This window comes from Cupriavidus oxalaticus (assembly GCF_038900635.1).
In the GTDB taxonomy this organism is placed as follows: Bacteria; Pseudomonadota; Gammaproteobacteria; order Burkholderiales; family Burkholderiaceae; genus Cupriavidus; species Cupriavidus oxalaticus_B.
The window spans coordinates 1-56,535 of the sequence record NZ_JAYMRX010000003.1 but is presented as its reverse complement, the minus strand read 5'-3'; the positions used below and the strand labels follow the sequence as shown (position 1 = coordinate 56,535).

Genomic DNA, 56,535 nt, shown 5'->3' with positions numbered 1-56,535 from the left:
GCGCCGGGCTTCGACGTCGCGACGCATCTCACGCCCCGCTACAACCCGTGGGACCAGCGCCTGTGCCTGGTGCCCGACGGCGACCTGTTCGGCGCCATCCGCGACGGCCGCGCCACGGTCGAGACCGATACCATCGAACGGTTCACCGAAGACGGCATCGTGCTGGCCAGCGGCAAGACGCTCGCCGCGGATATCGTGGTCGTGGCCACCGGGTTGAAGCTGAACATGCTGGGCGACATCGCGGTCAGCGTCGACGGCGAGCCGCGCCACCCCGCCGAATCGTTCGCGTACAAGGGGACGATGCTGAGCGACGTGCCCAACCTGGTGCTCGCCTTCGGCTACACCAACGCCTCGTGGACGCTCAAGGCCGACCTCACCGCCGAGTACGCCTGCCGCCTGCTGCGGCATATGGACCGCCATGGGCACCGTGTCGCAGTGCCGCGCGCGCCCGCCGGCATGCAACCCGCGCCATTCCTGGATTTCACTTCGGGTTATGTGCAACGCGCCGCCACCGTGCTGCCCCGCCAAGGCGACCACAAGCCCTGGCGCGTCTATCAGAACTACCTGAAAGACATGCTGACGATCCGGCACGGGCGCATCGCCGACGGCGTGCTGCAGTTCGATGTCCCGCCTTCCTCCACCCAGGCTGGCCGCCCCCATCGCGACAGCCAGGGCTCAGAAGAAGCCAATTCCGTGCCGGCAGTCGCCGCCAGCGAGGTGCAATCGTGACCATCGCCCTGACTATTGCTGCTTTGCTGATCGGGCTGCTTGTGGTGCTGGGCGCCGCGCTATGGCTGTACACGTTGCGCACCGTCCGGCGCATCGAGGCGGCACTGCCGCCGCGTGGACGCCTTGTCGATGTGCCCGGCGCGCGGCTGCACGTGGTCGAGCGCGGCCAGGGTCCCGCCGTGCTGCTGGTGCACGGCCTGTCCGGACAACTGGAGAATTTTGGCTACGGCATGATTGAACCGCTCGCCCGCCACTTCCGCGTGATCGCCGTCGACCGCCCCGGCGCGGGCCACTCGACGCGCGCTGCAGGCACCGCAGCGGATCTGCCGGCACAGGCCGATGCGCTCGCGGCGCTGTGCGACCAGCTCGGGTTGGAGAAACCGCTGGTGGTCGGCCACTCGCTTGGCGGCGCGATCGCACTGGCACTTGCCATCCATCACCCCGAGCGCGTCGGCGGCCTGGCGCTGATTGCGCCGCTCACCCATCCGCCCAAGGCGATTTCGCCGGTATTCCAGGCGATGACCCTGCCTGGCGCGTTGCGCCGGGTGCTGGCGTGGACGCTGGTGGTGCCGATGTCGGAACGGCGCCGGGAAGAGGTCATGGATGTCGTGTTCGGTCCCGACCCGTTCCCGCTCGACTTCCCGACGCGGGGCGGCGGCCTGCTGGCGCTGCGGCCATCGCATTTCCTCGCCGCTTCCGAAGACCTGATCGGTGCCGCGAAGAGCCTGCCGGCGATGCTGCCGCATTATGGCTCGCTGCGCGTGCCGGTGAGCGTGCTGTACGGCCGCGATGACCGTATCCTCGACTTTGCCGAGCATGGCGAAGCGCTGGTTGCCAGGGTGCCTGGCGCCACGCTGACACTGGTAGACGGCGGCCATATGCTGCCGGTGACCGCCATCGACACCTGCGTCGACTTTGTGCGCGACGCCGCCGCGCCGCTGCATTTCCCGAGCGCGGCCCCGGCGCAATTCGCCTGACTCACGGAGCTCCTGCCATGGCCACCCCGACCGCCTCCAATCCCTACAAGCAGGATGTCTTCACCGCGTTCAGGGCCGTGCGCAAGCTGCTCGCGAACGGCAACGACACCGAGCAGGTGTTCCGCATCATGCGCGCGCTGAACGGCCCGTCAATGCCGCGCAACTTCAGCCGCCTGCTGCGCACGCACGATGGCAGGCGCATGGTCTACCAGCGCATCGAACTGGCCGAGCGCCTGTCCGATCCTGCCTATGTCGCCAGCTTCGCACCGGGCACGGTCGGCGCGGCCTATCGCGCGTTCCTGGAAAAGACCGGCTACAGCGCGGACGGCCTGGCCAAGGTCTCGAACCTCGACCAGGAGCCTGTGATCGAGGACGCCTACCTGTGGTTCGGCCGGCGTACCCGCGATATCCACGACATCTGGCATGTGCTCACCGGCTATCGGGCCGACGAAAGCCTGGGCGAAGCCGCGCTGGTGGCATTCAGCTATGCGCAGACCGGCGGCAAGGGATGGGCGTTCATCGCCATCGCGGCATCGCTCAAGAGCCTGCGCGTGACTGGCAGCCTGGCCTTTGCGCGCGCCGTGCTGGAGGGCTACCGGCTGGGGCGCCGCGCCGGATGGCTGCTCGGCGAGGACTACGAAAGACTGTTGCACGAACCGCTCGAAGCTGCCCGTGCACGGCTCGGCATTGCCGAGCCCGGCCGTTACCTCGCCTGCAATCCCGTCCAGGAATGGACTGCCTGAGATTGCGGCGCGCCACAAAAAAAAAGCGACCCCATGGGTCGCTTTTTCTATTCCCGGCGCCACTGGCGCGCGGCCTCTTCAGACGATGCGGCAAGCTTCGTCGAAAGACAGGCGCGGCAGGCGCGGATGCACCTTGTCGGCAACGCCGTAGCCCAGGTTGACCAGGAAGTTGACCGACCACTTGCCATCGGGGAAGAAGGCCGCGTTGACCTTGTCGGCGTCGAAACCGCCCATCGGGCCGCAATCCAGGCCCAGCGCCCGTGCGGCCAGGATGAAGTAGCCGCCTTGCAGCGAGCTGTTCATCAGGGCGTCGCGGGCGATCTTCTCATCGTTGCCGGCATACCAGGCACGCGCGTCGGCATGCGGGAACAGGCGCGGCAGCTGGTCGTGGAAGGCCTTGTCGAAGGCGATGATCGCGGTGACCGGCGCGGAGCGGGTCTTCTCGACGTTGCCGGCCGACACGCAATCCACCAGCCGCGCCTTCTCGGCAGCGCTCTTGACGAAAACGATGCGGGCCGGGCCGCTGTTGGCGGCGGTCGGGCCGAACTTCATCGCTTCATAGACCTGGTGCAGGACGGCGTCGTCCACGTGCCGGTCCTGCCACACGCTGTGGGTGCGGGCTTCGGTGAACAGTTGCGCCAGCGCGGCTTGGTCGATCTGGGACATGCGGCTATTTCCTATCCAAGAAATGTATGAAGCCGCGATTCTACCCAAGGGCCACGATGTGCCGCGCCAGCGTCTTTGACCGATCCGTTCAATTCTCTTGCATGTCGCCGCGGGCCTGCGTCGGCGCGCTGCTTCGCCGCGTCAGCCATAGCACGCCGGCCAGGATCAGTCCGCCTCCAAGCGCCTGCGTGCCGCCGACATGCTCGCCCAGCAGCAACGCCGCCAGCAGCACGGTGACGACCGGCTCGAGCGTCGACAGCATCGAGGCCTGCGCCGCGCCGAGCCGTTGCAGCCCGGCGAAGAAGGTCAGGATCGCCAGCACCGTCGACAGCAGCGCGATCGCCGCCAGCGCCAGCCAGCCGCCGGCACTGGCGGGGAACTGTGGCGGCACACCCGCGCCAAGGCGCAGCAGGCCGACCGCGCCGTAGACCAGCGCGGCCGCGGTGCAGATCACCGTGGTGGTCGCGATCGGGTTGACACCGGCGGTTACGCGCGCGCCGACGATGATGTAGACGGAATAGATCACCGCCGCCGCCAGCCCGAGCGCGATGCCCAGCGGCGAACCCTCGCCGCCGCCAACGGTCAGTCCGGCCCCCACCGAGCACAGCACCAGCGCGATCACGGCCGCCGTGGTCAGCCGCTCTTTCAGGAACACCGCGGCCAGGATCGTCACGAACAGCGGGTACAGGTACAGAAGGAGCGCCACCAGGCTGGCCTGCGCATGGTTCAGCGCACTGAAAAAGCAGAACGACTGGCCGACGTAGCCGATGCCGCCCATCGCCGCCAGTGCCAGCACGCGCCGCCACGGCGGCAGGCCGATGCCGCGCGTGCGCATCACCCACGCCAGCGCCCCCGCCGCCAGCACGAAACGTACGAGCAGCAGGCCGTAGACGTCGGCACCGGCCGCATAGGCAAAGCGCGCAAAGATCGCCATGGCGCCGAAGGCGCTGGCCGACACCGCGATCAGCAGCACCCCGGTGAGCTTGGCGCGGGCCTGTTCGTGGGCGGTGGTGGAGGCGGAGACTGTCATGAAGCTGGCGGGAAGTCGGCGATCCCGCATTCTACTTGGCACCGCAGGCTCGCCAGCGCTCGCCGCCCCCCTCGTTTACAATGGCGCCACCATGTTCAATCCCTCACGAGAAGAAGTCCGCCGTTTCTTCTGCGAAGCCTGGCAGAAGCAGATCGCGGGCAGCGTGCTGACGCCGCTGGAAGTCATTGCCGTCGACTGGATCGGCGAGCATCCCGAGTACCACGACCTGCTGCGCGACACCGAAGGCGCGCTGACGCAGGACTACACCCCCGAGCAAGGCCAGACCAACCCGTTCCTGCACCTGGCGATGCACCTGTCGATCTCGGAACAGGTTTCCGTCGACCAGCCGCGCGGTATTCGCGAGGCTTACGAGGCACTGGCGCGCCGGCTCGATTCGCCGCACGAGGCTCAGCACCAGGTGATGGAATGCCTGGGCGAGATGTTGTGGCAGGCACAGCGCAGCGGCCTGCCACCGGATGGCGACCAATACGTCGACAGTGTGCGCCGGCGCGCACTGCGCTGAGCGCACCACTCCAGCCGGCCGCTGACCGGCTGCGTACATTTCGTCACAACCCGTTTTCTACCGCGTGGTAGGCTTTGCGGGTTCCGAAATTTCCCAATGCCGCGCGCGCCGCTCAGGCCGCGCCCGCGGTGCCCAGCATCATGTCCCGATTGACCCTGCCCCGCCGGCTGGCGCCTGCCAGCCGCGCCGTTGCCCCCCTCTGCCTGTCGCTGGCGCTGGCCTGGCCCCTGGCCGGCCACGCCGGCGTGGCGCTGCTGCAGCCGCCGCGCGTGATCGACGGCAACCAGCCGCTGACGCTGACACTGGTGGTCAGCGCCGACGGCGCGACGCGCCGTTACCGGATCCCCGATACGCTGGAAGTCACCGCGTCGAGCGAAATGCAGGCGCCGGTACGGCTGGTACTGTGGCGCGAGGTATCCGGACCTGCCATGGTCAACCTGCGCCGCGGCGAGCACCGCGCCATCCGCTACACCGCGACCCTGCCGCCGCAGTTGCGCGGCCAGGTGCGGCTGGATGCGACCGGCATCGACGCCGCGCCGGTGCTGGTCACGCTGAACCGGCTGCCCCAGCCGGGCGAGGCGGCCACCGCCCCGCCCGCGGTCGCAGCCACGCCCGGGCCTGCCGGCGAAGCCGCGGAGGCGAGCCCGGTTCCCATCACGCCGGTGACCAGTGCGAGCGCCACCGCCCCGGCGCCGGCGGACCTGCGCGACAGCGCGCGCCTGTCGTTCTACGACCCGATGTACTTCATCGTCGGCGCGCACGATGGCGCCAACGCGAAGTTCCAGTTCAGCTTCAAGTACCGGATCTTCCAGGGCGAGGACCCGGCATCGAAAAGCCTGTTCGACAACCTCTACCTGGGCTTCACGCAGTTCTCGCTGTGGGACCTGTCGGAGCAGTCCAAGCCGTTCCGCGACACCAACTACCGCCCGAGCCTGTTCTACTACCTGTCCGATACCGGCGTGCGCAACCGCGCCATCAGCCGGCTGTCGCTGGCGGCCGGCGTGGAGCACGAGTCCAACGGCCGCAGCGGCGACGAGTCGCGCAGCATCAACACCGTGTTCGTCAAGCCGACGTTCTACTTCGGCGACCAGAACGACTGGCACTGGCGCGTCGCACCCAAGCTCTATGCCTACGTGGAGAAAGGCGACAACCCGGACATCGCCCATTACCGCGGCTATATGGACCTGGGCATCGCATATGGGCGTCCGGATTCCTGGGAGTTTTCCGCCACGCTGCGCAAGGGCACGCGCAAGTGGTACGGCAGCGTCGATGCGCAGGTCACCTATCCGTTGGCGCGGCTGCTGCCGGGTACCGCGGGCTACCTGATGGCGGGTTACTTCGTCGGCTACGGCGAAAGCCTGCTCGACTACAACCACAAGCTGCCCTGGCAGTTCCGCATCGGCTACGCGCTGTCGCGCTAAGCCCCTGATGCCGTCTGGCTTGCCTGATTCACCCCGCCAGCGGCTTGCCGCCCGCCTTCAGCCGGGCATTGGCAACCGCGGCGGCAAACTGGCCGTGGCCATGCCATCCGGTGGCGCGGCCCAGCTTCTTGCCGTTCTGGAAGAACATGAACACCGGGATGCCGTGCAGGCCGAAGCGCTTGCCCAGTGCGGGGTGCTCATAGACGTTGGCATGCAGCCAGTGCAGGCCCAGCGCCCGGATCGGCTCCGGATGGGCGAGCATGGCTTTCTTTGCCATCTCGCAATTGAAGCAATCCACGCCCCAGAAGAACACGCACACCAGCGCATCGCCAGCCTGCGCAATCGCGGCGTCGATGCTGGCGTCGTCAACCTGGCGCATGCCGAAGGCCTCGAAGGCGCGGTGGTCGAGGTGGGGTGCCGCGGCCTGGTCCGCGGACGGCGATTCGCTTGACATGACTGGCTCCCGCAAGGGCAAAAAAGCAAAACGCCCGGGCCTGAACGGCACCGGGCGCAACATCAGCCGCCAAGTGGTCCGGCTTACTTCGGTGCCGCCACCGTCACCAGCGCCGGGCGCAGCACGCGGTCGGCAATGGTATAGCCGCGCTGCAGCACCGTGACGACGGTGTTGGGTTCCTGGTCGGCCGGCACCATCGAAATGGCCTGGTGGCGGTGCGGGTCGAACTTCTCGCCAACAGGGTTCAGTTCCACGATCTTGCCGCGTTCGAACGCGGCGGCCAGCTGGCGCGCGGTCAGTTCGACGCCTTCGCGCAGCTTGGCGATATCGCCGGAACCGTCAGCCAGCGCGGCCTGCAGGCTGTCCATCACCGGCAGCAGGTTGTCGGCGAAGTTCTCGATGGCGAATTTGTGCGCCTTGGCGACGTCTTCCTGCGCCCGGCGGCGGATGTTCTCGCCTTCTGCGACCGCGCGCATGTACATGTCGTAGTGCTCACGCGCCTTGGCTTCCAGGGCGGCCAGCTGGGCCGCCACGTCCTCCACGGCGGCGGCCTCCGGCGCGGCGTTCTCCTGCGCGGCGGCAGCGCTGGCTTCGTCGTTGGGCGTCGGGGTGGATGGCGTCTGCTTCTGTTCTTCCATGTCGATCCGTATCAATGCATTGGCGCGGCCGTCCGTGGGCACGGCCGCGATGGGTCAATCGGCGTGTTTAGCGGGCAATTGGTGGCGTCGTGCCAGATTTCAAGAGTGGCGCTGGCGAGACGCGGAAACAAGCGGTTACAAAGGCGCGACTTATGCAATTGAGGCCTTATTGCTTTGCTGCACTGCACTCACTAAGATTCACACTAAGAAAAATGACAAAAATGACGAGGGCCTGGAGATGGTTCATTTTTGTGCCTCTTCCGAAAGGTTGGCCATGCATAAGCTGCCAGTCGTGACGCTCTGCCTCGTGGCCGCCCTGGCGGTCATGACCGCCTTTATCTGCCTGTCCGGCGCCTTCGCGCCGCGCGATACCGAGTATGGCAGTGGCAAGGCGGTGTTCAAGCACTACATCATTCCTATCGTCAGCCAGGAAGTTTCGCAGGAATAGGCGCCCGGCAACTTTCCAGCACACACGCCCACACCGCGGCGGCCCCGGCATTGTGCCGGCGCCGCCGCGTGTCATTCCTGCCTGCCTCAGTGCCGGAAGTCATCGATGCGGCGCCGGTCGCGCTTGGTCGGGCGCCCCTGCAACTGCGCGGCGGGCTCCGGCTGCAGGCGGCGGCGCTCCACTTCGGCCTGCCGGCGTGCCTGGCTGTCGGCACTCTCTTCATACAGCGTCTGCGCCACCGGTGCCGGACCGCGCGCCGGGGCAATGCCCTTCACCTGCAGTTCCCAGCGCTGCTGGTGCGCTTCGAGCGCGACCTTGTCGCCAGGCCGCACTTCGCGCGAATTCTTGACCAGTTGACCGTTGACGGTCACCTTGCCCCGCTCCACCGCCTCGGCCGCAAGCGAGCGCGTCTTGAAGAAGCGTGCGCACCATAGCCATTTGTCGATGCGCTGGCGCGCATCCGCCTCGAAATCCACGTTCATGCTGCGGCTCCCCGAGTCTGCGCGCGCGAGCGGCGCGCTTCCAGTTCATGCGGGTGCGGCGTATTGAGCGGCCATCCCTGCAGGTGCTGCAGGGCAATCTCCGCCATCGCGGACACCCAAGGCGCCGAGTCGTTCATGCAAGGAATAAAGTGAAAATCCTTGCCGCCGGCGACCTTGAATTCGGTCTGCCCTTCCATCGCGATTTCCTCCAGCGTCTCGATGCAGTCCGCCGGGAAGCCCGGGCAGAACACATCGACCCGGCCGGCGCCGACCTTGCCCAGTTCCGCCAGCGTCGGGGCCGTGTATGGCTGCAGCCACTCCGCCTTGCCAAACCGGGACTGGAACGTCACCTGATACTGCCCCGGCTGCAAGCCCAGCGCGTCACCGAGCAGCCGGCCCGTCTTCAGGCACTCGCAGTGATATGGGTCGCCCAGCTCGAGCGTGCGCCGCGGCACGCCGTGGAACGACAGGATCAGCTTGTCGCCGTGCGCAAAATCGGGCATTCCATGCCGTGACCAGTAGGCCCCGACCTGCTGGTGCAGCGCCGAGATATAAGCCGGATGGTCATGGAAATGTTTGACCAGCCGCAGCTCGGGCTGGTTGCGCCATTGGCCGAGCACGCGAAACACTTCGTCGAACGCGGTCGCGGTAGTGGTGCCGGAATACTGCGGATACATCGGCAGCACCAGCACCTGCTCGCAGCCCTGGCGGCGCAGCGCTTCCATCACCGAGGCGATCGACGGGTTGCCGTAGCGCATGGCGCACGCCACTGTCACCTCGTAGCCGTTCTGGTTCAGCAGCCGCTGCAGCGCATGCGCCTGGCGCTCGCTGTAGACCAGCAGCGGCGAGCCGGTCATATGCGCCTCGCGCAGCCAGATCGACTCATACTTCAGCGCCGACGCGCGCGAGCGCAGCGGCAGGATCACGCCATGCAGCAGCGGCAGCCAGGCGGCGCGCGGGATCTCGACCACGCGCGGGTCGGACAGGAATTCCTTCAGGTAGCGCCCCACCGCCCTGGGCGTGGGTGCATCGGGGGTGCCCAGGTTGACCAGCAGGATCGCCGTGCGCGGCGCCTGCCCGTGCTGGTAGACCGGTTCGGGTGAAAACGTCATGTCGCTTCCGGGTTGGCGCACGGCCGGGAACGCGCCTTGGCGGCGCGCCGGTAAAGTCGGCGCTCGGTAGGATTGGGGCAGCTTGTCAGACCGGCCAGCCGCGTCACTGGTTCTGGCTCAGCGCGCTGGAGAGCAGCCGCGCGGTGATGTCCACGATCGGGATCACGCGCTCGTATGCCATGCGTGTCGGGCCGATCACGCCGAGGGTGCCGACGATCTGCCCGTCGACCTCGTAGGGCGCGGTGATGACCGCCATGTCTTCCAGCGGCACCAGCTGGCTTTCGCCGCCGATGAAGATCTGCACGCCCTGCGCATGGCTGGAGACATCGAGCAGCTGCAGCAGGCTGGTCTTGTGCTCGAACACGTCGAACAGCCGGCGCAGCTTGTCCATGCTGGAAGACAGGTCTTCCACTTCCAGCAGCTTGCGTTCGCCGCTGATATAGACGTGGTCGTCTTCTTCGTCGTCGGCCACGCTGCCGGCCTCGACCGCCGCCTGCATCAGCTGCGACATGTCGCGGCGCAGGTCCTGCAGCTCGACGCGCAGGTGGCTGCGCACGGCGTCGAAGCTCATGCCGCCGTAGTGCGAATTGAAGTAGTTGGCCGCCTCGATCAGCTGGGCCGGGGTGTATGACAGCTCGGTCTGGATGATCCGGTTCTGCACATCGCCCTCGGGACTGACAATGATCAGCAGGATGCGCTTGTCGGACAGGCGCATGAATTCGATCTGCCGGAACGCCTGCGCGCGCCGGGGAGTCATCACCACGCCGGCGAAGTGCGACAGGTTGGACAGCGTGCGCGCCGCCGCCGTGATCATGCGCTGCGGCCCCAGCTGCTGGGCGCCGAGCTGGCCCTGGATCTGGCCGGTCAGCTCGGCCAGGTCGGCGTTGCGCTCCAGCGGCTTGGCCGTCAGCATGGAATCGACGAAAAGCCGGTACCCGCGCGGCGTCGGGATGCGGCCGGCCGACGTGTGCGGACTGGCGATAAAGCCCATTTCCTCCAGGTCGGACATCACATTGCGGATGGTCGCCGGCGACAGGTCCAGCCCCGAGTACTTCGACAGGGTGCGGGACCCGACCGGCTGGCCTTCGGCGATGTAGCGCTCGATCAGGGTCTTGAGCAGCGTTTTGGAACGTTCATCCATGATGCCCCGATTTTACGCAAGTTTTAGACCTTCTGGCGCCCCGCCTGGGTTGCGGCGCCGGCGCCTGCTGGCAACGGCAGCGGCGGTATGGTCTAATCCCGGCATGTCCGCCCCCCCGAGAGCCAGCGCCTTGCGCACTTCGTTCAACACCGTCGCCCTGGTGGGCCGCTACTCGACTGCCGGCATCGAAGGACCGCTGGAGGAGATCGCCTCTTATATCCTGCGCAACGGCCAGGATGTGGTGTTCGAGCGCGAAACCGCGCTGGCCACGGGGCTGACCGCCTACCCGGCCCTGTCGGCCGAGGAAATCGGCAGGCAGGCCGACGTGGCGGTGGTGCTGGGCGGCGACGGCACGCTGCTGGGCATCGCCCGCCAGCTGGCCGGCTACGACGTGCCGCTGATCGGGGTCAACCACGGGCGGCTCGGCTTCATGACCGACATCGCGCTGGAGGACGTGCACACGGTGCTGCCCGACATGCTCGACGGCCGCTACGAAGCCGAGAACCGGCTGCTGCTCGAATCCCGCGTAATACGCGACGACAGTGTCATTTTTTCCGCGCTGGCACTGAACGACGTGGTGGTAAACCGCTCGGGCATTTCCGGCATGGTCGAGCTGGCGGTGTCCGTTGACGGTAACTTTATGTACAACCAGCGTTCAGACGGCCTGATCGTATCGACCGCGACCGGCTCGACCGCCTACGCGCTGTCCGCCGGCGGCCCGATCCTGCACCCGACGCTGTCGGGCGTGGTGCTGGTGCCGATCGCGCCGCACGCGCTGTCGAACCGGCCGATCGTGCTGCCGCACGATGCCGAGGTCACCATCGAGGTCGCCAGCGCGCGCGACGCCAGCGTCAATTTCGACATGCAGTCGCTGACCTCGCTGCTGCCCGGCGACCGCATCGTGGTGCGGCGCTCGGAGAAGAGCATCAACCTGCTGCACCCGGTGGGCTACAACTACTACGCCACGTTGCGCAAAAAGCTGCACTGGCACGAATACCCGTCCGAAGACAACCGCCTCTGAGCCGCCCCCAGAGCCCGAGCTAGCCACCCCGATCCGACGCCAGCCCGACCTCCCGGACCGATCTCACTTTCCGCCACGATGCTGCGCAGCCTGTCCATCCGCGATTTCGTCATCGTCGACACGCTCGACCTGGATTTCACCCCTGGCTTCACCGTCTTTACCGGCGAGACCGGCGCCGGCAAGTCGATCCTGATCGACGCCCTGGCGCTGGTGCTGGGCGAGCGCGCCGACGCCGGCATTGTGCGCGAAGGCGCCCCGCGCGCCAGCATCAGCGCCACCTTCTCGACCCACCCGGCGCTCGACGCCTGGCTGGGCGAGCGCGAACTCAACGCCGCAGACGAGGATGGCGCCGGCTCGGTGCTGCTGCGGCGTACGGTCGATGCCGGCGGCCGCAGCAAGGCCTTTATCAACGGCGCCGCGGCCACGCTGGCGCAATTGCGCGAAGTGGGGGACCAGCTGGTCGACATCCACGGGCAGCACGCGCACCAGCTGCTGCTGCGCCCGGATGCGCAGCGCCTGCTGTTCGACGCCCACGCCGGGCTGACCCAGCAGGCCGGCGCGGTGGCCGAGGCCTGGCGCGCGTGGCGCGCCTGCGTACGCCAGCGCGAGGCGGTGGAGCACCAGTCGCGCGAGATGCAGCTCGAGCGCGAGCGACTGGAGTGGCAGGTGGGCGAGCTCGACAAGCTCAATCCGCAGCCGGGCGAATGGGAAGAAATCCAGGCCGAGTACAACCGCCTTTCGCACGCCGCCGGCCTGATCGACGGCAGCCGCGCGGCGCTTGACGCGCTGTCCGAGGCCGACGGCTCGGTGCTGTCGGCGCTGAACACGATCGTGCACCGGCTGCAGCAGCTGGCCGACGTCGACCCGGCGCTGCGCGACGTGCTGGCCGCGCTCGAGCCGGCCCAGGTGCAGGCCGAGGAAGCCGCGCACTCGCTGACCCGCTACGTCGACCGGCTCGAGCTGGATCCCGAACGGTTGCAGGCCGTCGAGGAACGCATGCAGGCGCTGCACGCCACCGCGCGCAAGTACCGCCTGCCTCCCGAGCAGTTGCCAGAGGAGCTGCTGGCGCGCCGCCAGCAGCTCGACGACCTGCAGGCCGCGCAGGACCTGAACAAGGTGATGGCGCGCGAAGCCGCTGCCAAGGCCGCCTACCTGACGCTGGCGCAACACCTCAGCCATGCGCGCAAGCAAGCGGCGCGGGCGCTGTCGGCGGCGGTCACCGACGCCATGCAGGGCCTGTCGATGGCGGGCGGCAGCTTCGTCGCCGCGCTGAACACGCTGGAAGAGGGCCAGAGCTACGGCCTGGAGCAGGTCGAGTTCCTGGTGGCCGGCCATGCCGGCGTCAGCGCGCGGCCGCTGGCGCGGGTCGCGTCCGGCGGCGAGCTGGCGCGCATCAGCCTGGCAATCTCGGTGATCACCAGCGAGGCCTCGCCCACGCCGACGCTGATCTTCGACGAAGTCGACACCGGCATCGGCGGTGCCGTCGCAGAAGTGGTCGGCCGGCGCCTGCAGGAACTGGGCCGCGCGCGCCAGGTGCTGTGCGTGACCCACTTGCCGCAGGTCGCCGCGCAGGCCGGCACGCACCTGCTTGTCAGCAAGGAAACCACCGATGGCGGTGATGGCTCGGTCACACGTTCGCGCATCCGCGGGCTCGACCCGGCCGGGCGCGTTGTAGAAACCGCGCGCATGCTGGGCGGCGCCACCGTCACCGCGACCACGCTGCAGCATGCCGAAGAAATGCTGGCGCAAGGCGCCGAAGCCCAGGCCGGCGCGCCGGTGCGCGGCACGGCAAAGGAAGGCCGGCGCAGCCGCCGCGCCGCCGGCTGACGCCTTCGCCTGGCGCCCGCATCGGCGTACCCGAACCCAACTTTTCACAGGAGTCCCACCATGACCCGCCACGCGCCGCCGGCAGGCCGCCGCCACCGTCCCTTGCGTGCCGTACTGGCCCTGGCCACCGCGGCCACGGCCGCACTGCTGGCACTGTCTGGCTGCAAGGCGCAGTCGGGGCCCTATGCCCCGCCGCCGGGCAGCATCACTGACGACCGCGCGCTGGGCGACATCATGGTCAAGTTCAAGCCGCCCGCGGTCGACATGTCCGAGGATGCCGGCAAGCTGCTGGCCGAGATCAAGGGCCCGATCCGCTATGTAGTCAAGCGCCCCATGTCGGGCGGGGTCTGGCTGGTGACGGCGATCTCTACATCGGCGGATGCCACCATCGACCAGGCAGTTGATACGCTGCGCGCCACCCCACGTATCGAGACCGCCGAGCCGGACCGGCTGATCCAGCCGAACCGCACCATGCCGACCAGCCGGGATATGCCCAAAAGCTGAGGTTGCCGCGGAATCCGTCCGGAAGCGGCGGGTTCTAAACCTTTCGTAGCCCTTGCGCAACCGGAGCGGATCGTATTCCCTACATAGGATTCCCCGGCGCGTCCGATGGCGCGCGGGTGCTTCTGGAGGAATACATGCTGCATTCCGCGCAGTCCGTTTTCCGTCACTGCTTCGCGTTGCGCCCATGGCGGGCACCCCTGATCACCATCGTTGCCCTGTGTGCCACGGCACCGGCAACCGCAGCGCCGGCAGCAGGCACTGCGCCCGCCTCCTCCCCTTCGGCTTCGGCCCCGGCCCCGGCCTACACCGGCCAGATCATCGTGCGCTGGCGCGATGGCACCACCTCCAGCGTGACCGCCAAGGAGCCAGCCGCGTCAGCGGCGAGCCCGCTGCAGCAACTGCGCGAGCGCACCGGCATCGCCGCCACGCTGCGCCGGCCCATGGGCGGCAACATGGACCTGCTGCAGGTGCCGGACGAACTCGCCTCCGACCCGGAAGCCGCCGCCGCGCGCCTGCGCCAGGACCCGCGCGTAGCCGACGCCGTGCCGGACCGCTGGCTGCGGCTGCACGACACCCTGCCCAACGACCCGGAATTTCGCGCCAACCAGCCCTACCTGCTGGGCACCGGCACCGCGGTCGGCGGCGTCAATCTGCCGCGCGCCTGGGACCGCACGCGCGGCAGCAGCGGCATCGTGATCGCGGTGGTCGATACCGGCGTGCTGCAACACCCCGACCTGGCTGCCCGGCTGCTGCCGGGCTATGACTTCATCAGCAGCGCCGCCGTCTCCAACGACGGCGACGAGGGGCGCGACGGCGACTCTACCGACCCCGGCGACAATGTCCCGGCCGGCTTCACCTGCCCGGGCAGTTCCTCCCCGACCACCGAAGCCACGGCCAACAGCTGGCACGGCACGCGCGTGGCCAGCGTGCTGGGCGCGGTCACCAACAACGGCGAAGGCATTGCCGGCGTCGACTGGAGCGCGAGAGTCCTGCCGGTGCGAGTGTCGGGACGCTGCGGCGCGCTGCTGTCCGATACCGTCGACGGCATGCGGTGGGCGGGCGGCCTGTCGGTGCCGAATGTGCCGGCCAATTCAAACCCGGCACGAGTGGTCAACATCAGCCTTGGCGGCGGCACCTGCAGCAGCATCGAGCAGCAGGCGGTCAACGACCTGAACGCGCGCGGCGTGGTGGTGGTGGCAGCGGCGGGCAACAATCGCAGCGCGGTCGAAGCGCCGGCCGATTGCAGCGGTGTGATCGCGGTCACGGCCCACGCCAACGACGGCGAGAACGCCACCTATGCCAACGTCGGCCCGCAGGTGGCGATCAGCGCGCCGGGCGGCGGCTGCGGCAACTCACGCGTACAGAACGGGGCGTGCACCACCACGCCGTCGGTGATCCGCACGTTGAGCAACAACGGCGGCACATCGATCGGGGACTACACGGTGTCGTCGTCGCAGGGCACCAGCTTCGCGGCGCCGATGGTGTCGGGCGTCGTGGCGATGATGTTTGCACTGAACGGGTCGCTGACGCCGGCGCAAGTGACCGCGGCGTTGAAGTCCTCGGTGCGGCCGCATCCTTCCGGCACGTTCTGCACCACCAATCCAGGCCTATGCGGGGCCGGCCTGCTGGATGCCGACAACGCGCTGGCCGCGGCTGTGTCGGCGCCGCCGGCGGCCGCCGCACCGGCACCGTCCGGCGACGGCGGTGGCGGCGGTGCACTGCCACGCTGGCTCGCGCTCGCGCTGGCCAGCACGGGGCTGCTCGGCTTCGCGCTGCGCCGGCGCGCGTGACGCCTGCACTGCCGCGGATGCGGCTCAGTCGCGGTCCGCGCTGCGCAGCGGCCGCCGCGCCAACCACCACTCCTGCACCACCCAGCACAGCAGCCCGGCCACCGCGCCGGCTGCGTGCGCGGCGCGCACCACGCCGAAACCCCATGAGGGATCAAAGACAACCGGCGCCAGCCACGATTGTTCCAGCCACACCTTGGCCAGCACGCCCAGGCACAGCAGCACGCCGAGCACGCGCGACAACCCGGGTGCGCGCAACAGGCTGAGCCCGCCCCACAGCGCCAGCCCGTGCAAGGCGCCGGACAAGCCGCCATACCAGCCGACCGATGGCTCGCGCAGCAGCGCGGCCTGCACGGCAAGGCCGCAGGTCACCAGCACCAGCAGCATGGCGCGCGCCCGCGCCGTGCGCCCCGCAAGCGCCAGCAGGCCCGCGGCCGCGAGCGCGTTGGCCAGCCAGTGCATCGCGCTCAGGTGCACCCACATGGCGGTGGCCAGCCGCCACCACTGGCCGTCGAGCCGCACCGCATCGCGCAGGTAGAGGCCGTGCGCGTGCCACCACGGCAAGAAGGTGAAGCTGGCCGACAGCGCCCAGACCAGCGTGATCGCCGCCAGCAGCCCCGGCCATGAGGTACCGGCGGGACGGTTCGGGGCCGCCGCGGCCGGCGTGGCTGTCGTGGCCTCAGTCCTCACCGAACACGGCCTGCCACAGCGTGCGCACCTGCGCCGTCTGCGCGGCGACCGATTCCGCCGCCACGCGCGCGTGCGCCTGGCCGTCGAGCCGCAACTGGTGCTGGCGCGCGCGGAACAGCCGGTAGGCATCGCCCACCGCCACGGCCAGCGCGGCATCGATCAGCCCGAGTGCGCCGGCTTCGCGCAGCAGCGCGATATTGCCCGCGTTGCGCGTCAGCTGCGGATGCGCGCGGCTGTGCAGCAGCACCAGGTACTGCACCGTGAATTCGATATCGACCATGCCGCCGCGGTCGTGCTTGAGGTCGAACAGGCTGGTGGGATTGGGATGGCCCTCGGCCACCTTGCGGCGCATCTGCACGATCTCGTCGCGCAGCACCGCGGCATCGCGCTCCTGGCACAGCACCTCGCCGCGCAGCGCCTCGAAGCGGTCGCCGATGGCCGCATCTCCGGCGCAGAAGCGCGCGCGCGTTAGCGCCTGGTGTTCCCAGACCCATGCGGTGTTCTCGCCCTCGCGCAGCTGGTAGCGGCGGAAGGCGTCGAAGCTGGTGACCAGCAGGCCGGCCGCGCCGTTGGGGCGTAGCCGCGTATCGACGTCGAACAGCGCACCGGCCGCGGTATGGCTGGTGAGCCAGGTGATCAGCCGGCGCGCGAAGGCGGCGTAGACATCGGGCGCGCGCTCATGCTCGTCGTCATACAGGAAGATGATATCGAGGTCCGAGGCATAGCCCAGCTCCTTGCCGCCGAGCCGGCCGTAAGCGATCACCGCGAAGCGCGGCGTATCGCGATGGCGCGTGGCGAGCTGGCGCCATACCGTCTGCAGCGTGGCATCGAGCATGGCGTCGGCCAGGTCCGACAGGCGGTCGGCCACCTGCTCCACCGTCAGCATGCCGTGCAGGTCCTGCAGCAGTACGCGGAAGGTCTCGGCATGGTGCTCGCGGCGCAGGATGTCCATCTGGTGCTCGACCTGCCCTTCGGCGGCCAGCAGCCGCTCGTGCAGGCGCTTGCGGAACGCGGCCCAGTCGGGCGCGCCGGCCAGCGCATCGCTGTCGAGGAGTTCGTCGAGCAGTTGCGGGTGGCGCGTCAGGTAGGCCGCGGCCCAGCGCGAGGCATGCAGCGTCTGCGCGACGCGGTCCATCGCCTGCGGGTACTCGGACAGCAGCGACAGGTAGGAGGCGCGCCGGCTGATGGCCTCGAGGAAGTCGATAAAGCGCGCGATGGTGCTGTCGGCGTCGTCCTGGCGCGCGGCCAGGTCGAGCGCGCGGTTCACCAGCTGGTCGAAACGGGCGCGGCTGGACTCTGACAGCGCACGGTAGCGCAGCGACGACGCGATCGCGCGCAGCCGGTCCAGCAAACCGGTGCAGTCGGTGAATCCGGCCGCCTGCAGGCGGCGGCACGGCGTGGCATCGTCGCACGCACCCTCCCCGCCCTGCGCCGGCGCGACGGCGTCCTCCTGCGGGTTGTCCTGCGCGCGCGCGGCATTGTCGTCGAGCACGATGTCGGGCCACAGCGCCTCGCACGGCGCGGTGTCCGGATCGGAGAAGGTGGCCTCGAACTGCTGCGCCACTGGCTCCTGCAGCGCCGCCAGGCGCGCCAGCAGTTCGTTCCAGCTGGCACAGCCCATCATCCGCGCCACCGCCAGTTGCTCGTCTTCCGAGGTCGGCAAGTGATGGGTCTGGGCGTCGTCGCGGTACTGCAGGCGGTGCTCCAGCTGGCGCAGGAAGCGGTAGGCGTCGCCCAGCTGCCCGGCCTGGCCGGAAGGCAGCAGGCCGCGCTCAACCGCCACCCCCAGCACTTCCAGCGTGGGCCGCACGCGCAGCGCGGGATCCTGGCCGCCGCGGATCAGCTGGAACACCTGCGCCATGAATTCGATCTCGCGGATACCACCGCGGCCGAGCTTGATATTGAAGGAGCGCTGGTTGACACCATGGCCCGCCAGCCCGCCGCTGCGCTTGGCGGCCTCGCTGCGGATCTGCGCATGCAGCGAGCGGATCGCCGCGATCACGCCGTAGTCCAGGTAGCGGCGGAACACGAACGGCGTGGTCAGGCGCGCCAGCAGGCCGGCGGTGCGCTGCGCGTGCGGCGTGTCGAGCGCTGATACCACGCGGCCCTTGATCCAGGCGTAGCGCTCCCATTCGCGCCCCTGCACCACCAGGTATTCCTCCAGCATGCCGAGGCTGCATGCCAGCGGGCCGGCGTCGCCATTGGGCCGCAGCCGCATGTCGACGCGGAACACGTAGCCGTCGGCGGTCACCTCGGCAAGCAGGTTGATCAGGCGGCGGCCGAGGCGGATGAAATACTCATGGTTGGACAGGCTGCGCGTGCCGCCCTGCGTGTCCCCGTCTTCGTCGTACAGGAAGATCAGGTCAATATCGGACGAGACATTGAGCTCGCGCCCGCCGAGCTTGCCCATGCCGACCACCACCAGCTCCTGCACCTCGCCGCTTTGGGCCCCGACCGGGCGGCCGAAGGTAGCGGCGAGATCAGCGCCGAGCACCGCCAGGCCATGCTGGATCACCAGCTCCGCCAGGTCGGTCATGGCGCCGGTGATTTCGCCCAGTGCGGCCAGGCCGCGCAAGTCGCGCTCGATCACCGCGCACATGACCTCGGCGCGCAGCCGGCGCAACGTGCGCTTGGTGGCTTCCTCGGCGTCGGCAGAGGGTTCGTGCAGCGCCTGCAGCCGCGCCTCCATCCACGCGCGCGTCAGCGGCTGTCCGGCCGCCGCCGCGATCACCGCGGGCAGTTCGGGGCGTGCCTGCAGCACCCGCCGCGCGTAGTGCGAATACGCTGCCGAGTACAATACGTGGCCGCCGCAGTCGGCCGCCTGCAGACCTTGCGGCAGTGCCTGCGCCGCAGTGACGGCAAAGGCGCCGGCGGTCATGGTCCCGGCGCCCTCGCCAGGGGCAAGCGCCGCTGCCGGATCCGCCAGCTCAGCCGGTGCCGGTGTGGCGCCCGCGCCATGTTGGTCGGAGGGATCGCCAGCGGCGGAACTCGTCGGGTCAGAGGCAGTCATTCCAGTAATTTGAAATGCGAGAAAAGGTGCGGCCGGTACCGGCGGCAGATCGGGCGTGCCCGGGCAATGTTGCCCCGATTCACGCCGCGCGCGGTGCGCGCATTGTTGTTGTAGCCAGCCGGGCACCAGATTGGAGAGCGGCTAGTATTGTCGGATAATCTGCGCATGTCCAGCCGCGCCCCACAACCCGCTGAAGGTTCTCCCCCCAATGGCGGCGCGGGCGGGCATGTGGCCGCCGCTACGCTGCCGGCTCCAGCCAACGACACCACCAAGAACTCCCAAGACAGCTCGGCTGACACCTCCGCCAACAACGCCGCCAACAACGCCGCGAACCACCCCGCTTCGCCTCCACCCGCTCATTCCTTGGCTGCTCCAGGTATCGATTCCCCTGCCGTGACGCGCCCCGCGCCGGGCCTTGCGTGCCTGCGCGGCCTCGCCGGCGCCGGCGCGCGCGCGTTCGTTGGCATGGTGCGCCACCCGCTCTGGCGCGGCCTGGGACGCGCGCTGGTACGGCTGGCGCTGGTGCTCGGCGTGCTGGCGCTGGTGGCGGGCCTGCTGATCCGCTTCGTGCTATGGCCACAGGCATCGGCCGCGCGCGAATGGCTGGAGGAACGCGGCTCGCTGGCGCTGTCGGCGCAGGTCACCATCGGCGCGCTCGATACCTACTGGGATGGCTGGCACCCCGCCTTCCGCGCCCGCGACCTGCGCGCCGTGGACAATGGCAAGCGGGTGCTGCTGTCGACCGCCACGCTCGACGGCAAGCTGTCGTGGCGCTCGCTGTTCAGCATGGGGCTGCAGTTCGTCAGCCTGGGCGCCACCGGCACGGACATCCTGGTGCGCCGCACGCCCGAGGGCAAGCTGCTGGTCGGCGGCATGCTGGTCGATGCCACCGGCGGCCAGCAGGAAGACGACCGCTTCCTGGGCTGGCTGATGTCGCAGGGCCGCGTGTCGCTGTCCGACGGCAGGCTGCGCTGGCTCGACGAAAAAGCCGGCCTGCCGCAGCTCGATATCGGCGAAATCCTCCTCGACACCCGCCGCGACGGCTCGCGCCATACCGTGACGCTGGAAGCGCGTTCGCCAGCGCTGGGCCCGCGCCCGCTAGTGGTCAAGTCCGGCTTCACCAACGATTACCTGCACAGCGCCGGCAACTGGCGCTACTGGAGCGGCCAGGCCAGCTGGAACGTGGCCCAGCTGGAATTGCCGGTGCTGCAGCGCTACCTGGCCATGTTCGAGGGCGTGGCGAGTGGCACCTTCAGCACCGACGGCAGCATCGAATTCCGCCAGGGCCGCATCGTGCGCAGCCAGACCCGGCTGCGCGCCAGCAGCGTCGACCTGCAGCTGGCCGGCGCCGCCGCGCCGCTGCGGCTGGCCAATGCGCAGGCCTTGCTGCTGCACCGGACCGAACGCGACGGCAGCAACCTGCTCACCGTCGACACGCTGCTGTGGCAGCCGCCGCCTGCCAACGGCCAGGCGGCGCCCGCCGACGCCAGCTGGCGCGAAGGCATGCGCAAGGTCGAGCTCGGCTGGGCTTATGCGAAGGACGGAAACCTGCGCAAGTTCACGCTGAAGGCGCCTACGCTGGACCTGAACACGGTGCGCGCGCTGGCCAGCTCGATGCCGCTGGAGACCGCGGTGCTGCGCCAGCTGCGCGCGCTGCAGCCGGCCGGCCACATCGACAACCTCAACGTCAGCTGGAGCCGCGAGCGCGCTGGCATGCTCGACCGCAGCGGCGGCAAGCCACACTACAACGTGCAGGGCACGCTGCGCGACGTCTCGGTCAACGGCCGGCCGGCGGTGCCGGCCCTGGATGCCAGGGGCCGTCCGCGGCTGGGCACACCCGGTTTCTCGCGCCTGTCGGGCACGTTCTCGTTCGACGACCAGCAAGGCAATGCGCGCTTCGAAGGCAATGGCGCGTCGCTGGTGATGCCCGGGCTGTTCGAGGAGCCGCGCGTGCCGTTCGACCAGATCAGCGGCGATGTGCGCTGGCAGCATGCCGGCGGCAAGCTGGTGGTGACGCTGGACGGCATCCGCTTTGCCAACGCGGATGCCGCGGGCTCGGTGCGCGGCACCTGGCGCGCCGGAGGGGACGGTACCTCCGGCATCGCCGACCTGAGCGGCGAGATGACCCGCGCCCAGGTCGCGCGCGTGCCCCGCTACCTGCCGCTGACCATCCCGGCGGGCACGCGGCACTACCTGGCGGGCGCGCTGATGAGTGGCGACGCGGCGGGCGTCAGCTTCCTGCTCAAGGGCGACCTGGAGCATTTCCCGTTCCACGCGCCGTTCGAAAAGGCAGGCGAGTTCCGCGTCGACGTGCCGATCGAGCGCGTCAGCTACCAGATTGCGCCGCACGAGACCCGCGCGGGAGGCGCGCCGCTGTGGCCGGTGTTCACCGACATCGCCGGACAGGTCACGTTCGACCGCGGCGGCATGACCTTCCTGGCGCGGCGCGCCGCGGTGCACGACATCCCGGGAGTGGTGCTGCAGGACGTCAGTGGCCGCATCGACGACCTCAGCGAACATGGCCACCTCACCATCGACGGCGGCGCCAGCGGGCCAGTGCAGGGCTTCCTGCGCTATATCGCCGCTTCGCCGGTGCGCGAATGGACTGCGCACGTGGCCGACGCGGCGCGCGCGCATGGCAACGGCGAGCTCAGGCTCAAGCTCGACATGCCGCTGGAGCACGCCAGCGCGTCCAAGGTGGAGGGCCGTTTCCGCTTCCCCGGCAATGACGTGGTGCTGAGCCCGCAACTGCCGGCATTCGGCAATGCCAGCGGGGACATCACGTTCAACGAGCACGGGTTCGGGCTGGAGAACCTGCGCGCGCGCTTCCTGGGCGGCGAAGTGAAGCTCGGCGGCGGCACCCAGCCGGAAGGAGGCACGCGCGTCACCGCGAGCGGCACCGTCTCCGCCGCGGGCCTGCGCGAGGCCGCGGCAGGCTCGGCACTGGCGCCGCTGGCGGCCAGGCTGGAAGGCAGCACAGGCTACAACACCGTGATCGCGATGCGCGAACACGAGTTGCAGGTGCAGTTGAATTCCTCGCTCAACGGCATGGCGATCGGATTGCCGGCACCGCTGGCCAAGACGGCGCCGCATGACCTGCCGCTGCGCGTCGAACTGCGCCCCGCGCCCGGCCGCGCCGGCGTCGACGAACTGGCGCTCCAGCTCGGCAACGCCCTCAACGCACGCTACCTGTTGCGCCGCGACCAGAACAGCGGCAATGGCATCGAAGTCGTGGCCGGCGGCATCGGCGTGCAGCAGGCGGCGCCGGCGCCGACGGCCGGCGTCAGCGCCGCGGCGACCTTCGAACGGCTCGACATCGACGCCTGGCGCGCGGCCTTCGCCGGACCGGCGAGCTCCACGGGCGATGGCACGCGCCCCTCGCCCTTCCTGCCGGGGCGCATTGTGCTGCGCGCCGGCACGCTTCATGGCATGGGCCGCACGCTCGACGACGTGGCGCTCGACGCCACGCGCGAGGGCGACGGCTGGAACGCCAGGATCGAATCGCGCCAGATCGCCGGCGCCGTGCAATGGCAGCCGGCCGCCGCCGGTGCGGGTGCCGGTCCCAACGCCACCGGCGCGCTGCAGCTGCGCCTGTCGCGCCTGGACGTGCCCGATGCCAGCGACGAGCGCAACGTGGTCGACGCCCTCGCCAGCAGCATCGACGAACTGCCCGCCATCGACCTGGTCGCCGAGCAGTTCATGCTGCGCGGCCACGACTTCGGCAAGCTCGAAGTCAAGGCGCATACCGGCACCAGCGGCAACGACCCGGTCTGGACCCTGGACAAGCTGAAGATCGAACAGCCCGACGCCACGCTGACCGGCCACGGCAGCTGGCGCGTGCCGCGCAGGCTGCGCGCCGAAGGCAATGCCGAGCGCCGCACCCTGCTGTCGTTCGTCATCGACATCGGCGACGCCGGCGCCACGCTGAACCGGCTGGGACTGCCGCACACGCTGCGCGACGGCAAGGGCAAGCTGGAAGGCCGCGTGGCATGGCGCGGCTCGCCGCTGTCGATCGACTACCCGACGTTGTCCGGCAAGCTGTCGCTCGACCTGGAAAACGGCCAGATCCTGAGCGTCGAACCGGGCGCGGCGCGGCTGCTGGGCGTGCTCAGCCTGCAGGGGCTGCTGCGCTTTGCCACGCTCGACTTCCGCAGCCTGTCGGGCCGCGGCCTGCTGTTCGACCGCATCTCCGGCTCCGGCACGATCGAAAACGGCGTCGGCACCATCCAGGATTTCGAACTCAAGAGCCCGCAGATCATCGCCAGCATGAGCGGCACCGCCAACCTGCTGCGCGAGACCCAGGACCTGCGCGTAGACGTGGTGCCGCGCATCAACGCCACCTCGACCTCGGTGGCGGCGGCCTTTATCAACCCGGTGCTGGGCATCGGCACGCTCGCCGCGCAGCTGCTGTTTGCCGACGAGTTCTCCAAGGTGTTCACCCAGCACTACCGCATCACCGGCAGCTGGGCCAACCCGCAGATCGGCAAAGTGGAGGAGAATAAAGCGCAGGCCCCCCGCTTCCAGAACCGCGCCGAGCCCGTGCTGCCGCCCTGAAGCCGCTGCCGTCCGAGAGAGATAAAGAGCCCAAGAGGAAACCAACGCCCATGACCGCCCCCGCCCCGTTCCGCGTGGCCGCCGTGCAGACCGTTACCGGCACTTCACTCGATGCCAACCTGGCGCGCGCCGAGGCGCTGATCGCCGAGGCCGCCGCCGGCGGCGCGCAGCTGGTGCTGCTGCCCGAGTACTTCTGCATGATGGGCCGCTCCGAAGCGGACAAGGTGGCCGTGCGCGAGCACGACGGCGACGGCCCGGTGCAGCAGTTCCTGGCCGGCGCCGCGCGCCGCCATGGCATCTGGCTGGTGGGCGGCACGCTGCCGATGTGGTGCGACGACCCCGCGCGCGTGTACAACACCTCGCTCGCCTTCGACCCGCGCGGCGAGCGCGTGGCGCGCTATGACAAGATCCACCTGTTCGGCTTCACGCGCGGAGCCGAAAGCTATGACGAATCGCGCACCATCCTGGCCGGCCGCACCCCGGTCAGCTTCGATGCACCGTGCGGCCGCGTGGCCATGTCGGTGTGCTACGACCTGCGCTTTCCCGAGCTGTACCGCGGCCTGGCGTCCGGCGCAGGCACCAGCCTGATCCTGATGCCGGCCGCCTTCACCTACACCACCGGCCAGGCGCACTGGGAAATCCTGCTGCGCGCCCGCGCCATCGAAAACCAGTGCTATGTGCTGGCCGCCGCACAGGGTGGCAAGCACGAGAACGGTCGCCGCACCTGGGGCCATTCGATGCTGGTCGACCCGTGGGGCGAAGTGCTGGCCATGCTGCCCGAAGGCGAAGGCGTGGTGGCCGGCACCATCGACCCGGCACGGCTCGAAGAAGTCAGGCAAAACCTGCCGGCATTGCGTCACCGGGTGCTGTAGCATGTACGCAACCGCGGGGCCGCATGTCATCGCATGCAGCCCCGCACCAGGCATTTCACGCTACCGGCAAGATCCATGGCTTGCCGGGGCGGCAAACAGAAGAAAGGACATCTCATGAACGCCGGCGATCTCGGAATCCGCAACCTGGCCACCGCGCAGCAACTGCTGCTGGCGCCATACGGCCTGGACGAGGCCAAGCTGCAGCGCGTGCTGGCCGATATCTTCACGCACAAGGTCGACTATGCCGACCTGTACTTCCAGTACACGCGCAACGAGGCGTGGAGCCTCGAGGAAGGCATCGTCAAGTCGGGCAGCTTCAGCATCGACCAGGGCGTGGGCGTGCGCGCCGTGTCGGGCGACAAGACTGCCTTTGCCTATTCGGACGACATCAGCCTGGCCGCGCTGTCGCAGGCGGCGGCCGCCACCCGCACCATCGGCCGCGCCGGCAACGGCCGCGTCAAGGTGGCGGGCGAGCTGGCCTCGCACGCCGGCCGCAACCTGTACGCGCCCAACGACCCGCTCGATTCGATGGCCGCCGCCGAAAAGGTGGCGCTGCTCGAGCGCATCGAACGCATGGCGCGCGCCAAGGACCCGCGCGTGGTGCAGGTGATGGCAGGCCTGGCCGGCGAGTACGACGTGGTGCTGGTGGCGCGCAGCGACGGCGTGATCGCCGCCGACGTGCGTCCGCTGGTGCGCGTGTCGGTGACGGTGATCGCCGAGCAGGGCGGGCGCCGCGAGATCGGCTCGTCGGGCGGCGGCGGCCGCTATGCCTACGGGTATTTCACCGACGACCTGCTGCAGAAGTACGTGGACGAAGCCGTGTCGTCGGCGCTGGTCAACCTTGACGCCCGCCCGGCCCCGGCCGGCGCGATGACCGTCGTGCTGGGCCCGGGCTGGCCCGGCGTGCTGCTGCACGAAGCCGTCGGCCACGGGCTGGAGGGCGACTTCAACCGCAAGGGCTCGTCGGCCTTCGCCGGCCGCATGGGCGAGCGCGTCGCGGCCAAGGGCGTGACCGTGGTCGACGACGGCACGCTGGCCAACCGCCGCGGCTCGCTGAACCTGGACGACGAAGGCAACCCGACCCAGTGCACCACGCTGATCGAGGACGGCATCCTTCGCGGCTATATCCAGGACACGCTCAATGCGCGCCTGATGAAGATGCCGGTCACCGGCAACGCGCGCCGCGAAAGCTATGCCGCGCTGCCGATGCCGCGCATGACCAACACCTACATGCTCAACGGCGACAAGGACCCGCAGGAAATCATCGCCAGCGTCAAGAAGGGCCTGTATGCAGTCAACTTCGGCGGCGGCCAGGTCGATATCACCAACGGCAAGTTCGTGTTCTCGGCGAGCGAGGCGTACATGATCGAGGATGGCAAGATCACGCACCCCGTCAAGGGCGCGACGCTGGTCGGCAACGGCCCCGAATCGCTGAAGGACGTCACCATGATCGGCAACGACATGCGCCTTGATTCCGGCGTTGGCGTCTGCGGCAAGGAAGGCCAGAGCGTGCCGGTGGGCGTGGGCCAGCCGACGCTGCGGATCGAGAACATGACGGTGGGCGGCACGGCCTGACCCTGCATCGCCCCAATGAAACGGGACCCGCGGGTCCCGTTTTTCATGGCGCCTGCGGCGCGAGCGGCCGCGCTTCGTACACCAGGTTGAACGGCGTCTGCGCCGCCCTGCGGAAGCTGCCGAAGCCTGCCTGTTCGGCCACCCCGCGCATGCGCGCCTCGCCTGCCTGCGCACCGAGGCATAGCCCCACTTCCTGCGCGCGCGACGCCGGGGTGCAGATAAATGTGGAAGCGGAATAGAACACGCGCCCGACGGGATTGAGGTTGTCTTCCAGCTTGTCGTTGGCAAACGGCTCGACAATCATCCAGGCGCCGTCCGGCCGCAGGGTCTCGCGCACGTGCCGCGCCGCGCCCACGGGGTCGCCCATGTCGTGCAGGCAGTCGAACACCGCCACCAGGTCGTAGTCCTTGCCGGCGTAGTCTTTCGCGCTGGCGACTTCGAAGCGCACGCGGTCGCCCATGCCCGCGCGCCGCGCGGCCTCGGTGGCATGGCGTACCGAAGGCTCGTGGTAGTCGAAGCCGACAAAGCGCGAGGCCGGATAGGCCTGCGCCATGACGATGGTCGACGCACCACGGCCGCAACCCACGTCGGCCACGCTGGCACCACGCTTGAGCCGCACCTCGATGCCGTCGAGCGCGGGAATCCACTCCGAGACCAGATGCGCGGCATAGCCCGGCCGGAAAAAGCGTTCGGTGCCGTGGAACAGCGCCGGGTCATGTTCATGCCAGCCCAGCCCGCGTCCGTTGCGGAAGATGTCGATCATCTTCGGGATGGCGCGGAACTGCGCCACCGCAATCTGGAACGCGCCGGGAATGAACGCCGGACTGCCCTCTTGCGCCAGCGCGAAGGCCTGTTCTTCGTTCAGGCTGAATTCCGCGCTGTCGGGATCGTAGTCGACGTAGCCGCTGGCGGCCTGGGCCGACAGCCATTCGCGCAGGTAACGGACGTCGGTACGGGTCTTTTGCGCCAGCACATCGGCGGTCATCGGTTTTTCCGCCATGGCCTTGTACAGACCCAGTTCATCGCCGACCACCACGGTGGCCGCGTGCATCACCGCGCCGATATCGTGGACGAATTTCTCCATGAAGGCATTCAGCCTCGCCTCGTCGACGCTCATGATGCACCTCCCCGTGCGCTCCCTCCCGTTCAATATAGGTTGCGGCCCCTGGCCGATACAGCAGGAAATGGCGCATGGCGAACGCTATGGCGCGGCGTGGCGGACACTTGCCAACCCTGGCAAAAGGCGCTATAAAGATGCTTCGTCGCGCCGCAGGCAACCAAGGCGCCGCGAAGTTTTACCGACCGACGCGCAATTTCCTGCCTCTCTGCTACGCAGTGCAGCATAAATTCGGCGCCCATCGACAAAATCGAATCAAGCTGACCCCAGCCAACGTCCTTTTCCGCCATGTCCGCTAAGTTTTACTTTTACTTCTTTAGCGATCTCACACCGCTGGCGGATAGGGAGGGACGGCTGTAAGCGCCCCGAATACAAAAAAAAACCGCCAGCGACCCTGGCGGTTTTTTTATACCCAATTGCTTCCCCACTCTCACGACCTCACAAGATTCACGGAGCCATCATGCTGAAGAACACCGACGACCTGCGCATTCGCGAACTCAAGGAGCTGCTGCCGCCAGCGCACCTGATCCGCGAATTTGGCTGCTCAGAAGCGGCTTCGGACGTGATCTACGGCGCGCGCCAGGCCATGCACCGCATTTTGCACGGCATGGATGACCGGCTCATCGTCATCATCGGCCCGTGCTCGATCCACGATACCCGCGCCGCGCTGGAATACGCCAAGCTGCTCAAGGTGCAGCGCGACCGCTTCGCCAACGAGCTGGAAGTGGTGATGCGCGTCTACTTCGAGAAGCCGCGCACCACGGTGGGCTGGAAGGGCCTGATCAACGACCCGCACATGGACGGCAGCTTCAAGATCAACGACGGCCTGCGCACCGCGCGCGAACTGCTGCTGAACATCAGCGAGATGGGCGTGCCGACCGGCACCGAATACCTCGACATGATCAGCCCGCAATACATCGCCGACCTGGTCAGCTGGGGCGCGATCGGCGCGCGCACCACCGAGTCGCAGGTACACCGCGAACTGGCCTCTGGACTGTCGTGCCCGGTGGGCTTCAAGAACGGCACCGACGGCAACGTCAAGATCGCGGTGGACGCGATCAAGGCCGCGTCGCAGCCCCACCATTTCCTGTCGGTGACCAAGGGCGGCCATTCGGCGATCGTGTCGACCTCGGGCAACGAGGACTGCCACGTCATCCTGCGCGGCGGCAAGGCGCCCAACTACGATGCCGCGAGCGTGCAGGAAGCGTGCGACGCCATCTCCAAGGCCGGCCTGGCCTCGCGCCTGATGATCGATGCCTCGCATGCCAACAGCAGCAAGAAGCATGAGAACCAGATCCCGGTGTGCGAAGACATCGGCCGCCAGATCGCCGGCGGCGACCAGCGCATCATCGGCGTGATGGTCGAATCGCACCTGGTGGCGGGCCGCCAGGACCACGTGCAAGGCACGCCGGTGGAGAACCTGACCTACGGCCAGTCCGTCACCGATGCGTGCATCGGCTGGGATGAATCGGTCAAGGTGCTGGAAGGCCTGGCGGAATCGGTACGCCAGCGCCGCCTGGTACCGGGCAGCGGCAACTGAGCCATCAATCGCGCGCGCCTCGCATGGCGGCCGGCTACATCCGGCTGTCGTGCATGGCGCCGCCGCTGAGGTCCGCCAGGTCCGGCGTCACCTCGGCGTAGCGCAGCAGCTTGCCGCCATGGCGGGCGATAAAGGCGCTGGCATCGCTTTCGGCCCGGAAGCTCGCCAGCGTCGGCCCCATCGATCCGTGGCGCCCACTGCCGGCGACGTACACGCCGGTGGTCGCATCGAACCAGTGGCCGCGCGGCCGTTCCCAGTCAGCCCGCGCCATGTCCTGCACGAACACCGCGCGCACCGGCCTGACCTGCTCGGGCCGCAGCAGTGCGTGGAACATTTCCACGGTGTCGCAAAACCACTGCGGGCGCGCCTCGCCGGCGTAGAAGATCTGCGCCTTGGGGCCTGGATAGTCGGCCAGCAGCATGCCATCCAGCACGCAGGCGGTGGCAGACTCGATTTCCTGCGGCTGCGCGGCGCCGTCCGGCTTCTTGCCGCAGGCGGCAACCAAGACCGTGGCACCGGCCATGGCAAGCATCAGGTGGCGGCGACGCAAAGAGGATGGGGAACACATCAGCGGAATCTCCTGGCAGACATGACCAGCGGCACGGCAATCCACGCCAGCAGCGCCGCGCCGGTGGGCCAGGGGCTGGCCAGCGCCGGCGGCACGATGCTGGCAACGCCGCCGGCGCTGCGCAACTGGTCGAGTGAAAAGGCGTTGACGATGCGGAACAGGTCCGCGGGATTCAGCAGCAGCAGCCACGCAATCCAATCGGTACCGGACCCGCTGGCGCCGCCCTCCCCCGCGCCGGCGACCAGCAGCCCGAGCAGCAGCAGGTCGAACACCAGCACGAAAAAGAACCACAGGCCGATCGCCAGGCCCGATGCCTGCGCGCGATCGCGCGACAGCACCGACAGCCACAACGCCAGGCTCAGGAACGCCAGGCCCAGCAGTCCGGCGCTGGCGACAAAGCCGAGGTAGTGGTACAGGCCGGGCCAGCCGAACTGTCGTGTCAGCAGCACCGCCATCAGCGCAAAGCCGCCCGCGGTGGCAAGCAGCAGTGCGGCGGCCAGCCCGAGGTACTTGCCCAGCAGCAGCTCGCCGCGCGTCAGCGGCAACGACAGCAGCAGGTCCAGCGAGCCGCGCTCGCGCTCGCCCACCACGGCATCGAAACCGAGCAGCAGCGCGATCATGGGCACCAGGTAGATCACCAGGCTTGCCAGGCTGGTGATGACGAACTCCAGCGAACGCGGCCCGAGCACACCCTGCTCGGCGCCGCCGAAATAGCCGATCGCCACCGACAGCGCGGTGAAAACGGCCGCCACGGCCAGCACCCAGCGGTTACGCATGCGGTCGCGGAATTCCTTGGTGGCGATTGCTGCCACCTGTCTTGCATCGATGCGCGCGCTCATGCTTGCCCCCGCATTTCGAGAAACAAGTCTTCGAGCGAGGACTCGCGGATCTGCAGGTCGCGCAGGCGGCCCGCCAGCGGCTGCAATGCGGTGAGCACGGGCATCTTGGCAGCAACGGGACAGCGCACGGTCAGTTCATCCGGCGCCCCGTCGACCACTTCGATCATGTCGTGCGCGTGCGTGCGCAGCAGGCGCAGCGCGTCCTGGCGCGCGCCCGGTTCGAGGCGCAGCAGCAGCGTCAGCGGCAGCCCCGCCTGCGCGCGCAGCGCCTCCAGGCTGCCGGTGGCCTGAAGGCGACCGCCGGCAAGAATGGCGAAGCGGTCGATGCGCTGCTGCAGTTCGGCCAGGATGTGCGAGGTGATGACGATGGTCACGCCGCGCTCGCGCAGCGCGTTGAGCATCCCATAGAAGTCGCGGATTGCCACCGGATCCAGCCCGTTGGTCGGCTCGTCGAGGAACAGCACGCGCGGCGCGCCGAGCAGCGCCTGCGCAAAGCCAAGCCGCTGGCGCATGCCTTTCGAGTACTCGCGCACCGGGCGCGCGGCGGCGGCGGACAGGCCGACCTGGTCGAGCATCGGTGCGCAGGCATCCACCTTCACGCCCTTCAGGCGTGCGAAGAAGCGCAGCGATTCCAGGCCGCTCAGGTTGTCATAGAGCACCAGATGCTCGGGCAGGTAGCCGATGCCGCGCCGCACCGCGCGAAATGCGCGGCTGCCCACGTCGGCGCCTGCGACGCGCAAGGTGCCATGCGTGGGCGACAACAGCCCCAGCATCATCCTGAACAGCGTGCTCTTGCCCGCACCGTTGTGCCCGATCAGCCCGAGCAGCTCGCCCTCCCCCACGCTGAGGCTGACATCGTCAACGGCGCGCAGCGGGCCGAAGTGCCGGCTGACGCCGGTCAGCACAATGGCATCCGTGGTCATTTCAGTTGCCGCTGGTCTGAGCATCCCAGTCCCTCCAGTTCGCGCGCACAGGTCGCATCCGCGGATAGGCATCGACCACGCCCGGCGCCCGGATCACCGGAAACTGCCGTGCCGCCAGCCGCAGCGCCTGCAGCGCCGGACTGCCCAGCAGCAGCGTCACCCCCGGGTAACGCCAGCCGAGCCGGTCGACGAGGTCGTTGGCCTGGTACGGCACATCGCCCACGCCATCGCCGTCGCGGTCCCAGCCCAGGTAGCTGCTCCAGTAGTTGCCCTGCCCGCGCTCGCCCCACGGCTCGTCGCGCGCGCCCACGTAGCGGACCGGCTCGCGGTTGCCGATGAAATCGTTGCCCTGCACCACGTTGCGCGTCGAGCCGGCCGACAGGTGCACGCCGATCGCATTGCCCAGCACCAGGTTGCCGCGCAGCGTCACGTACTCGACGTCGTAAATAAAGAAGCCGCGCTGGTTGCCGGCGACCACGTTGCCTTCGATCACCGAGTCCTGCAGCGTACGCAGCATGATGCCGTGGTCGGCATTGCCCCAGGTGCGGTTGTTGCGCACGACCTGGTCGCGCACCTCCATCAGCGCCAGTCCGCCGCGGTTGCGGTAGCTGTCGTTGCCTTCCCACAGGTTGTGGTACGAGTTCATGTAATGGGTGCCGTAGCGGCTGTGGTGCAGCCGGTTGCCGCGAAAGATGGCATGGTGCGAGACATCGACGTAGAGCGCGTCGCGCACGAAGCTGATGTTGTTGTCGAGGATGCGTGCGCCGCGTGTGTTGTACAGCTGCACGCCGTTGCCGCGCTGTGCCGAGTTGTAGTCGCGCTTGCCGGTGATGGTGTTGCGTTTGATGCGGACGTCGTCGGCCTTCTCGATCCACAATCCGAACAGGTTGTAGGTCAGGTCGCAATCGCGCACCACCGCGCGGTGTGCGCCGGGGCGGATATAGATGCCGGCGTTCTGGTCCTTCAGGCTGTCGCCGGAGTCGCGCACGATCAGGCCTTCGACCGTCACGCCGGGCGCCGTGATGCGCAGCGTATCGCCGCGCAGCGCGCCGCTGAGCGTGGGCCGCGCGATGCCGCGCAGCACCAGCGGCTTGTCGACGGCGAAGTTGCCGGTGTAGTGGCCACGCGCGATCTCGATGGTGTCTCCCGCGCCGGCGGCATCGATCGCCGCCTGCAGCGACTGGCCGGGCTGCACGCGCCAGGTCGCGGCCTGTGCGCAGGTTATCCATAGGAGCGCGATACCGAGCAGCGGTTTCATGCGGCCAGCATCCCCATTGCCTTCAGCGCCAGGAACAGCACGGCGCCCACCAGCAGGTTCTTGAAGCCGACATAGCTGAGCATGTCCATCACGGTGGCGCGCCGGTAGCGGCCGCGCCACCACGGGCCGTCCTTGACGTAGCGCTTGCCGGACAGGCGGATCAGCACTTCGTAGAGGCTCCAGCCGAGCCACCAGCCGATCACCGCGCCGGCGCGCATCTGTCCGCTGGCGGCCAGCGCCCACGCGACGGTTGCCGCCAGCGCTACCGCGAGGCCCGCCAGCTGCAATGCAGCCGCCGTACGCCAGCCCCGCCCGCTCCATGGACACAAGTGGTCCCACAGCTCGGCGAGCCAGCGCGCGGCGCCGGCCGTTGCCACGTATGGCGGCGCGACCGGGTCGGTCGGCATCCGCGGATCGGGGCCCGACGGCTGCGCCGCTTCCGCCGGCACCGGCACCAGCGGGATGAAATACCCGTTGCGTCCCACCGGCGTCAGCGGCAGCCCGTCGCGTTCACGCCGCTTGCGCTCGCGCGCCAGCGGCGGGCAGCCGCGCGCATCGGTATAGAGCACCATGCAGTCGAGGCAATGCAGGCATTCGCGCTGGTCGATGCGGCCATCGGCATCGATCGCCTGCGCGCCGCAGCCCACCGCGCATGCCTTGCAGTGGTTGCAGTCGAGCTTGCGCCGCAGGCCAAACCAGCGGAACGTGCCGGGCATCGCCAGTGCGGCGCCCAGCGGACACAGGTACTTGCAGTAAGGCCGTTCGATAAACAGCGACAGTCCCAGCAGCGCGCAGGCGAACAGCCCATAGGGCCACGCGCGGTTCGGGATACCGACCAGGAAGGTCGTCTTGAACGGCTCGATCTCCGCCAGCATCTCGGCCAGCCCCATCGAAAACACCGATACCGCCAGCAGTCCGAAGAACACGCCGTACTTGAGCCACTTGAGCCGGTCATGCCAGTGACGCGGCAACTGCCGCTGCCATCGCTTCAGCCCCAGGAAGCGGCCCAGCTTGTAGATCGCCTCGGACAACGAGCCGAAAGGACACAGCCAGCCGCAGAACAGCCCGCGTCCGAACAGCAGCACGGTCGCGATGATGAAGATCCAGAAGCAGAAGATAAAGGGATCGCTGAGGAACAACGCCCAGTCCCAGCGCAGCAGCAGCGCATGGAACCATGTCAGCACCTGCGTGATCGATGGCTGCGCCATCGCGCCGAAGCCGACAAAGACGATGCTGAGCGCCCAGGCCGTGTACTTGAACGCATTGACCGGCCATTTGTTCTTGTGCGTGGCGCGCCGCGTCAGGTGGTCGCGCAGTGCGTAGACCAGCGTGACCGCGCCGAGCAGCGCGATGAACAGGCCAATTGCGGTGGCCTGCTTGCGCCAGACCTTGCGCCACGGCGCCTCGGGTTCGTCGATCCGCGGCCGGCCGCCCTGCAGCATCGCTGCCGGCAGCCAGTATGGCGCATCGAAGCTGGCGAAGCTGCGCGTGCCGGTGGCACGATCGACGCGATTGCCGAGGAACGACAGCTTCCACGGATACGCCGCGGAAAACGCCGGCGACCGGATCACGAAGATCGCCGACTCCGTCACCGCCGGCGCGCCTTCCGCCGCGACGCCGTAGAGATTGAGGTAGTCCAGGTCGCGGAAGGTGAACGCGTCGGCACCCTGGCGCACCTGCACGCGATCGTAGATGCCGCCGCGCACGAAACCCGAGCCCTTGAACGACTCCGCCCCCGCGGTGCGGATCACGAAGATGGCGTGCTCGCCGGGCTTCAACTGCGCGCGCAGCCCCTGCCAGCCAGCATCCCCCAGCACGCTGCGGGCGATATCGGGATGGTTTAGGTCGCCAAACCACAGTTCGACAAATGGCTCGCCGCTTCCGGGCAGCCCGACTTGCGCCGGCTGCACCAGCAACCGCTGCACCAACCCGCTGGCCACCATTTGCTGCCAGCCATGGTGCTTGCCGCTTTCGGCGAACCGCGCCGGTGCCCGCTGCGTCGGCGCCAGAATGCCGACCTGACGCGCCACCGCCGCGCCCGACGTGGTCAGCACCTGGTTCTGCGCGATCACCGTCACGGTGGCGCCGGAAATCGCATCGACGCCGACCACGCCCTCGTCCGGCCGCGACTGCCCGACTTCGATCTTGTCGGCCACCGACTTGCCGACGTACTGCCGGTTGAAATCGAGCAGCGCCGATTCCGGGATGCCCAGCAGCAGGATCGGCTCGGAATGCTTCAGTACCCTGACGCCCGTGTACTGTCCCTGCGTATCCATGCCAATCAGCGTCACCACTGGCTTTCCGGAATACGCCGGCGTATCGGTGATGTCGGTCGACAGCATCACGTACCCGACCAGCTCGCGCCTGCCGTCCGAGCCAATGCGATAGCCCTCGACGTAGGGCGGTTGCCCCTTGCGCGCAGAGAAGCTGGTTGCGCCGGGCAGCACTTCGGTACAGGACACCAGCGCGCACAGGTCCGCCGCGGTGGACAGTTCCGGCGGCAAGGCTGCCTCGTATGCGCCGGCGTGTGCCGGGACGGCAAACCCAAGCGCCAGCAGGCACACGGCAAAGCACGCCGCAAACCATTCGAGAATTGCGTGGATCATGGAATTCGGGGGCAAGCAGACGACCGGCGCAGCGGCGCGCACCACGCCAGGTCGCCCACGCATGCCGTCTCAGGCCTCGACGATCATGCGGCTGCGCATTTCAAGATGCAGCGCGTGGCAGAAATGGGTGCAGTAGCACCAGAACACGCCCGGCTTGTCGGCGACAAAGGTCACCGACGCGGTCTCGAGCGGATTGACGATGAAGTTGATGTTGTACTTGGGGATGGCAAACCCGTGTGTCAGGTCCTCGATCTTGTCCAGGTTGGTCAGGATCAACGTGACCTCGTCGCCCTTCTTCAGCTTGATCTCGCGCAGCGAGAACACCGGCGCCTGCGATGTGATCTTCACCGTCACCTTCCTGCCGTTGCGGAACACGCCCGACTGCTGCGGATCCTTCACCGCCAGCGGGAAATCATCCAGCGCATAGACCTGCTTCGGCCGCAGCAGCTCGCGACGGAAGATGATGAAATCGTGCGGTTCGCTGTGCACCGGGTGGTCCGCCAGCAGCACCATCTTGTCGCCCGAGATATCGATCAGCTGCTCGTTCTCGGCATGCAGCGGCCCGACCGGCAGGAAACGATCCTTGGAAAACTTGCAGCCTACGGCCAGGAACTTGCCGTCGGCGGCGATCGTCTCGGACTGCGAGGCGTTGAGGTGGCCGGGCTGGTACTGCACGTCGAGCCGGTCGACCACGTACTTGGCGTTCTTGTCGCCCTTGTGGAAGCGGATCGCCGCATCGATGTTCCATTTGACGATCTGGCTGTCGAGGAACAGCGTGGTATAGGCATTGCCGCGCCCGTCGAAGGCCGTATGCAGCGGCCCGAGGCCCAGCTCGACCTCGGCGACGATGGCGTCGTCGGGCGTCTCCAGCTTGCCGTCGAACCAGTCCAGCACCTTGGCCAGTTCGATCACGGTGCCGGTCGGCGACAACTTGCCGGCGCAGATGAAGTACTTCTGGTCCGGGCTGGCATTGACGCCGTGCGGATTCTTCGGCACCGAGACGTAGGTAATCAGCGCGGTCTTCGGGTCGGCGTTGGCCGCATGCGTGCCGTCGACCACCGGCACCTTAGAGTCGCCGATGGTCTTGAACTTTCCGTCCTTGATCGCGGCCTCGATGCGGGCAATGTTGAAGAACAGGCAGGCATCGCGCTCGGCCGACATCATCTCTTCATAGCGCGCGCCCATCTCGACGTTGTACTGGTTGGTCGCGGCCAGCTTGCCGTCGTACGAGGTCGCGACCAGGTCGCAGTTGCCGTCGATCAGCACCTGCCAGCGCACCGCCATGGTCTCGGCATCGACACAGGTGAACAGCGAGCGGTACTTGCCGGCGTCCTCGGTCGGCGTATTGGGCAGCGGCAAGGCGAACTCCGCGCCGCAGAACACGCGCGTCGTGTAGTTGATGTTCGCATCGACCGGATCGCGCTTGTCAGGGAAGATGCCATGGAAGCCCTGCACGTTGGGCAGGTCGGTGATCTTGTCGCAGACGAAATAGTCGAGCCGGATACGCGCCAGCCGCGCGTTGATCTTGTCGTTGATCCACGCGTAGCGGCCATCGTAGTTGCCGTCCTTGTAGGAGGCATGCACGTGGTGCGTGTCGCCGACGGTGTACAGCACGTTGCCGTCGGGGCGCGTGCCCATCACGCGCTTCGATTCATTGGTGATGCCCCAGCCGGTCAGCGCATCGGGCACGAAGCACGGAATGCGATGCAGCTCGCGCCCCGAGGGCAGGCCCAGCACGCGCACGTCGCCCGCATGGCCGCCGCTCCACAGGCCGTAGTAGGTATCGAGCTCGCCCGGCTTCAGGTGCACCGACGCACCGGCATGCGCACTGCCATGCCCTGCCTGGGCACCGCTTGCCGCAGTGGCCGCGGCAGGCCCGCCGCCCTTGTCCGTGCACGCGGCCACGCCGGCCAGCCCGGCCAGCGCCGCGGTGTTGATAAAACGCCTTCGCCCCGGTGCCGCTGGTGCATCGGTGTGTGCCAGTGGGTCTTGGGAATGCCTCGTCATCTTCGATCCTCGAACCGTCATTGCCAGGGGCGGAGGGCTCCGCCCGCTTTCTTCGTTGTGTTGATGGCCTGCTGGTGGCCAGTTGGTGGCCTGTTGGTGCCGGCTATAAATAGTCGAAGCAGTTGGCGCGAACGAGGTTGACGGTCGTCATGGATTTCTTGAATATTCATTTTTGATGCATGTTTTTTTCGAAGACTGCCGGGAGAATGGTGGCACCACAACGTCAACGATCAATGCGGCAAGCGCCGCCCGTCCTGTCATGCGCGCCAAGACCCTGCCGGCAACGCTGTCTTCCTCCTATTGCATCGACGCCATGCGGCGCAACGTGCTGCGCGCCGCAGCGGCCAGCATGCCGATGCTCGCCACCGCCATGTTCGTCAGGCCCGCGTTGGCCGATGCCACGGTCACGCGCGCATCGCGGCGCCTGCTGGGCACGCAAGTCGATATCGTGGTGCAGGACAGTTCTTACCTGCGCGCAAGGTCCGGCATCGACGCCGCCTTTGCGGAGATGGCGAGCCTGGAGCGGTTGATGTCGCGCTACCGGCCCGAGAGCCAGGTCAGCGCGCTGCAGCGCGCGGCGGGGCGGCAGCCGGTGCCGGTCGCACCGGAACTGATGGCAGTGCTGCGAGCGGCGGCGGCACTGTCGGCGCGCACCGGTGGCGCGTTTGACATCACCGTCGGCGCCTTCGCCGGCTGGCACTTCGGTGAAGGCAACGCACGCGTGCCGGCTCCCGCCGAGCTGGCACGCGAACGGACGCTGGTGGACTACAGGCAAGTCATGCTCGATGAACGCCGCGGCGAAGCGATGCTGCTGCGCCCGGGCATGCGCGTGGACCTGGGCGGCATCGCCAAGCTGCCGATCCTGCAGGCGGGCATGCAGGCACTGCGCAGGCATGGATTGCGTCATGCCATGATCAATGGCGGCGGCGATGTGCTGGCGAGCGGCCAGCTGCAAGGGCGCGACTGGCGCGTGGGCGTGCGCGACCCGCGCGCACCGGCACGGCTGCTGGGCGTGCTGGCGGTATCCGACGCCGTGGTCGCGTCATCGGGCGACTATGAGCGCTGCTTCGACGCCAACGGCAGGCGCTACCACCACCTGCTCGACCCCGCCACCGGCATGCCGGCGGCGGGTCCGCATGGCGTGACGCTGGTGGCTTCGGAGGCCGCGGCGGTCAACGGGCTTGGCGCCGCGTTGATGGTGGCCGCCCCGTCCGCCGCGGCCGGCCGGCTGCACAGTGCAGCCGGCGTCGACGCACTGGTCGTGGGCGACGGCGAGCCCTGGTTCACGGCAGGGATGCGGGGCCGGCTGGCAGGTGTGGCGGCGTAGTGCGCGCTGGCGGGCCGCCCAAAGAAAAAGCCGCCTGTACCAAGGCGGCCTTTTCTCTTTTCCTCTGCCAAGGCGCGGCAATCGCCGCGCTACGACTTACTTCTTCAGCACCAGGTCGCCCGGCAGCGACTCGATATACGCAGCCATATCCTTCAGTTCCTTGCGCGTGAACGGACGCGGCTTGCCGTCCTTGCCGGTCACGGCCGGATTGGCGTTGACCTGGCCGGCCATGATCGCATTGGAGCGGCCCACCAGCGCGTTGCCCGACACTTGGTACGACGCCATTGCGTGGTACAGGTAGTCGGCATGCTGGCCGGCCAGCTTGGGATAGTCGGGGGAGATCGGCTTGTTCATGCCCGCGCCGTGGCAGGCCACGCAGGCACCTTTTTCCACCAGCGCCTTGCCGTTGGCGAGGTCGGCGGCCGAAGCCGGCATGGCGGCAGCACCCAGCACGAGTGCGCCGAGCGCGATCGAAAGCGTCTTGAGCGTATTCATGAGTGGGTCTCTTACTTCAGGGCGTTGTTCTGGGTATCCGGCTTCTGCTGCGAGTAGTAGGCCGCCACGTCGGCGATGTCCTGCTCGGTCAGCGTGGCGGCGATGCTGCGCATGGTCGGGTGCTTGCGCTCGCCCTTCTGGTACGCCTTCAGCGCATTTTCGATGTACTTGGCGCTCTGGCCGCCCAGCAGCGGCACTTCATAGATCTCGGGGAACGACGCACGGTAGCCCGGAATGCCGTGACATCCGATGCACATTGCAACCTTGTCCTTGGCAGCGTCTCCATTGCCCTTGACTTCCTGTGCCTGCGTGGCCATTGCAGCCGCGCCCAGCACCACCATCGTGAGGAGCTTTTTCATTGTCTTTTGCGGATTGGAAATTAAACCGTGCGTGACCTGCCCTGCCGGGCGGAGACGGTTTCAGAATGCTTCTGGGGAATGCCTGGCTTGTCAATGGGGTTGCAAGAGGTGCAACCAGCCAGACCCGCCCAGACATTCGGCATCCGGGATCATTGCCGTGATGTGGAACACATTCTGGAACCACCTCGCGCAATCGCCGCGACCCGGGCGGGCCGCTGGGACTTCTGAGCGCGGACTGCCGGATACTGGAGAACTGGACGTGGGGGCGCGTCAAACCGGCGCATTGTACAGCAGGCGACACCTGACAGTCCACTGGCCGTCCGGCAACCGCCCGTAGTTGCGGGCCGTGTGTCAGGCCCGCCCAACACGAACCGCAAAGGTCTTTTATACTGGCCCACTCCGGGGAAAGCGCACGACCGTTCGCAGACGCTCGATGCGAGGCCCGGACGAACCGTACCACCCATAATGAAAGCGCGCGCGACAGCGCGAAGAGACTGCGCCAAACACGCCAACCCGGCCCGAACCGACCAAGACAGGGCCGTCACCTCCAGGTTGCCTCATGTCAAACACCGCCAACGCTTCCGCCCAAGCTTCTTCCGTCCAGCAGGCCCGTTTCGAGGGCAGTGACCAGTATGTCGCCACCGACGACCTCAAGCTGGCCGTCAACGCCGCGCGCACGCTGCAGCGCCCGCTGCTGATCAAGGGCGAGCCTGGCACCGGCAAGACCATGCTGGCCGAGGAAGTCGCCGCCGCGCTGGGCATGCCGCTGCTGCAGTGGCATATCAAGTCGACCACCAAGGCGCAGCAGGGCCTGTACGAATACGACGCGGTCTCGCGCCTGCGTGACTCGCAGCTCGGCGACGATCGCGTGCATGACATCCGCAACTACATCGTCAAGGGCGTGCTGTGGCAGGCCTTCGAGGCCGACGAGCAAGTGGTGCTGCTGATCGACGAGATCGACAAGGCCGACATCGAATTCCCCAACGACCTGTTGCGCGAGCTCGACCGCATGGAGTTCTACGTCTACGAGACGCGCGAACTGGTCAAGGCGAAGCACCGTCCGCTGGTGATCATCACCTCGAACAACGAGAAGGAACTGCCCGACGCCTTCCTGCGCCGCTGCTTCTTCCACTACATCAAGTTCCCGGACGCCGACACCATGCAGCAGATCGTCGACGTGCACTACCCCGGCATCAAGCGCGAGCTGGTCGCCGCCGCGCTGGAATCGTTCTACGAGATGCGCAACCTGCCGGGCCTGAAGAAAAAGCCATCCACGTCCGAGCTGATCGACTGGCTCAAGCTGCTGATGTCCGAGGACATCCCGCCCGAGGCGCTGAAGAGCCCGGACAAGAAGGCCGCGATCCCGCCGCTGCACGGCGCGCTGCTGAAGAACGAGCAGGACGTGCACCTGTTCGAGCGCCTGGTGTTCATGAACCGCGCCAACCGCTGAGCGAGCTGCCCGTCATGACCGCTTTTGCCAAACCCGTGACCCTGGCCGGCAAGCACGCCACGCTGGAGCCGCTGCGCCCCGAGCATGCCGACGGCCTGCGCGCCGCCTGCGCCGACGGCGAGCTGTACAAGCTCTGGTACACCAGCGTGCCAGCGCCCGAGCGCATGGAAGCCGAAATCGCGCGGCGCCTGGGCCTGCAGGAACAGGGCTCGATGCTGCCGTTCGCGGTGCGCGACGCTGCGGGCGAGCTGGCGGGCATGACCACCTACATGAATATCGACGCGGCCAACCGGCGCGTGGAGATCGGCTCCACCTGGTATGCGCGCCGGGTCCAGCGCACGCCGCTGAACACCGAGTGCAAGCTGATGCTGCTCGGCCATGCCTTCGACCAGCTCGACTGCATCGCCGTGGAATTCCGCACGCACTGGATGAACCAGCAGAGCCGCGCCGCGATCGCGCGGCTGGGCGCCAAGCAGGACGGCGTGCTGCGCAACCACCAGCGCATGCCAGACGGCTCGTTGCGCGATACCGTGGTGTTTTCGATCATCGCCAGCGAATGGCCGACGGTGCGTCAACACCTGCAATTCCAGCTTGACCGTCCGCACTGAAGCGGCCGCCTATCACCAGAGCAAGGCATCATGCTGATCGACTTCTTCTTCTCGCTGCGCCACGCCAAGCTGCCGGTCTCGGTCAAGGAATACCTGACCATGCTGGAAGCGCTCAAGGCGCAGGTCATCACGCCCTCGATCGACGAGTTCTACTATCTGTCGCGCATGACGCTGGTCAAGGACGAGAAGCACTTCGACAAGTTCGACCAGGCCTTCGCCGCCTACTTCAAGGGCGTGGAAAGCCTGGTCGACTGGAAGTCCGACATCCCGCTCGACTGGCTGCAGAAGACGCTGGAGCGCGAGCTGTCGGCCGAGGAAAAGGCCAGGATCGAGGCCATGGGCGGCCTCGACAAGCTGATGGAGCGCCTCAAGCAACTGCTCGAGGAACAGAAGGAAAAGCACGAGGGCGGCAGCAAGTGGATCGGCACCGGCGGCACCTCGCCGTTCGGGCACGGCGGCTACAACCCGGAAGGCATCCGCATCGGCGGCCCCAGCAAGGGCAACCGCACCGCGATCAAGGTGTGGGAAGCGCGTACCTACAAGGACTACGACGACCAGGTCGAGCTTGGCACGCGCAACATCAAGGTGGCGCTGCGCCGGCTGCGCCGTTTCGCGCGCGACGGAGCCGATACCGAGCTGGACCTCGACGACACCATCCACTCGACCGCGGCCAATGCCGGCCTGCTCGACATCAAGCTGCGGCCCGAGCGCCACAACAAGGTCAAGGTGCTGATGCTGATGGACGTGGGCGGCTCGATGGACGACCACATCAAGCGCGTGGAAGAACTGTTCTCGGCCACCAAGACCGAGTTCAAGCACCTGGAGTACTACTACTTCCACAACTGCCTGTACGACTACGTGTGGAAGAACAACCGCCGCCGCCACGCCGAGAAGCTGGCGACGTGGGACCTGCTGCACAAGTACACGTCCGACTACAAGATCATCTTCGTCGGCGATGCGACCATGAGCCCGTACGAGATCCTGCAGCCCGGCGGCTCGGTCGAGTACAACAACGCCGAGGCCGGCGCGGTGTGGCTGAACCGCATGACCGAACAGTTCCCGCATTTCGTCTGGCTCAACCCCGAGCCGGAAGGCCTGTGGCAGTACCGCCAGTCGATCACCGTGATCAACCAGCTGATGAAGGGACGCATGTTTCCGGTCACGCTGGCGGGGCTGGAACAGGCGATGAAGGTGCTGTCGAAATAAGAACTGCCTGGTTTGCTCCCTCTCCCGCTTGCGGGAGAGGGAGCAAACCGCCCGCAACCTGGGCATTTCAGTGACCTCCGGCGACCTCAGCCGGGCCGCGCCAGGTCCGCGCCTTCCATAACCCAGGCACGGAAAGTACGCAGCGCGGGCAAATGCTGCTTCTGCTCCGGATAGCACAGGTAATAGCCCTTCTTGGCCAGCACCTGCGCCGGATGCGCGACCACCAGCGCACCGGCATCGAGTTCCTGTTCGATCAGGCAGCGCGGGATCAGCGCAATGCCCAGCCCCGACAGCGCTGCCTGTGTCAGCAGCGAGAACTGGTCGAAGCGCGCGCCGCTCCACGCCTGGCGGGTAGCCACGCCGAGCGTGGCGAACCAGTCGGGCCACGCCTCGGGCACCGTAGTGTGGTGCAGCAGCGGGTAGCGCAGCAGCGCATCCGGCGTGCGCGCGACGCCGTCAGGCTCATCGGCCAGCAAGCCCGGGCGGCAGACCGGCAGCACTTCGCGTCCGGTCATGTAGTCAGCCAGGCTGCCGGGCCAGACGCCGTCGCCGAAGCGGATCGCCGCATCGAGATCCGGCTCGGAGAAATCGTAGCCCTGCGCATGCGGCACGAATTCCAGCGTCACCTCCGGATGCCGGGCGAAGAACTGCGGCAGGCGCGGGATCAGCCACTTGGCGCCCAGCGTCGGCATGCTGGCGATATGCAGCACGCCGCCACGCCCCTGGCGCGCCATCAGCTCGACGGTGGCCGCCTCCAGTTCGTTGAGGCTCGGGCCGATACGCTCCAGGTAGCGCTCTCCCGCCGTGGTCAGCACCAATCGCTGGCGCACGCGTTCGAACAGTTCGACGCCGAGGTAGGCCTCCAGGCTGCGTACCTGCTTGCTGACCGCGCCTTGCGTGACATGCAGTTCGCGTGCGGCCACAGTGAAACTGTTGTGCCGGGCCGCAGCCTCGAAGGCCTGCAACTCGGTAAGCGACGGACACATGCGTCGCATAATTCACCTCTACTTCACGACCAAATGGAATGAGCTAGGGATTTTATTTCGTTTGCGAGGGCCGTGCTCGAACGCGCAGAATCAGTAAACCACCTCTGTCTCTCCTTTTCCCTACAAGAACCCTCATGCAACGTCGCCACCTCCTCCGCGTCCTGGCCGCCGCTTCGGCCGCCCTCGCCACCGGCCTGTCGTTCAGCGCCGCCGCCCAGTCCGGCTACCCGTCCAAGCCGATCACGCTGGTGGTGCCCTTCCCCGCCGGCGGCACCACCGACATCGTCGCGCGCATCGTTGCCGACAAGCTCGGCCAGCAACTGGGCCAGGCTGTGGTGGTCGACAACCGCGGCGGCGCGGGCGGCAGCATCGGCACTACCTTCCTGTCGAAGGCGGCGCCGGATGGCTACACGCTGGGCATTGCCACGGCCTCGACCCACGGCATCAACCCTGCGGTCTACCCGCGCCTGTCCTACGATGCAACCAAGGACTTCACCACCATCACCAACCTGGCCTCGGTGCCGAACGTGATGAGCATCAACCCGGCGGTCAAGGCCACCGACATGAAGTCTTTCATCGCGCTGGCGCAAGCGCAGCCGAACAAGCTGGCCTATGGCTCCGCCGGCAACGGCAGCGTCTCGCACATGATGGGGGAACTGTTCAAGATGAGCAGCAAGACCGAACTGCTGCACGTGCCGTACAAGGGCGTGGGCCCGGCGCTGAACGACGCGCTGGCCGGCCAGGTGCAGGTGCTGTTCGATAACCTGCCGTCGTCGCTGCCGTTCATCGAAGGCGGCAAGCTGCGCGCGCTGGCCGTGGCCGCGCCCAAGCGCGTGGCGGCGCTGCCGAACGTGCCGACCTTCGCCGAGCTGGGCCTGGGCGAGGTCAACGACGCCGCCTGGTTCGGCCTGATCGCACCGGCCAACCTGCCGGCAGACATCCAGAACAAGCTGCATGCCGCCGCCCTCAAGGTGCTGGCGACGCCGGACGTCAAGGCCAAGCTGGAAAAACTGGGCGCGACCCCGGTGGGCGACACCCCGGCGCACTTCGCCGCGCAGATCAAGAGCGAAGTGGCCAAGAACAAGCGCGTGGCCGCGGCCGCCAAGATCTCGCTCGACTGACCCCTGGCGCAGCACCATGAAAGATACCGACCGAACCACCGCGGATAGTCCGTACTTCCTGTACCAGCCGGAGGGCGAGCCCGCGCCGCTGTTCCTGGATTCGCCGCACAGCGCGACCACCTACCCGACGGACTTCCGCCCCGATCCCGCCCTGCCGCTGCCGCTGCTGCGGCAGGCCGAGGACACCTTCGTCGATGAACTCTACGCCGGCGCGCCGGCTCGCGGCATCCCGCTCTTGTGCGCGGGCTTCCCGCGCAGCTACCTCGACGCCAACCGCGCGCTGGAGGAAATCGACGAAGCCCTGCTCGACGCCCCCTGGCCCGGCGCGAAGCAGGAAACCTCCAAGACCCGGCTTGGCAAGGGCCTGGTCTGGCGCGTGCTCGACAGCGGCGAAGCGATCTACGACCGCAAGCTCGGCGTGGAAGAAGTGCAGTTGCGCATCAACCGCTGCTACCTGCCCTACTACGCGCAACTGCAGAAACTGGCCGACCACGCCGTCACCAGCCACGGCAGCGCCTGGCACATCAACTGCCATTCGATGCCGAGCCACGCCGCGCCATACGCGACCGAGTTCCCCGGCCTGGAGCATCCCGACTTTGTCGTCGGCGACCGCGACGGCACCACCTGCGACAAGCGCTTTACCGACCGCATCGAAGGCGTGCTCAAGGACATGGGCTACGAGGTCTGGCGCAACCACCCGTACAAGGGCGTGGAAATCGTGCGCGTGGTCGGCCAGCCGCAGGCCGGTCGCCACAGCCTGCAGCTCGAAGTCAACCGCAAGCTGTACATGGACGAGGTGGCCCTGACCCACACCGCCGGCTTCGCCAAGCTGCGTCATAACCTGAACGCACTGCTGGACGATCTGCTGCGCTTTACGCGCGCGATGCCCTCGCGCGTGGCCTGAGGCGTTTGCCGGCGCACCACGGCCGGGCCGCGCAGGATCACCGCGGCACGGTCGTGCGGGTTCCCCGCAGTTGTGCAGCGTGGGAAATATCTGCTAGAAAGCAGGCCCCTTCCTGCGCGTCGTCATTGCGTTAGAAGAATAGGTAACAAGATTTAGGAACTTTGCCGGATAGGTTTCCTCTATCATGGCATTCCTTTGCGAAGCTATCCGGCCTGCCGGCCCCGCGCCGGCAAGCCAATCCCTGAACGCAAACACCGCAAACACTGTGATCCGACGAATTTCCGAACTCCTCGGCAGCCGGCTCCGCATGGTCGCTGCCGCGGTGGCCGGTGCGATCGGGCTGGCGGGCTGCGCCAACATGCCGGCCGACGAGGCCGCCGCCCAGGCCCCTGCCGCCGCCCCGACGGCCGCTCCCGCCCGGCCCGCCCCCGCCCCTGCCGCTTCCTCCACGCCGCCCACCAAGACCGTCACCCTCCCCGATCGCGGCCGTGTCAGCCTCTCCGAGTACCGCGCACGCATGCGCGAGCAGCTGATGAAGACCGAGAACGCCAGCAGCGACGTTGCCGACTGCGCCGCGCACGCCAGCTGGGTGGTGCCGCGCTCGGCCACCTACGATGCCCTGAAGATCCCCACCGGCGCGCTCGGCGCCGGGCAGGCCACGACCGAGCCCTGGAGCGGACGCTTCTCGCCCGGCAAGCAGGCCGTGCCGGTCAGCACCGTGGTGACGTTCAACGCCACCGCGCACAAGCGCCGCGGCGACGACTGGCAGCCCGTGCGCGTGCGCTGCGGCTACGACGACGGCATGATGCTGGCGTACGAACTGCAGGACCCCAGCGGCGCCACCATCAGCGAACCCGCGGCCGCACCGGCGGTGCCCATGTCGAGCCAGGCCACGTCGGCCGGCAAGAGCCGCAAGGGTAAGGGCAAGAGCACGGCGTCGTCGAAATCGAGCAAGTCTTCGGCGACGAAGTCGGCTTCGTCGAAGTCGGCTTCGGGGTCGGCGAAGACCAGTAGCAAGGCGAAGACGAAGCAGTAAGCACGCGGGCGCTCGTGCACGCTTGTTGCCTCCCCTCTCCCGCAAACGGGAGAGGGGAGCAAACCAACCCCAGTCCCAGCCTCAGCCCAGGTAATCCAGGGTCGCCTGCAGCATCGCCGTGCCCAGCAGCGCGCTGCGCGCGCCGTTCCAGCCCACCGCCGGATCAGGCAGATCGGCATTGTCCTTGAACGGCATTTCCAGGGTCAGCGCCAGGCAGCCGAAGGTATGGCCGATGTACTTGGACGCGAGCTTGAGCGCGTCGGCGTTGTACTTGCTGGCGGCGTAGCCGTGCACGTTCTGGAAGTCCGGCGATGCGCGCTTGAAGGCTTCGATGAAGCGCTGCTGCTCGCGCCGGCGCGCTTCGGTAAAGCCGGGCAGCATCTCGCTGCCGGCAACGAAGTTGTACGGCAGGCCCTCGTCGCCGTGGATATCGAAGAACATGTCGCAACCCGTGGCCTCGATGGCACGGCGCACATGGTAGACCTCCGGACTGGTATCCGCGCTGGGCGACATCCATTCGCGGTTCAGGTTGGCGCCGGCGGCGTTGGTGCGCAGGTTGCCGCGCGCCGAGCCGTCCGGGTTCATGTTCGGCACGATATGGAACACGGCGCGCTCGAGCAGCTTGCGCGCGACCGGATCGCCGGCCCAGGCGCCGGTGCCGGTCAGCCGCTGCAGCACGCCCTCGACAAACCATTCGGCCATGCTCTCGCCCGGATGCTGGCGCGCAATCATCCAGATGGTCTTCTTCCCGGGGCCGGGCTGGCCCAGCGTGACGCGGGTCATGTCGCGCCCGTCGACCGTGCTGCCCAGATGCGACAGTTGCGCCAGCGGCGAGCGCTGGCAGCTCGCCAGCAACGACAGGTGTCGCTCATCGGGATACGGTTCGAAATACGCGAACCAGACGCTGTCGTGTTCGGGCGTGAACTCCACCGTCATCACCTTGCCGTCGAAGCGGGTCGGCACGCGGAACCAGTTCGCGCGGTCATACGATGCCACCGCGCGGTAGTCTCGCCAGCCGTCCGGGTAAGTGCAGTCGCCGGCGTTGAGGAAGTGCATCCGGCACGCCTGCCCCGCCGCGCCCTGCAGGCGGAAGTGGAACCACTGCCGGAAGTCGGCGTGCGAATCGGCACGGATGCGCAGGCGGATATCGTCGGCACGGTCGAGCGCCTCGACCTCGATGGCACCCGAGTCGAAATGCGAGGAGATATGCAGGGCGGAAGGCATGGCTGGCGGTCTCGTTTCGTTAGGGTTCAGTCTTCCGGGGTTCAGTCTTCCAGGCGGCGGCGGAACACCCAGCGGCCGGAGTCGGAAGCGGCGGCATCGAAGGCATAGCCGTCCTCGGCGAAGCGCTTGAGCTTTTCCGGCTCGGTGATGCGGTGCGTGACCGCGTAGCGCGCCATCGTGCCGCGCGCGCGCTTGGCATGGAACGAGATGATCTTGTAGCGCCCGCCCTTCCAGTCCTCGAACACCGGCGTGACGATGCGTGCCTGCAGCACCTTGGGCCGCACCACCTTGAAATACTCTTCCGAGGCCAGGTTGACCAGCACCGGCGCGCCGTCCTGCCTGAGCGCGGCCATGTCGCCGTTGATCATCTGCGTGACATCATCGCCCCAGAACGCATACAGGTCCTTGCCGGCGGCGTTGTCGAGGCGCGTGCCCATCTCCAGCCGGTAAGGCTGCATCCGGTCCAGCGGACGCAGCACGCCGTACAGGCCGGACAGGATGCGCAGGTGCTTCTGCGCGAAGCCGAGGTCCTCGGCGGTCAGCGTCTTCGCATCGAGACCGTCGTAGACGTCGCCGTTGAAGGCCAGCACCGCCTGCTTGCTGTTGGCGGTGGTGAACTCGGGCGACCACTCGGCATAGCGCGTGACGTTGAGCACGGCGAGCTTGTCAGAGATGTCCATCAGCGCGCCCACGTCCTGGGGCGCAAGCTTGCGCAGGCGCTCGATCAGCGTGGCGGAACGGTCGATGAAACGCGGCAGCGTATGGGTCTTGATGCGCGGGAGTGTCTCGTAGTCCAGGGACTTGGCGGGAGACAAAACGATGAGCATGGCAAAATCGCGGCAGTAGCCAAGGACAAACCAGCCAAGATTGTAGCGAATGCGCCTCGACAGCACCGGAACCGACCATCCCGCCAGCCCCGCCGGCATCACATCCGCGCCCGCGGACGCACCTTTCGTGGTGCTTGACTCCAACATCTGGGTGGACCTGCTGGTGTTTCGCGACCCGCATGTCGAGCCGATCCGGCGCGCGCTGGAAGCCGGCGCCATCGCCCCGGTGATCCGCGCCGACTGCCGTGAAGAACTGCGCCGGGTGCTGGCTTATCCGCAATTTGCCCGCTTCGAGGTCGATATCGACGCCGCGCTGGCCACCGTCGACCGCCTGACCCGCCTCGAACCTGCGCCGCCGCAGGACGAGGCCGACGCCATCAGGCTGCCCCGCTGCAAGGACACCGACGACCAGAAGTTTGTCGAACTGGCCCACTTTGCCGGCGCGGCGTGCCTGGTGTCGAAGGACAAGGCGGTGCTCAAGCTGCGCAGCCGGCTGCGCCGCTCCAGCGGCGTCGAGGTGCTGACGCCGCCGGGCTTTGGCGCCTGGCTGGCCGCCCGGGCCGACAGCACAGTGGACACCACGGCCGACACCACGGCCGACACCACCGCCGACACCGCGGCCGATCCGCTTTAGAATTGCCGGATCGCGCGCGAGGCCGCTCCGGCACGCGCGCCCTCTTCTTACCGCATCGATACGCCCGCAACATGTCCGCTGACACCACGCTCGCACCCCTGACCCCGCCGCCCTCGCGCCTGCCCGGCGTCGGCACCACCATCTTTACCGTGATGTCGGCCCTGGCCATCGAGAAGAACGCGGTCAACCTGGGCCAGGGTTTCCCGGACTTCGATTGCGACCCGAAGATCGTCGATGCCGTCGCCGGTGCCATGCGCGCAGGCCATAACCAGTACCCGCCGATGGCGGGCGTGCCGCGCCTGCGCCAGGCCATTGCCGGCAAGATCGCCGCGCTGTACGGCCATCAGTACAGCTGGGATACCGAGATCACCGTCACCGCCGGCGCCACGCAAGGGATCCTGACCGCGATCCTGTGCGCCGTGCATCCGGGCGACGAAGTGATCGTGCTCGAGCCCTGCTACGACAGCTACCTGCCCGCGATCGAACTGGCCGGCGCCACCGCCGTGCCGGTCACGCTGGAGGCACCCGAGTTCAGCGTGCCGTTCGACAAGCTCGCCGCCGCGATCACGCCGCGCACGCGCATGATCCTCATCAACACGCCGCACAACCCCACGGGCACGATCTGGCGCGCGGGCGACATGGACAAGTTGGCGCAGATCCTGGCCGGCACCGACATCCTGCTGCTCTCCGACGAGGTCTACGAACACATGGTCTACGACGGCCAGCGGCATGAATCGGTCTCGCGCCACCCCGAACTGGCGCGGCGCAGCTTCGTGATCTCGAGCTTTGGCAAGACTTATCACGTGACCGGCTGGAAGATCGGCTATGTGGCCGCACCGGCCGCGCTGATGAACGAGTTCCGCAAGGTGCACCAGTTCAACGTGTTCACCGTCAATACGCCAGTGCAGCACGGGCTGGCCGACTACATGTCCGATCCCGCGCCGTACCTGCAGCTGTCTGCGTTCTACCAGGCCAAGCGCGATGTCTTCCGCGCGGGGCTGGCCGGTTCGCGCTTCAAGCTGCTGCCGTCGGATGGCACCTACTTCCAGTGCGTCGATTACTCGGCGATTTCCGACCTGAGCGAGGCGGACTTCGCCATGTGGCTGACGCGCGAGATCGGCGTAGCGGCGATTCCGGTGTCGGCGTTCTATACGCAGCCGCGCGAGTCGGGCGTGGTGCGGTTCTGTTTTGCGAAGAAGGAAGAGACGCTGGCGCTGGCGCTGGAAAGGTTGGGGAAGCTTTAAGAAAAAACAGAAACGCCCGCGAATCGCGGGCGATCTTGCATCCGAGGGCTATCACAAGCCGGCGGTTTGCTCCCCTCTCCCGCTTGCGGGAGAGGGGCCGGGGGAGAGGGCAGGCGGTGGCATTCCGACGACCTTTACTTCGTTGATGCTCGGGCCCTCACCCCAACCCTCTCCCGCAAGCGGGAGAGGGAGCACACAAGCGGCAAGTCGAACCGCTTGCTACTTGCTCCGGCTCATCATCAGCTCGGTATTCGCCTTCCGGTCCGCATTGACCTTCTGCACCGACTCGCGCTGCGACAGCGTCTTCAGGTAATCCTTGACCGGCAGGTCGGCCAGCATATCCGTGCCATAGATGATCTTGGTGCACGACGACACCAGCGGCAGGTGCACCGCCGCGGCGCAATCGGCCAGCGTGAAGCTGTCGCCTGCGATATACGGCGAGAACCTCGCCAGTTTGGCAAATGCCGGGATATAGCGCGTCAGCAGCTTGTGCTGGCGCTCTTTGACGCCGTCGCTGACCTTGCCGCCGAAGAACGCTTCCGGATACAGCTCGCGCGCCGTCAGCTCCAGGTACAGCTCCATGAAGGTGACGATCTCACGCACCTTGCCGGCCTGCAGCGGATCCTTCGGCAGCAGCGGCGTCTGCGGGAAGGCCGCTTCCAGGTATTCGACGATGACTTCCGACTCGCACAGCGAGCCAGATTCGGTGATCATGTAGGGCACCTTGCCCGCGGGCGAAGCGGCCGGGTCGGTCTCGCCGATCCAGGCGAGCACCTCTTCGAACGGCACGTTCTTTTCCAGCAGCGCCAGCTTCACTTTGTTGTAGTAGTTGCTGGCGGCAAAACCGCAGAGCTTCAGCATGTCGTCTCTCTCCGTTATTGGAATGGTCGCCCGCGCGAGCACGGGCCTGAGGGGGATTGTGGACCATCCGGAGCCTGCCGTGTCCGGCCTGGCCGATCAGCGCACGCCGCCTGCCTTTCCGCTCTGTTCGGAAAGATGCAAAAAACGTACGATCGTGCTAATTTAACCACAACTTTTGGGACGAATGATGAGCACTTTCACCATCGACACGCTGGGTGTTGTCGGCACCGGCGCCATGGGCCGCGGCATCGCGCAGATCGCCGCCCAGGCTGGCCTGACCGTCAACCTGTACGACGCCAACCCGCAAGCTGTGGCCGCCGCCCGCCAGTACCTGCAGGACACACTGGCCAAGCTCGCCGACAAGGGCAAGATCAGCGCCGCCGACGCCGAGGCCACGCTGGCCCGCGTCAAGCCCTGCGGCGCGCTGGAAGACCTGGCCGGCTGCGACATGGTGCTGGAAGCCATTGTCGAGAAGCTGGAAGTCAAGCGCGACCTGATCGCCAGGCTGGAAGCGATCTTGCGCGAGAACGCCATCATCGCCTCGAACACCTCGTCGCTGTCGATCACGGCGATCGCCGTCGGGGCGAAGCAGCCGGGCCGCATCGCCGGCTACCACTTCTTCAACCCGGTGCCGCTGATGAAGGTGGTCGAGGTCATCGACGGCCTGTCGGGCGACCCCGCCGTGGGCGACGCGCTGATGGCGCTGTCGCGCCGCATGGGCCATACGCCGGTGCGCTGCAAGGACATGCCGGGCTTTATCGTCAACCATGCCGGCCGCGGCATGAACATCGAAGGCCTGAAGGTCGCGCAGGAAGGCGTGGCCGAGTTTGCCGATATCGACAACATCATGCGCGAGCAGGCCGGCTTCCGCATGGGCCCCTTCGAGCTGATGGACCTGACCGGGCTGGACGTGTCGCATCCGGTGATGGAGTCGATCTACAACCAGTTCTACCAGGAGCCGCGCTATCGTCCGTCGCCGATCACCGCGATCCGCGCGGTCGGCGGCCTGATCGGCCGCAAAGCCGGCGCCGGCTTCTACCGCTACGCCGATGGCCAGAAGCAGGTGCCGGCCGCCGCCGTGGTGCCGGCCGCGCGCCCGTCGAGCGTGTGGGTCAGCCACGCCAGCGAGCGCGGTCACGCCATGGTGACCAAGCTGCTGGGCGCGCTGGGCGTGACCCCGGAAGGCGGCAACCAGCCGTCGGCCGATGCGCTGATCATCGTCACGCCGCTGGGCCTGGACGCCACCACCAGCGCGCTGCAGCAGGGCCTGGACCCGGCCCGCACCGTCGCCATCGACACGCTGCTGCCGTTCGAGGCCACCAGGCGCCGCACGCTGATGACCACGCCGGCCACCACTGCCGCCGCGCGTGACGCCGCGCATGGCCTCTTTGCCAGCGACGGGGTGCCGGTCACGGTGATCCGCGACTCGGCCGGCTTTGTCGCGCAGCGCGTGCTCTGCTGCATCATCAACATCGCCAGCGATATCGCGCAGCAGCGCATCGCCACGCCGGGGGACATCGACCTTGCCGTGAACCTCGGCCTCGGCTACCCGAAGGGCCCGCTGGCGCTGGGAGACGCGGTCGGCCCGCAACTGGTGCTCGAGACGCTGCGCAATATGGAAGCACTGACCGGCGACATGCGCTACCGCCCGAGCCCGTGGCTGTGGCGCCGCGCCGGCCTTGGCCTGTCGCTGCTGGCCGAAGAGCAGTAAGTCCGTTTCCTGCCGTTTTCAGAGTCGCCCCCATGCCCGCACAACTGCTTTCCGAACGCGTCGATTCGACGCTGGTCCTGACCATCTCGAACCCCGAGGCGCGCAACGCGCTGCACCCGGACATCTATGCAGGCTCCAGGGCGGCGCTGGACGCGGCCGCCGCCGACGATTCGATCCGCGCGGTGATCTTCACCGGCGCCGACGGCATGTTCTGCGCCGGCGGCAACCTGAACCGGCTGCTGGGCAATCGCAGCCAGCCGCCCGAAGTGCAGGCCGCCAGCATCGAAGTACTGAACGGCTTTATCCGTTCGCTGCACGCCTTTCCCAAGCCGATCATCGCGGCGGTGGAAGGCGCGGCCGCGGGCGCGGGCCTGTCGCTGGTGCTGGCATGCGACTTCGTGGTCGCGGCCAGCGATGCCAAGTTCGTGATGGCCTACGTCTCGGTCGGGCTTACGCCCGATGGCGGCGGCTCGTACGAACTGGCGCGCGCGCTGCCGCGCCAGCTCGCCAGCGAGCTGATGATGGAAGGCAAGCCGATCAGCGGCGAGCGGCTGGCCCAGTTTGGCCTCGTCAATCGCGTCACGCCGTCGGGCGAGGCGCTGGCCGAGTCGCTGCGCCTGGCCGCGGGCCTGGCCAGGCAATCGCCGCATGCGGTGGGCCGCATCAAGGGCCTGATCAACTTTGCGGCCACGGCTTCGCTCGACGAACACCTGCTGGCCGAGCGCGACAACTTTGTCGCCGCGCTGCATCACCCTGATGGCGGCGAAGGCATCAGCGCTTTTCTTGAGAAGCGCAAACCGCAGTACCGCTGACAGACCCGGACGGGCCGCTGCCCGTCTTCATGGCAAACCCGCGGCAGACGGGCACGCCAGCACAACACAAGGAGACAACGCATGGAATTGCCGCCGTCCTCGCGTCGCCGCATCTACCTGATGCGGCACGGTGCCGTCTCGTATTTCGACGAAGCCGGGCGCCCCGCCCTGCCGGAAATGGTCCCGCTCAACGAGACCGGCCGCATGCAGGCCACCGCCGCCGGGCGCGCCTTTGCCGCCGAGCAGATCCGTTTCGATCGCGTCATCGTCAGTGGCCTGCCGCGCACCGTGGAGACCGCCGAACGCGTACTGGCCGAACTGCCCGGGATGGACAGCGTGGTGCCCGAGGTCTGGCCCGAATTCCAGGAGATCCGAGGCGGCGACCTGTCCGCGATCGCCGACGCCGACCTGCGCGACGCCTTCGTCGGCGCCTTCGAAGGCGAAGTCCCCGAAGACAAGCGTTTTCTCAACGGCGAGACCATCGGCGCCTTTCTCGACCGCGTGCTGCCCGGGCTGGATCGCCTGCGTGCCGACCCGCAATGGGACACGGTCCTGATGGTGCTGCACGGCGGCACCAACCGCGCCATCCTGTCGCAGGCCATCACCTGCGGGCGGCGCGTGCTGTTCGGCTCGCTGCTGCAGACGGCGGGCTGCATCAATGTGCTCGACATGGGCGACGGCCCGCTCGACTGGGTGGTGCGCATGACCAACTACTCGCCGCCCACACCCGTCCACAGCGGCTCGCGCCACACCACCATGGAAGTGCTGCTGCACCAGTATTTGCGCGGACGCCAGCCGGCCGCCTGAGCCACCCGAGCCATCCAACCGAACCCGAACAGAAAACCAACGGAGACAGCATGACGAGCAACGTATCGCACTTCGAGGGCACACGCCCGGTGGCAGACCAGCAGCGCTTCGACACCGGCGCGCTGGAAACCTGGATGCGCCAGCACGTGGAGGGCTTTGCCGGCCCGCTGACCGTCGAGCAATTCAAGGGCGGCCAGTCCAACCCGACCTTCAAGCTGGTCACGCCGGGCCAGACCTATGTCATGCGCGCCAAGCCCGGCCCCAAGAGCAAGCTGCTGCCGTCGGCGCATGCCATCGAGCGCGAATACCGCGTGATGGCCGCCCTCGCCGGCACCGACGTGCCGGTGGCGCGCATGTACGCGCTGTGCGAAGACGAATCGGTGATTGGCCGCGCCTTCTACATCATGGAATTCGTCGCTGGCCGCGTGCTGTGGGACCAGTCGCTGCCCGGCATGGACAATGCCGAGCGCAGCGCCATCTATGACGAGATGAACCGCGTCATCGCCGCGCTGCATACCGTCGACTACAACGCCATCGGCCTGGGGGACTACGGCAAGCCAGGCAACTACTTCCAGCGCCAGATCGAGCGCTGGACCAAGCAATACAAGCTGTCCGAGACGGAGTCGATCCCGGCCATGGATGCGCTGATGGACTGGCTGCCGCAGCATATTCCGCAGGAAGACGCCGACCTGACTTCGATCGTGCATGGCGACTACCGGCTCGACAACCTGATGTTCCATCCGACCGAGCCGCGTGTGCTGGCGGTGCTGGACTGGGAACTGTCCACGCTGGGGCATCCGATGGCGGACTTCAGCTACCACTGCATGAGCTGGCATATCGCGCCGGGGCAGTTCCGTGGGATTGCGGGGCTGGACTATGCGGGGCTGGGGATTCCTGACGAGGCATCGTATCGCCGCATGTACGAGCAGCGTACCGGGCGCGCGATCACTGGTGACTGGAATTTCTATCTTGCCTTCAGCATGTTCCGTATTGCCGGGATTTTGCAGGGGATCATGAAGCGCGTGGTCGATGGGACGGCTTCGTCGGCGCAGGCTACGGATGCGGGCAAGCGGGCGCGGCCGATGGCGGAGATGGGGTGGGAGTATGCGAGGAAGGCTAAGGGTGAGTGAGTGATTTTTGGAACTGGGTGGCCGTTGGGGACATGCTGTCGGGGGCTTGAAGCGTTGTGGTCACTGTTGGTGACATGCTGTCGGCTGTTGAACCGCCTGGTTCCGCCCTCCTGGGCGGGTAACTTTTTGTCCGAGCGACAAAAAGTCACCAAAAAGCGCGTTTACGGCCCTGCGGGCGGCCACTTTTATCGTAGTGGGCAGAGGCTTTCGTACGGGGCTAGGCTTCGTTGCGGGACAGGACTGCCTGACGCCCTGGTGCGCCACGGTGGCTGGAATTGACCCGGTTCTTGAACGAGCCCAGAGCTGTGGGTGGCCCCTGCTACGGGCGGCAACGCAGGAACGCCTACGGCTGCGCTGCGCGCCGGCAGTATCTCAGGTCGGGGGCCCTGGCATGGAACGCGTCGCTGCGCTCGCTTGGCGCTATCGCGGGTGAGCCCGCAACCGCTCCCTGCCGCTTGTTTGCTCCCCTCTCCCGCTTGCGGGAGAGGGGCCGGGGGTGAGGGCCGGAGCCCCCGCGAAGTAAAGCCAGCCAATTTGCCGGAGCAGAGCCAAGGCTTTCCTATGCGCCAGCCATGTCGCCAGCGCGCGACGCCGAGCCCGAAGCGGGCCTGTCAGTTTTTTTGTGTGCAGGGCAGTTAAAGGCTCACCATCTTTTCGACTGCTGAGCCAGCATTATCTCAACGATGTGGATGAGTGAAGCGTTCCTCATAGAGGATCGCAAACTGGTTCAT

At 67.7% G+C, this 56,535-nt stretch carries 50 protein-coding genes (1 of these 50 only partly in view); 28 read left to right on the top strand and 22 right to left on the bottom strand.

Translation table 11 applies throughout. The features are described from left to right. The 3 genes in view from VSR71_RS06895 to VSR71_RS06885 are tightly spaced (at most 17 nt apart) and all read left to right on the top strand, a layout consistent with a single transcriptional unit that may run on beyond the window. Window positions 1-729: the 3' portion of an NAD(P)/FAD-dependent oxidoreductase gene (locus tag VSR71_RS06895; protein WP_342913178.1), read on the top strand. 837 nt of this gene lie to the left of the window's left edge; 729 of the gene's 1,566 nt are visible here — the last part of the coding sequence; its start codon lies off the left edge, out of view; its stop codon occupies window positions 727-729. Next, a complete protein-coding gene (locus tag VSR71_RS06890) occupies window positions 726-1,706 on the top strand; it encodes an alpha/beta hydrolase (protein ID WP_342913177.1) in 981 nt (326 codons plus the stop codon). The genes VSR71_RS06895 and VSR71_RS06890 overlap by 4 nt, the downstream gene beginning before the upstream one ends. Before the next feature lie 17 nt (window positions 1,707-1,723). Beyond that, on the top strand, window positions 1,724-2,449 hold the full coding sequence (locus VSR71_RS06885; protein ID WP_342913176.1) for a Coq4 family protein: 726 nt from the start codon (window positions 1,724-1,726) through the stop codon (window positions 2,447-2,449). A 78-nt stretch (window positions 2,450-2,527) separates the two neighbouring features. Here VSR71_RS06885 and VSR71_RS06880 read toward each other — a convergent pair whose 3' ends face one another. Together VSR71_RS06880 and VSR71_RS06875 are read right to left on the bottom strand one after the other, a co-directional pair. Beyond that, window positions 2,528-3,115: a malonic semialdehyde reductase gene (locus VSR71_RS06880; protein ID WP_342913175.1), complete on the bottom strand. Its 588-nt coding sequence runs from the start codon at window positions 3,113-3,115 to the stop codon at window positions 2,528-2,530. Window positions 3,116-3,203: 88 nt separating this feature from the next. After that, on the bottom strand, window positions 3,204-4,145 hold the full coding sequence (locus VSR71_RS06875) for a DMT family transporter (RefSeq protein WP_342913174.1): 942 nt from the start codon (window positions 4,143-4,145) through the stop codon (window positions 3,204-3,206). Between the two features lie 91 nt (window positions 4,146-4,236). Here VSR71_RS06875 and VSR71_RS06870 point away from each other — a divergent pair, with 91 nt between their 5' ends. Together VSR71_RS06870 and VSR71_RS06865 are read left to right on the top strand one after the other, a co-directional pair. Continuing rightward, a complete protein-coding gene (locus VSR71_RS06870; RefSeq protein WP_342913173.1) occupies window positions 4,237-4,668 on the top strand; it encodes a DUF1841 family protein in 432 nt (143 codons plus the stop codon). Between the two features lie 140 nt (window positions 4,669-4,808). Then, window positions 4,809-6,089: a phospholipase A gene (locus tag VSR71_RS06865; RefSeq protein ID WP_342913172.1), complete on the top strand. Its 1,281-nt coding sequence runs from the start codon at window positions 4,809-4,811 to the stop codon at window positions 6,087-6,089. Window positions 6,090-6,117: 28 nt separating this feature from the next. Here VSR71_RS06865 and VSR71_RS06860 read toward each other — a convergent pair whose 3' ends face one another. Beyond that, window positions 6,118-6,543, bottom strand: coding sequence for a thioredoxin family protein (locus tag VSR71_RS06860; protein ID WP_342913171.1), 426 nt, complete (start codon window positions 6,541-6,543; stop codon window positions 6,118-6,120). An 83-nt stretch (window positions 6,544-6,626) separates the two neighbouring features. Next, entirely contained in the window at window positions 6,627-7,181 is a 555-nt protein-coding gene (gene grpE / locus VSR71_RS06855; protein ID WP_342913170.1) for a nucleotide exchange factor GrpE, read from the bottom strand. Here grpE and VSR71_RS06850 point away from each other — a divergent pair. Continuing rightward, window positions 7,180-7,629 carry a hypothetical protein gene (locus tag VSR71_RS06850; RefSeq protein WP_342913446.1) on the top strand — a complete coding sequence of 150 codons (450 nt, stop codon included), beginning with the start codon at window positions 7,180-7,182 and terminating at the stop codon, window positions 7,627-7,629. The two genes, grpE and VSR71_RS06850, sit on opposite strands and share 2 nt — an antisense overlap. Window positions 7,630-7,715: 86 nt before the next feature. Here the strand turns inward: VSR71_RS06850 and VSR71_RS06845 are convergent, their stop codons facing one another. The 3 genes from VSR71_RS06845 to hrcA form a co-directional block, all read right to left on the bottom strand. Beyond that, entirely contained in the window at window positions 7,716-8,111 is a 396-nt protein-coding gene (locus VSR71_RS06845; protein ID WP_342913169.1) for an RNA-binding S4 domain-containing protein, read from the bottom strand. Continuing rightward, window positions 8,108-9,223 carry a ferrochelatase gene (gene hemH / locus VSR71_RS06840; protein WP_342913168.1) on the bottom strand — a complete coding sequence of 372 codons (1,116 nt, stop codon included), beginning with the start codon at window positions 9,221-9,223 and terminating at the stop codon, window positions 8,108-8,110. The genes VSR71_RS06845 and hemH overlap by 4 nt, the downstream gene beginning before the upstream one ends. A 103-nt stretch (window positions 9,224-9,326) precedes the next feature. Next, a complete protein-coding gene (hrcA, locus tag VSR71_RS06835) occupies window positions 9,327-10,364 on the bottom strand; it encodes a heat-inducible transcriptional repressor HrcA (protein ID WP_209756910.1) in 1,038 nt (345 codons plus the stop codon). 103 nt (window positions 10,365-10,467) lie between these two features. Between hrcA and VSR71_RS06830 the strand changes: the two genes are divergently transcribed. The 4 genes from VSR71_RS06830 (at window position 10,468) to mprA (ending at window position 15,506) form a co-directional block, all read left to right on the top strand. After that, entirely contained in the window at window positions 10,468-11,385 is a 918-nt protein-coding gene (locus VSR71_RS06830) for an NAD kinase (protein ID WP_342913167.1), read from the top strand. Window positions 11,386-11,463: 78 nt separating this feature from the next. Next, window positions 11,464-13,212 carry a DNA repair protein RecN gene (gene recN / locus VSR71_RS06825; RefSeq protein WP_342913166.1) on the top strand — a complete coding sequence of 583 codons (1,749 nt, stop codon included), beginning with the start codon at window positions 11,464-11,466 and terminating at the stop codon, window positions 13,210-13,212. Between the two features lie 60 nt (window positions 13,213-13,272). Then, window positions 13,273-13,716, top strand: coding sequence for a hypothetical protein (locus VSR71_RS06820; protein ID WP_342913165.1), 444 nt, complete (start codon window positions 13,273-13,275; stop codon window positions 13,714-13,716). Between the two features lie 134 nt (window positions 13,717-13,850). Continuing rightward, complete coding sequence (gene mprA / locus VSR71_RS06815; RefSeq protein WP_342913164.1) at window positions 13,851-15,506, top strand: MprA protease, GlyGly-CTERM protein-sorting domain-containing form; 1,656 nt, start codon at window positions 13,851-13,853, stop codon at window positions 15,504-15,506. A 24-nt stretch (window positions 15,507-15,530) separates the two neighbouring features. Here mprA and rrtA read toward each other — a convergent pair whose 3' ends face one another. Both rrtA and glnE read right to left on the bottom strand, forming a co-directional pair. Next, window positions 15,531-16,118, bottom strand: a complete 588-nt coding sequence (gene rrtA, locus VSR71_RS06810) for a rhombosortase (protein WP_428979365.1) — start codon at window positions 16,116-16,118, stop codon at window positions 15,531-15,533. Window positions 16,119-16,182: 64 nt separating this feature from the next. Further along, window positions 16,183-19,203: a bifunctional [glutamate--ammonia ligase]-adenylyl-L-tyrosine phosphorylase/[glutamate--ammonia-ligase] adenylyltransferase gene (gene glnE, locus VSR71_RS06805; RefSeq protein WP_342913162.1), complete on the bottom strand. Its 3,021-nt coding sequence runs from the start codon at window positions 19,201-19,203 to the stop codon at window positions 16,183-16,185. Between the two features lie 165 nt (window positions 19,204-19,368). On the opposite strand from glnE, the gene VSR71_RS06800 reads away from it, so the two are divergent. The 3 genes from VSR71_RS06800 (at window position 19,369) to tldD (ending at window position 26,204) form a co-directional block, all read left to right on the top strand. Next, window positions 19,369-23,757: a YhdP family protein gene (locus tag VSR71_RS06800; RefSeq protein WP_342913161.1), complete on the top strand. Its 4,389-nt coding sequence runs from the start codon at window positions 19,369-19,371 to the stop codon at window positions 23,755-23,757. A gap of 50 nt (window positions 23,758-23,807) precedes the next feature. Continuing rightward, window positions 23,808-24,629, top strand: coding sequence for a carbon-nitrogen hydrolase family protein (locus VSR71_RS06795; RefSeq protein WP_063238380.1), 822 nt, complete (start codon window positions 23,808-23,810; stop codon window positions 24,627-24,629). A 114-nt stretch (window positions 24,630-24,743) separates the two neighbouring features. Then, window positions 24,744-26,204: a metalloprotease TldD gene (gene tldD, locus VSR71_RS06790; protein WP_029046833.1), complete on the top strand. Its 1,461-nt coding sequence runs from the start codon at window positions 24,744-24,746 to the stop codon at window positions 26,202-26,204. A gap of 43 nt (window positions 26,205-26,247) precedes the next feature. Here tldD and VSR71_RS06785 read toward each other — a convergent pair whose 3' ends face one another. Then, complete coding sequence (locus tag VSR71_RS06785) at window positions 26,248-27,321, bottom strand: class I SAM-dependent methyltransferase (RefSeq protein ID WP_342913160.1); 1,074 nt, start codon at window positions 27,319-27,321, stop codon at window positions 26,248-26,250. Between the two features lie 74 nt (window positions 27,322-27,395). Between VSR71_RS06785 and VSR71_RS06780 the strand changes: the two genes are divergently transcribed. Then, window positions 27,396-27,620: a hypothetical protein gene (locus VSR71_RS06780; protein ID WP_342913159.1), complete on the top strand. Its 225-nt coding sequence runs from the start codon at window positions 27,396-27,398 to the stop codon at window positions 27,618-27,620. A gap of 161 nt (window positions 27,621-27,781) precedes the next feature. Continuing rightward, complete coding sequence (aroG, locus tag VSR71_RS06775) at window positions 27,782-28,861, top strand: 3-deoxy-7-phosphoheptulonate synthase AroG (RefSeq protein ID WP_428979360.1); 1,080 nt, start codon at window positions 27,782-27,784, stop codon at window positions 28,859-28,861. 34 nt (window positions 28,862-28,895) lie between these two features. On the opposite strand, the gene VSR71_RS06770 is transcribed toward aroG, so the two are convergent. From VSR71_RS06770 to nosZ, 6 genes are all read right to left on the bottom strand, one after another. Then, window positions 28,896-29,429 (bottom strand): nitrous oxide reductase accessory protein NosL, encoded by a 534-nt coding sequence (locus VSR71_RS06770; RefSeq protein ID WP_342913158.1) that lies wholly within the window; start codon window positions 29,427-29,429, stop codon window positions 28,896-28,898. After that, window positions 29,429-30,268, bottom strand: coding sequence for an ABC transporter permease (locus VSR71_RS06765; RefSeq protein ID WP_342913157.1), 840 nt, complete (start codon window positions 30,266-30,268; stop codon window positions 29,429-29,431). The genes VSR71_RS06770 and VSR71_RS06765 overlap by 1 nt, the downstream gene beginning before the upstream one ends. Next, on the bottom strand, window positions 30,265-31,191 hold the full coding sequence (locus tag VSR71_RS06760) for an ABC transporter ATP-binding protein (protein WP_342913156.1): 927 nt from the start codon (window positions 31,189-31,191) through the stop codon (window positions 30,265-30,267). The genes VSR71_RS06765 and VSR71_RS06760 overlap by 4 nt, the downstream gene beginning before the upstream one ends. Before the next feature lies 1 nt (window position 31,192). After that, window positions 31,193-32,449, bottom strand: coding sequence for a nitrous oxide reductase family maturation protein NosD (locus VSR71_RS06755; RefSeq protein WP_342913155.1), 1,257 nt, complete (start codon window positions 32,447-32,449; stop codon window positions 31,193-31,195). Beyond that, window positions 32,446-35,055 carry a 4Fe-4S binding protein gene (locus VSR71_RS06750; protein WP_342913154.1) on the bottom strand — a complete coding sequence of 870 codons (2,610 nt, stop codon included), beginning with the start codon at window positions 35,053-35,055 and terminating at the stop codon, window positions 32,446-32,448. Before VSR71_RS06750 ends, VSR71_RS06755 begins: the two co-directional genes overlap by 4 nt. Before the next feature lie 69 nt (window positions 35,056-35,124). After that, window positions 35,125-37,062: a TAT-dependent nitrous-oxide reductase gene (gene nosZ, locus VSR71_RS06745; protein ID WP_342913153.1), complete on the bottom strand. Its 1,938-nt coding sequence runs from the start codon at window positions 37,060-37,062 to the stop codon at window positions 35,125-35,127. Between the two features lie 313 nt (window positions 37,063-37,375). Between nosZ and VSR71_RS06740 the strand changes: the two genes are divergently transcribed. After that, complete coding sequence (locus VSR71_RS06740; RefSeq protein ID WP_428979364.1) at window positions 37,376-38,389, top strand: FAD:protein FMN transferase; 1,014 nt, start codon at window positions 37,376-37,378, stop codon at window positions 38,387-38,389. Window positions 38,390-38,485: 96 nt separating this feature from the next. Here VSR71_RS06740 and VSR71_RS06735 read toward each other — a convergent pair whose 3' ends face one another. Continuing rightward, window positions 38,486-38,884: a c-type cytochrome gene (locus tag VSR71_RS06735; RefSeq protein WP_342913151.1), complete on the bottom strand. Its 399-nt coding sequence runs from the start codon at window positions 38,882-38,884 to the stop codon at window positions 38,486-38,488. 11 nt (window positions 38,885-38,895) lie between these two features. Then, entirely contained in the window at window positions 38,896-39,243 is a 348-nt protein-coding gene (locus VSR71_RS06730; protein ID WP_342913150.1) for a cytochrome c, read from the bottom strand. A gap of 559 nt (window positions 39,244-39,802) precedes the next feature. On the opposite strand from VSR71_RS06730, the gene VSR71_RS06725 reads away from it, so the two are divergent. The 3 genes from VSR71_RS06725 to VSR71_RS06715 are packed head-to-tail and all read left to right on the top strand — an operon-like array spanning window position 39,803 to window position 42,507. Then, a complete protein-coding gene (locus VSR71_RS06725) occupies window positions 39,803-40,693 on the top strand; it encodes a MoxR family ATPase (protein ID WP_342913149.1) in 891 nt (296 codons plus the stop codon). A 14-nt stretch (window positions 40,694-40,707) separates the two neighbouring features. Beyond that, window positions 40,708-41,301: a GNAT family protein gene (locus VSR71_RS06720; RefSeq protein ID WP_342913148.1), complete on the top strand. Its 594-nt coding sequence runs from the start codon at window positions 40,708-40,710 to the stop codon at window positions 41,299-41,301. A gap of 30 nt (window positions 41,302-41,331) precedes the next feature. Continuing rightward, window positions 41,332-42,507 carry a VWA domain-containing protein gene (locus tag VSR71_RS06715; protein ID WP_342913147.1) on the top strand — a complete coding sequence of 392 codons (1,176 nt, stop codon included), beginning with the start codon at window positions 41,332-41,334 and terminating at the stop codon, window positions 42,505-42,507. 86 nt (window positions 42,508-42,593) lie between these two features. On the opposite strand, the gene VSR71_RS06710 is transcribed toward VSR71_RS06715, so the two are convergent. Next, window positions 42,594-43,502 carry a LysR substrate-binding domain-containing protein gene (locus VSR71_RS06710; protein ID WP_342913146.1) on the bottom strand — a complete coding sequence of 303 codons (909 nt, stop codon included), beginning with the start codon at window positions 43,500-43,502 and terminating at the stop codon, window positions 42,594-42,596. A gap of 125 nt (window positions 43,503-43,627) precedes the next feature. On the opposite strand from VSR71_RS06710, the gene VSR71_RS06705 reads away from it, so the two are divergent. The 3 genes from VSR71_RS06705 to VSR71_RS06695 all read left to right on the top strand — a co-directional run bounded on the left by VSR71_RS06705 (window position 43,628) and on the right by VSR71_RS06695 (window position 46,554). Beyond that, window positions 43,628-44,614, top strand: a complete 987-nt coding sequence (locus VSR71_RS06705) for a tripartite tricarboxylate transporter substrate binding protein BugE (RefSeq protein ID WP_342913145.1) — start codon at window positions 43,628-43,630, stop codon at window positions 44,612-44,614. Window positions 44,615-44,630: 16 nt separating this feature from the next. Next, entirely contained in the window at window positions 44,631-45,518 is an 888-nt protein-coding gene (locus VSR71_RS06700) for an N-formylglutamate amidohydrolase (protein ID WP_342913144.1), read from the top strand. A gap of 265 nt (window positions 45,519-45,783) precedes the next feature. Then, window positions 45,784-46,554 carry a BspC domain-containing protein gene (locus VSR71_RS06695; RefSeq protein WP_428979359.1) on the top strand — a complete coding sequence of 257 codons (771 nt, stop codon included), beginning with the start codon at window positions 45,784-45,786 and terminating at the stop codon, window positions 46,552-46,554. 81 nt (window positions 46,555-46,635) lie between these two features. Here VSR71_RS06695 and VSR71_RS06690 read toward each other — a convergent pair whose 3' ends face one another. Together VSR71_RS06690 and yaaA are read right to left on the bottom strand one after the other, a co-directional pair. Further along, entirely contained in the window at window positions 46,636-47,778 is a 1,143-nt protein-coding gene (locus VSR71_RS06690; RefSeq protein WP_342913143.1) for a M14 family metallopeptidase, read from the bottom strand. Between the two features lie 41 nt (window positions 47,779-47,819). Then, window positions 47,820-48,605, bottom strand: coding sequence for a peroxide stress protein YaaA (yaaA, locus tag VSR71_RS06685; protein WP_342913142.1), 786 nt, complete (start codon window positions 48,603-48,605; stop codon window positions 47,820-47,822). A gap of 49 nt (window positions 48,606-48,654) precedes the next feature. Here yaaA and VSR71_RS06680 point away from each other — a divergent pair, with 49 nt between their 5' ends. Next, window positions 48,655-49,239, top strand: coding sequence for a PIN domain-containing protein (locus VSR71_RS06680; RefSeq protein ID WP_342913141.1), 585 nt, complete (start codon window positions 48,655-48,657; stop codon window positions 49,237-49,239). A gap of 71 nt (window positions 49,240-49,310) precedes the next feature. Further along, window positions 49,311-50,483 (top strand): pyridoxal phosphate-dependent aminotransferase, encoded by a 1,173-nt coding sequence (locus tag VSR71_RS06675; RefSeq protein WP_342913140.1) that lies wholly within the window; start codon window positions 49,311-49,313, stop codon window positions 50,481-50,483. Between the two features lie 219 nt (window positions 50,484-50,702). Here VSR71_RS06675 and VSR71_RS06670 read toward each other — a convergent pair whose 3' ends face one another. Further along, window positions 50,703-51,344, bottom strand: coding sequence for a glutathione S-transferase (locus tag VSR71_RS06670; protein WP_342913139.1), 642 nt, complete (start codon window positions 51,342-51,344; stop codon window positions 50,703-50,705). A gap of 187 nt (window positions 51,345-51,531) precedes the next feature. On the opposite strand from VSR71_RS06670, the gene VSR71_RS06665 reads away from it, so the two are divergent. The 4 genes from VSR71_RS06665 to VSR71_RS06650 all read left to right on the top strand — a co-directional run bounded on the left by VSR71_RS06665 (window position 51,532) and on the right by VSR71_RS06650 (window position 55,804). Then, the gene (locus tag VSR71_RS06665; protein ID WP_342913138.1) at window positions 51,532-53,055 is read left to right on the top strand and encodes a 3-hydroxyacyl-CoA dehydrogenase; all 1,524 of its coding nucleotides are present in this window, start codon (window positions 51,532-51,534) and stop codon (window positions 53,053-53,055) included. Between the two features lie 32 nt (window positions 53,056-53,087). Continuing rightward, window positions 53,088-53,867 (top strand): oxepin-CoA hydrolase, alternative type, encoded by a 780-nt coding sequence (locus VSR71_RS06660; RefSeq protein WP_342913137.1) that lies wholly within the window; start codon window positions 53,088-53,090, stop codon window positions 53,865-53,867. Between the two features lie 81 nt (window positions 53,868-53,948). Then, window positions 53,949-54,674, top strand: coding sequence for a histidine phosphatase family protein (locus VSR71_RS06655; RefSeq protein ID WP_342913136.1), 726 nt, complete (start codon window positions 53,949-53,951; stop codon window positions 54,672-54,674). A 50-nt stretch (window positions 54,675-54,724) separates the two neighbouring features. Beyond that, the gene (locus VSR71_RS06650) at window positions 54,725-55,804 is read left to right on the top strand and encodes a phosphotransferase (protein ID WP_342913135.1); all 1,080 of its coding nucleotides are present in this window, start codon (window positions 54,725-54,727) and stop codon (window positions 55,802-55,804) included. Window positions 55,805-56,535: the final 731 nt, after the last annotated feature.

Coding starts and splice junctions, on each gene's coding strand:
- VSR71_RS06885 (WP_342913176.1), top strand. CDS start 1,724: ATGGCCACCCCGACCGCCTCCAATCCCTACAAGCAGGATGTCTTCACC.
- VSR71_RS06880 (WP_342913175.1), bottom strand. CDS start 3,115: ATGTCCCAGATCGACCAAGCCGCGCTGGCGCAACTGTTCACCGAAGCC.
- VSR71_RS06875 (WP_342913174.1), bottom strand. CDS start 4,145: ATGACAGTCTCCGCCTCCACCACCGCCCACGAACAGGCCCGCGCCAAG.
- VSR71_RS06870 (WP_342913173.1), top strand. CDS start 4,237: ATGTTCAATCCCTCACGAGAAGAAGTCCGCCGTTTCTTCTGCGAAGCC.
- VSR71_RS06865 (WP_342913172.1), top strand. CDS start 4,809: ATGTCCCGATTGACCCTGCCCCGCCGGCTGGCGCCTGCCAGCCGCGCC.
- VSR71_RS06860 (WP_342913171.1), bottom strand. CDS start 6,543: ATGTCAAGCGAATCGCCGTCCGCGGACCAGGCCGCGGCACCCCACCTC.
- VSR71_RS06850 (WP_342913446.1), top strand. CDS start 7,180: ATGTCGATCCGTATCAATGCATTGGCGCGGCCGTCCGTGGGCACGGCC.
- grpE (WP_342913170.1), bottom strand. CDS start 7,181: ATGGAAGAACAGAAGCAGACGCCATCCACCCCGACGCCCAACGACGAA.
- VSR71_RS06845 (WP_342913169.1), bottom strand. CDS start 8,111: ATGAACGTGGATTTCGAGGCGGATGCGCGCCAGCGCATCGACAAATGG.
- hemH (WP_342913168.1), bottom strand. CDS start 9,223: ATGACGTTTTCACCCGAACCGGTCTACCAGCACGGGCAGGCGCCGCGC.
- hrcA (WP_209756910.1), bottom strand. CDS start 10,364: ATGGATGAACGTTCCAAAACGCTGCTCAAGACCCTGATCGAGCGCTAC.
- VSR71_RS06830 (WP_342913167.1), top strand. CDS start 10,468: ATGTCCGCCCCCCCGAGAGCCAGCGCCTTGCGCACTTCGTTCAACACC.
- recN (WP_342913166.1), top strand. CDS start 11,464: ATGCTGCGCAGCCTGTCCATCCGCGATTTCGTCATCGTCGACACGCTC.
- VSR71_RS06820 (WP_342913165.1), top strand. CDS start 13,273: ATGACCCGCCACGCGCCGCCGGCAGGCCGCCGCCACCGTCCCTTGCGT.
- mprA (WP_342913164.1), top strand. CDS start 13,851: ATGCTGCATTCCGCGCAGTCCGTTTTCCGTCACTGCTTCGCGTTGCGC.
- glnE (WP_342913162.1), bottom strand. CDS start 19,203: ATGACTGCCTCTGACCCGACGAGTTCCGCCGCTGGCGATCCCTCCGAC.
- VSR71_RS06800 (WP_342913161.1), top strand. CDS start 19,369: ATGTCCAGCCGCGCCCCACAACCCGCTGAAGGTTCTCCCCCCAATGGC.
- VSR71_RS06795 (WP_063238380.1), top strand. CDS start 23,808: ATGACCGCCCCCGCCCCGTTCCGCGTGGCCGCCGTGCAGACCGTTACC.
- tldD (WP_029046833.1), top strand. CDS start 24,744: ATGAACGCCGGCGATCTCGGAATCCGCAACCTGGCCACCGCGCAGCAA.
- VSR71_RS06785 (WP_342913160.1), bottom strand. CDS start 27,321: ATGAGCGTCGACGAGGCGAGGCTGAATGCCTTCATGGAGAAATTCGTC.
- VSR71_RS06780 (WP_342913159.1), top strand. CDS start 27,396: ATGGCGAACGCTATGGCGCGGCGTGGCGGACACTTGCCAACCCTGGCA.
- aroG (WP_428979360.1), top strand. CDS start 27,782: ATGCTGAAGAACACCGACGACCTGCGCATTCGCGAACTCAAGGAGCTG.
- VSR71_RS06770 (WP_342913158.1), bottom strand. CDS start 29,429: ATGTGTTCCCCATCCTCTTTGCGTCGCCGCCACCTGATGCTTGCCATG.
- VSR71_RS06765 (WP_342913157.1), bottom strand. CDS start 30,268: ATGAGCGCGCGCATCGATGCAAGACAGGTGGCAGCAATCGCCACCAAG.
- VSR71_RS06760 (WP_342913156.1), bottom strand. CDS start 31,191: ATGACCACGGATGCCATTGTGCTGACCGGCGTCAGCCGGCACTTCGGC.
- VSR71_RS06755 (WP_342913155.1), bottom strand. CDS start 32,449: ATGAAACCGCTGCTCGGTATCGCGCTCCTATGGATAACCTGCGCACAG.
- VSR71_RS06750 (WP_342913154.1), bottom strand. CDS start 35,055: ATGATCCACGCAATTCTCGAATGGTTTGCGGCGTGCTTTGCCGTGTGC.
- nosZ (WP_342913153.1), bottom strand. CDS start 37,062: ATGACGAGGCATTCCCAAGACCCACTGGCACACACCGATGCACCAGCG.
- VSR71_RS06740 (WP_428979364.1), top strand. CDS start 37,376: ATGCGGCGCAACGTGCTGCGCGCCGCAGCGGCCAGCATGCCGATGCTC.
- VSR71_RS06735 (WP_342913151.1), bottom strand. CDS start 38,884: ATGAATACGCTCAAGACGCTTTCGATCGCGCTCGGCGCACTCGTGCTG.
- VSR71_RS06730 (WP_342913150.1), bottom strand. CDS start 39,243: ATGAAAAAGCTCCTCACGATGGTGGTGCTGGGCGCGGCTGCAATGGCC.
- VSR71_RS06725 (WP_342913149.1), top strand. CDS start 39,803: ATGTCAAACACCGCCAACGCTTCCGCCCAAGCTTCTTCCGTCCAGCAG.
- VSR71_RS06720 (WP_342913148.1), top strand. CDS start 40,708: ATGACCGCTTTTGCCAAACCCGTGACCCTGGCCGGCAAGCACGCCACG.
- VSR71_RS06715 (WP_342913147.1), top strand. CDS start 41,332: ATGCTGATCGACTTCTTCTTCTCGCTGCGCCACGCCAAGCTGCCGGTC.
- VSR71_RS06710 (WP_342913146.1), bottom strand. CDS start 43,502: ATGCGACGCATGTGTCCGTCGCTTACCGAGTTGCAGGCCTTCGAGGCT.
- VSR71_RS06705 (WP_342913145.1), top strand. CDS start 43,628: ATGCAACGTCGCCACCTCCTCCGCGTCCTGGCCGCCGCTTCGGCCGCC.
- VSR71_RS06700 (WP_342913144.1), top strand. CDS start 44,631: ATGAAAGATACCGACCGAACCACCGCGGATAGTCCGTACTTCCTGTAC.
- VSR71_RS06690 (WP_342913143.1), bottom strand. CDS start 47,778: ATGCCTTCCGCCCTGCATATCTCCTCGCATTTCGACTCGGGTGCCATC.
- yaaA (WP_342913142.1), bottom strand. CDS start 48,605: ATGCTCATCGTTTTGTCTCCCGCCAAGTCCCTGGACTACGAGACACTC.
- VSR71_RS06680 (WP_342913141.1), top strand. CDS start 48,655: ATGCGCCTCGACAGCACCGGAACCGACCATCCCGCCAGCCCCGCCGGC.
- VSR71_RS06675 (WP_342913140.1), top strand. CDS start 49,311: ATGTCCGCTGACACCACGCTCGCACCCCTGACCCCGCCGCCCTCGCGC.
- VSR71_RS06670 (WP_342913139.1), bottom strand. CDS start 51,344: ATGCTGAAGCTCTGCGGTTTTGCCGCCAGCAACTACTACAACAAAGTG.
- VSR71_RS06665 (WP_342913138.1), top strand. CDS start 51,532: ATGAGCACTTTCACCATCGACACGCTGGGTGTTGTCGGCACCGGCGCC.
- VSR71_RS06660 (WP_342913137.1), top strand. CDS start 53,088: ATGCCCGCACAACTGCTTTCCGAACGCGTCGATTCGACGCTGGTCCTG.
- VSR71_RS06655 (WP_342913136.1), top strand. CDS start 53,949: ATGGAATTGCCGCCGTCCTCGCGTCGCCGCATCTACCTGATGCGGCAC.
- VSR71_RS06650 (WP_342913135.1), top strand. CDS start 54,725: ATGACGAGCAACGTATCGCACTTCGAGGGCACACGCCCGGTGGCAGAC.